This window comes from Kitasatospora sp. NPDC057738 (assembly GCF_042798815.1).
In the GTDB taxonomy this organism is placed as follows: Bacteria; Actinomycetota; Actinomycetes; order Streptomycetales; family Streptomycetaceae; genus Kitasatospora; species Kitasatospora lactacystinica.
In genome coordinates this window covers 1-41,668 of the sequence record NZ_JBHVJT010000087.1, presented here as the reverse complement: position 1 = coordinate 41,668, position 41,668 = coordinate 1, and the positions used below count along the sequence as shown (strand labels likewise).

34 protein-coding genes, 2 tRNA genes and 1 pseudogene are annotated in these 41,668 nt (G+C 73.6%); 29 read left to right on the top strand and 8 right to left on the bottom strand.

Features of this window, described 5'->3' with window-relative positions:
* The 4 genes and pseudogenes from ACFVGO_RS34105 to ACFVGO_RS34090 form a co-directional block, all read left to right on the top strand.
* Positions 1 to 359, top strand: a pseudogene (locus ACFVGO_RS34105) (hypothetical protein); the annotation flags it as partial.
* A gap of 82 nt (positions 360 to 441) precedes the next feature.
* Positions 442 to 515: transfer RNA gene (locus ACFVGO_RS34100), tRNA-Ala, on the top strand.
* Positions 516 to 865: 350 nt separating this feature from the next.
* Positions 866 to 2,068 (top strand): glycosyltransferase 87 family protein, encoded by a 1,203-nt coding sequence (locus tag ACFVGO_RS34095; RefSeq protein ID WP_380354755.1) that lies wholly within the window; start codon positions 866 to 868, stop codon positions 2,066 to 2,068.
* A gap of 42 nt (positions 2,069 to 2,110) precedes the next feature.
* Positions 2,111 to 3,730: a DUF2079 domain-containing protein gene (locus ACFVGO_RS34090; RefSeq protein ID WP_380635991.1), complete on the top strand. Its 1,620-nt coding sequence runs from the start codon at positions 2,111 to 2,113 to the stop codon at positions 3,728 to 3,730.
* 32 nt (positions 3,731 to 3,762) lie between these two features.
* Here the strand turns inward: ACFVGO_RS34090 and ACFVGO_RS34085 are convergent, their stop codons facing one another.
* Both ACFVGO_RS34085 and ACFVGO_RS34080 read right to left on the bottom strand, forming a co-directional pair.
* Positions 3,763 to 4,644, bottom strand: a complete 882-nt coding sequence (locus ACFVGO_RS34085) for a peptidase (RefSeq protein ID WP_359899781.1) — start codon at positions 4,642 to 4,644, stop codon at positions 3,763 to 3,765.
* A gap of 2 nt (positions 4,645 to 4,646) precedes the next feature.
* Positions 4,647 to 5,975 (bottom strand): VWA domain-containing protein, encoded by a 1,329-nt coding sequence (locus tag ACFVGO_RS34080; RefSeq protein WP_380354749.1) that lies wholly within the window; start codon positions 5,973 to 5,975, stop codon positions 4,647 to 4,649.
* A gap of 164 nt (positions 5,976 to 6,139) precedes the next feature.
* On the opposite strand from ACFVGO_RS34080, the gene ACFVGO_RS34075 reads away from it, so the two are divergent.
* From ACFVGO_RS34075 to ACFVGO_RS34045, 7 genes are all read left to right on the top strand, one after another.
* Positions 6,140 to 6,991 (top strand): ATP-binding cassette domain-containing protein, encoded by an 852-nt coding sequence (locus ACFVGO_RS34075; protein ID WP_380635988.1) that lies wholly within the window; start codon positions 6,140 to 6,142, stop codon positions 6,989 to 6,991.
* Positions 6,988 to 7,674, top strand: coding sequence for an ABC transporter (locus tag ACFVGO_RS34070; protein ID WP_359899775.1), 687 nt, complete (start codon positions 6,988 to 6,990; stop codon positions 7,672 to 7,674). The genes ACFVGO_RS34075 and ACFVGO_RS34070 overlap by 4 nt, the downstream gene beginning before the upstream one ends.
* Before the next feature lie 173 nt (positions 7,675 to 7,847).
* Positions 7,848 to 8,351: a DUF1269 domain-containing protein gene (locus tag ACFVGO_RS34065; RefSeq protein WP_359899773.1), complete on the top strand. Its 504-nt coding sequence runs from the start codon at positions 7,848 to 7,850 to the stop codon at positions 8,349 to 8,351.
* Positions 8,352 to 8,482: 131 nt separating this feature from the next.
* On the top strand, positions 8,483 to 9,817 hold the full coding sequence (locus tag ACFVGO_RS34060) for an FtsW/RodA/SpoVE family cell cycle protein (RefSeq protein ID WP_380635986.1): 1,335 nt from the start codon (positions 8,483 to 8,485) through the stop codon (positions 9,815 to 9,817).
* Between the two features lie 50 nt (positions 9,818 to 9,867).
* Positions 9,868 to 11,322 (top strand): penicillin-binding transpeptidase domain-containing protein, encoded by a 1,455-nt coding sequence (locus ACFVGO_RS34055; RefSeq protein WP_380635995.1) that lies wholly within the window; start codon positions 9,868 to 9,870, stop codon positions 11,320 to 11,322.
* Between the two features lie 177 nt (positions 11,323 to 11,499).
* Positions 11,500 to 13,059, top strand: a complete 1,560-nt coding sequence (locus ACFVGO_RS34050; RefSeq protein WP_380354743.1) for an amino acid permease — start codon at positions 11,500 to 11,502, stop codon at positions 13,057 to 13,059.
* A gap of 128 nt (positions 13,060 to 13,187) precedes the next feature.
* A complete protein-coding gene (locus tag ACFVGO_RS34045; protein ID WP_359899767.1) occupies positions 13,188 to 14,621 on the top strand; it encodes a glycosyltransferase 87 family protein in 1,434 nt (477 codons plus the stop codon).
* Between the two features lie 68 nt (positions 14,622 to 14,689).
* Here ACFVGO_RS34045 and ACFVGO_RS34040 read toward each other — a convergent pair whose 3' ends face one another.
* Together ACFVGO_RS34040 and ACFVGO_RS34035 are read right to left on the bottom strand one after the other, a co-directional pair.
* Complete coding sequence (locus ACFVGO_RS34040) at positions 14,690 to 16,438, bottom strand: penicillin-binding transpeptidase domain-containing protein (protein WP_380635984.1); 1,749 nt, start codon at positions 16,436 to 16,438, stop codon at positions 14,690 to 14,692.
* A 184-nt stretch (positions 16,439 to 16,622) separates the two neighbouring features.
* Positions 16,623 to 18,431, bottom strand: a complete 1,809-nt coding sequence (locus ACFVGO_RS34035; protein ID WP_380354737.1) for a dolichyl-phosphate-mannose--protein mannosyltransferase — start codon at positions 18,429 to 18,431, stop codon at positions 16,623 to 16,625.
* Between the two features lie 97 nt (positions 18,432 to 18,528).
* Between ACFVGO_RS34035 and rsmI the strand changes: the two genes are divergently transcribed.
* The 7 genes from rsmI (at position 18,529) to ACFVGO_RS34000 (ending at position 26,506) form a co-directional block, all read left to right on the top strand.
* A complete protein-coding gene (gene rsmI / locus ACFVGO_RS34030; RefSeq protein WP_359899763.1) occupies positions 18,529 to 19,398 on the top strand; it encodes a 16S rRNA (cytidine(1402)-2'-O)-methyltransferase in 870 nt (289 codons plus the stop codon).
* Between the two features lie 235 nt (positions 19,399 to 19,633).
* The gene (locus ACFVGO_RS34025) at positions 19,634 to 20,059 is read left to right on the top strand and encodes a hypothetical protein (protein ID WP_359899761.1); all 426 of its coding nucleotides are present in this window, start codon (positions 19,634 to 19,636) and stop codon (positions 20,057 to 20,059) included.
* 84 nt (positions 20,060 to 20,143) lie between these two features.
* On the top strand, positions 20,144 to 21,766 hold the full coding sequence (metG, locus tag ACFVGO_RS34020; RefSeq protein ID WP_359899760.1) for a methionine--tRNA ligase: 1,623 nt from the start codon (positions 20,144 to 20,146) through the stop codon (positions 21,764 to 21,766).
* Between the two features lies 1 nt (position 21,767).
* Complete coding sequence (locus ACFVGO_RS34015) at positions 21,768 to 22,646, top strand: TatD family hydrolase (protein ID WP_359899758.1); 879 nt, start codon at positions 21,768 to 21,770, stop codon at positions 22,644 to 22,646.
* 69 nt (positions 22,647 to 22,715) lie between these two features.
* Positions 22,716 to 23,597: a 16S rRNA (adenine(1518)-N(6)/adenine(1519)-N(6))-dimethyltransferase RsmA gene (gene rsmA / locus ACFVGO_RS34010; RefSeq protein ID WP_359899756.1), complete on the top strand. Its 882-nt coding sequence runs from the start codon at positions 22,716 to 22,718 to the stop codon at positions 23,595 to 23,597.
* Positions 23,594 to 24,511 carry a 4-(cytidine 5'-diphospho)-2-C-methyl-D-erythritol kinase gene (locus ACFVGO_RS34005; RefSeq protein WP_359899754.1) on the top strand — a complete coding sequence of 306 codons (918 nt, stop codon included), beginning with the start codon at positions 23,594 to 23,596 and terminating at the stop codon, positions 24,509 to 24,511. The genes rsmA and ACFVGO_RS34005 overlap by 4 nt, the downstream gene beginning before the upstream one ends.
* A 120-nt stretch (positions 24,512 to 24,631) precedes the next feature.
* Positions 24,632 to 26,506, top strand: coding sequence for an ABC-F family ATP-binding cassette domain-containing protein (locus ACFVGO_RS34000; RefSeq protein WP_380635980.1), 1,875 nt, complete (start codon positions 24,632 to 24,634; stop codon positions 26,504 to 26,506).
* Between the two features lie 57 nt (positions 26,507 to 26,563).
* Here ACFVGO_RS34000 and ACFVGO_RS33995 read toward each other — a convergent pair whose 3' ends face one another.
* Positions 26,564 to 28,582, bottom strand: coding sequence for an FUSC family protein (locus tag ACFVGO_RS33995; protein WP_380635978.1), 2,019 nt, complete (start codon positions 28,580 to 28,582; stop codon positions 26,564 to 26,566).
* 307 nt (positions 28,583 to 28,889) lie between these two features.
* Between ACFVGO_RS33995 and ACFVGO_RS33990 the strand changes: the two genes are divergently transcribed.
* The 5 genes from ACFVGO_RS33990 (at position 28,890) to ACFVGO_RS33970 (ending at position 34,334) form a co-directional block, all read left to right on the top strand.
* Positions 28,890 to 29,135 (top strand): hypothetical protein, encoded by a 246-nt coding sequence (locus ACFVGO_RS33990; RefSeq protein ID WP_380635976.1) that lies wholly within the window; start codon positions 28,890 to 28,892, stop codon positions 29,133 to 29,135.
* Between the two features lie 13 nt (positions 29,136 to 29,148).
* Positions 29,149 to 29,631 (top strand): hypothetical protein, encoded by a 483-nt coding sequence (locus tag ACFVGO_RS33985; RefSeq protein WP_380354720.1) that lies wholly within the window; start codon positions 29,149 to 29,151, stop codon positions 29,629 to 29,631.
* A gap of 70 nt (positions 29,632 to 29,701) precedes the next feature.
* On the top strand, positions 29,702 to 31,324 hold the full coding sequence (locus ACFVGO_RS33980; RefSeq protein ID WP_380635974.1) for a WXG100 family type VII secretion target: 1,623 nt from the start codon (positions 29,702 to 29,704) through the stop codon (positions 31,322 to 31,324).
* 97 nt (positions 31,325 to 31,421) lie between these two features.
* On the top strand, positions 31,422 to 32,816 hold the full coding sequence (locus ACFVGO_RS33975) for a S8 family serine peptidase (protein ID WP_380635972.1): 1,395 nt from the start codon (positions 31,422 to 31,424) through the stop codon (positions 32,814 to 32,816).
* A gap of 147 nt (positions 32,817 to 32,963) precedes the next feature.
* Positions 32,964 to 34,334: an MFS transporter gene (locus ACFVGO_RS33970; RefSeq protein ID WP_380635970.1), complete on the top strand. Its 1,371-nt coding sequence runs from the start codon at positions 32,964 to 32,966 to the stop codon at positions 34,332 to 34,334.
* A gap of 31 nt (positions 34,335 to 34,365) precedes the next feature.
* Here ACFVGO_RS33970 and ACFVGO_RS33965 read toward each other — a convergent pair whose 3' ends face one another.
* A complete protein-coding gene (locus tag ACFVGO_RS33965) occupies positions 34,366 to 34,962 on the bottom strand; it encodes a flavodoxin family protein (protein WP_359899739.1) in 597 nt (198 codons plus the stop codon).
* A gap of 182 nt (positions 34,963 to 35,144) precedes the next feature.
* On the opposite strand from ACFVGO_RS33965, the gene ACFVGO_RS33960 reads away from it, so the two are divergent.
* The 5 genes from ACFVGO_RS33960 to ACFVGO_RS33940 all read left to right on the top strand — a co-directional run bounded on the left by ACFVGO_RS33960 (position 35,145) and on the right by ACFVGO_RS33940 (position 39,331).
* Entirely contained in the window at positions 35,145 to 35,633 is a 489-nt protein-coding gene (locus ACFVGO_RS33960; protein ID WP_380635968.1) for a winged helix-turn-helix transcriptional regulator, read from the top strand.
* A gap of 172 nt (positions 35,634 to 35,805) precedes the next feature.
* Positions 35,806 to 35,881, top strand: a tRNA-Thr gene (locus ACFVGO_RS33955).
* 170 nt (positions 35,882 to 36,051) lie between these two features.
* Positions 36,052 to 36,720 carry a response regulator transcription factor gene (locus ACFVGO_RS33950; RefSeq protein ID WP_359899735.1) on the top strand — a complete coding sequence of 223 codons (669 nt, stop codon included), beginning with the start codon at positions 36,052 to 36,054 and terminating at the stop codon, positions 36,718 to 36,720.
* Between the two features lie 141 nt (positions 36,721 to 36,861).
* On the top strand, positions 36,862 to 37,839 hold the full coding sequence (galE, locus tag ACFVGO_RS33945) for a UDP-glucose 4-epimerase GalE (RefSeq protein WP_380635965.1): 978 nt from the start codon (positions 36,862 to 36,864) through the stop codon (positions 37,837 to 37,839).
* A 496-nt stretch (positions 37,840 to 38,335) separates the two neighbouring features.
* Complete coding sequence (locus ACFVGO_RS33940) at positions 38,336 to 39,331, top strand: LuxR C-terminal-related transcriptional regulator (RefSeq protein ID WP_380635993.1); 996 nt, start codon at positions 38,336 to 38,338, stop codon at positions 39,329 to 39,331.
* Between the two features lie 75 nt (positions 39,332 to 39,406).
* Here ACFVGO_RS33940 and ACFVGO_RS33935 read toward each other — a convergent pair whose 3' ends face one another.
* Entirely contained in the window at positions 39,407 to 39,904 is a 498-nt protein-coding gene (locus tag ACFVGO_RS33935) for a MarR family winged helix-turn-helix transcriptional regulator (RefSeq protein ID WP_049660288.1), read from the bottom strand.
* A gap of 111 nt (positions 39,905 to 40,015) precedes the next feature.
* Here ACFVGO_RS33935 and ACFVGO_RS33930 point away from each other — a divergent pair, with 111 nt between their 5' ends.
* Entirely contained in the window at positions 40,016 to 40,813 is a 798-nt protein-coding gene (locus ACFVGO_RS33930; protein ID WP_380635963.1) for a methyltransferase domain-containing protein, read from the top strand.
* Between the two features lie 45 nt (positions 40,814 to 40,858).
* On the opposite strand, the gene ACFVGO_RS33925 is transcribed toward ACFVGO_RS33930, so the two are convergent.
* Positions 40,859 to 41,461 carry a TetR/AcrR family transcriptional regulator gene (locus tag ACFVGO_RS33925; protein ID WP_359899730.1) on the bottom strand — a complete coding sequence of 201 codons (603 nt, stop codon included), beginning with the start codon at positions 41,459 to 41,461 and terminating at the stop codon, positions 40,859 to 40,861.
* Positions 41,462 to 41,668 lie beyond the last annotated feature (207 nt).

Genomic DNA, 41,668 nt, shown 5'->3' with positions numbered 1-41,668 from the left:
CGCCCGCCGGAGGGCGGGCCGCGCGCCGGCCGCACCTGCGGCTGGCGGCCGACCCGGAGCAGGCCACCGTCTCGGTGTCCTCCGCCTCCGCGGTGGCCGAGGCGACCGAGCACGAGGAGTGGGTCGACGGCATGCGCGAGCGCGGAGCGGCCGGCCCGGACTCCTGGGAACCGGTGCCCGTCCCGCTGCCCACCTACGTGACAGCCCCGGTCGCCCCCCGGGTCTCCCGCGGCCTCGACCTGTCGGCCCCCGGCACCTGGACCGCCGGGCGCCCCGCCGAGTCCCGCAAGACCCCGCTGTTCGACCAGTACGCCGAGCCGCACGCCCCCGAGTCGCGCCCGCGCGCGGCCAACGAATAGCCCCGGCCGCCCCCCGAGCGGCACCGCGACCCGGGGGGTGGTCACGGACCCCCTCCGAAAGGTGCTAGAGTTTCTTCTCGTTGGGGCTGTGGCGCAGTCCGGTAGCGCACCTCGTTCGCATCGAGGGGGTCAGGGGTTCGAATCCCCTCAGCTCCACCCAACGGACCGGCTCAGGCCGGTCGACGAAATCCCGCCGGGAGGCAACTCCCGGCGGGATTTCGCGTTTTGGGCTCCAGGTCCGGGGCCGCCGCCACCCGGGGTTCGCTGTGGGGGAGATCACATCACCCTTCCGGGCCCGTTTCTGACGCGGTTTGGGGCTCGGAGGGGTCGGTTATGGTGGGTGGGCCCAGACGCTGACGAGGGAACGATCTGGTCTATCTCAACGGGGTGCCATCGCGGTGCGCGAGTTCGGTCTGAAACGGTGGGTGCGGCGGTCGGGTCCGGAGAATCCCGGAGGCGCAGCGGAAACCGGAAGACCGAATTCCTGGACCCTCCCGGCAGTCTGCGTGGCGGCGGTGTCACTGGCGGTGTTCGCCTGGTTCCGGCACAGCCACGGGGCCACCATGGTCGACATGCTGGTCTACCGGGCCGAGGGCCAGGCCGTCGTCCGCGGCGAGGACCTCTACGCGATGCGGCTGCCCGGCTGGGACCTGCCGGCCACCTACCCGCCGTTCGCGGCGATGCTCTTCGTGCCGAGCACCTGGTTCGACGTGAGCACCCTGCGCGTCCTGGTGATGCTCCTCAACTACGCGCTGCTCGCCGCGGCCGTGCACCTGTCGCTCAAGCTGGCCGGCTGGCCGAAGCAGCACCGGGCGGCCGTGGTGATCCTGGCGACCGGCCTGGGCATCTGGCTGGAGCCGGTCTTCACCACCTTCCAGTACGGGCAGGTCAACCTCGGCATCCTCTGCCTGGTCCTGTGGGACCTGACCCGCCCGGACCGCCACCGCCTCAAGGGCGTGGGCATCGGCCTGGCCACCGCCATCAAGATCACCCCGGGCCTGTTCGCCGTCTACCTGTTCCTGACCGGCCGGGTCCGGGCCGCCCTGGTCTCGGCCGGCACCTTCCTGGCGGCGGGCCTGATCGGCTGGGCCGTGCTGCCCGACGCCTCGTACGGGTTCTGGACCACCTACCTCTGGGACCCGAGCCGGGTCGGCGTGACCGTCCTGGTGGACAACCAGTCGCTGCGCGGCGCCGTCTGCCGGCTGCTGGACGTCAACGACCCGGGCCTGGTCGGGCTGATCGCCTCGGCGCTGGTCGCGACCTTCGGGCTCGGCGTGGCGGTGCTGGCCGGGCGCTCCGCGCGGGTGCTGCGCCGGGCCGACGCCTGGGGCGCGGTCTGCGCCGCGCTCACCGCGCTGCTGGTCTCGCCGATCAGCTGGACCCACCACTGGGTCTGGTGCATCCCGCTCCTCGCCCTGCTGGCGGTGGAGGCCAGGACCACGGCCCGGAGGGTCCTGTTCGGCCTGACCCTGCTGGTCTTCCTCTCGCACGTCATGTGGACGGTGCCGCACCGCTGGGGCCGCGGGGTCGCCTGGTACTGGCAGCTGCCCGGCGCGATCTACCCGCCGATCGCCATCGCCGTCCTGGTCGTCCTGGGCGTGCGGCTGTACCGCGCCCGGCGGCAGGCCGTGGAGGCCGCCGGCGGAGGGGTCCGGGCCCTGCTGGGCGCCAGGCTGGACCGCGATCCCGCACTGACGAACCGGACCTGACGGCCGGACCCACGGACCCAGACCGGACGGATCGGACCCGACGTGACCACCCAGACCGCACCCCCGCCGCCGGCCGCCGCCGTGCCCGCCGCCCGCCGGCTGGCCGAGGCCGTCCTGCTCGGCCCGGCCCGGCGCACCCTGCTGCTCACCGCGCTCTGCTTCGCGGTGACCTGCGCCATCGGCCTGCAGGGCTGGACGTCCGTGTCGCTCGGCGGCTTCGACCTCGGCATCTTCGACCAGGGCGTGCGCGGCTACGCCCACTTCGGGCTGCCCGTCTCGACGCTGAAGAGCTTCCACCACGAGTTCCCGCCCGGCTTCTCGCTGCTCGGCGACCACTTCTCGCCGGTGCTGGCACTGCTCGCCCCGCTGTACTGGATCTGGGACGACCCGCGCTCGCTGATCATCGGGCAGTCGCTGCTGTTCGCGGCCGGGGTGCCACTGGTCCGGCGGATCGCCGGGTACGCCTTCGCCGCCGCCGAGCCGCGCACCGGCCGCCGGGCCGCCGACCTGGCCGGCCTGGTGTACGGCCTCGGCTGGCCGCTGCTGGTCGCCGCCCGGGTGGGCTTCCACGAGGTCGCCTTCGCGGTGCCGCTGACCCTGCTGATGCTGGAGCGCGGGCTGGCCCGCCGGTACGGCACGGTGGTGCTCGCCGCCGTACTGCTGTGCTGCACCAAGGAGGACCTCGGCCTGATGGTCGGGGCGTACGGGCTGGTGCTGCTGCTGCGCACCCGCCGTACGGAGGACCGGGCGGGCCGCTTCACCGGCCTGGGGCTGCTGCTCGGCGGGCCGGTCGCCTCGGCCGTCGCCATCACCTGGCTGATCCCGGCGATGGGCGGGCAGCCGGGCTACTACTGGAACTACGGCTCGCTCGGCACGGACGGCGGGGACGCGCTGCGCAACCTGCTGCACGACCCGTTCCTGCTGGTGCAGGCCGCCTTCGACCAGCCGCTCAAGCCGCTGCTGCTGCTGTGGCTGTTCGGCACCACGCTGCTGCTGCCGCTGCGCTCGGCCACCGTGCTGTGCGCGCTGCCGCTGCTGGCCGAGCGGATCCTGTCCAGCAACCCCAACCACTGGTCGATCGCCCGGCACTACGACTCGCTGCTGTGGCCGATCCTGCTCACCGCCGCGATCGAGGTGCTGGGCCGGCTGAGCGCCGCGGGGCGGCCGGAGCGGAGCGTGCGGCGGGCCCGCCGGCTCGGCCTCGGCGCGGCCGGGATCGCGCTGGTCGCCGCGGTGCCGATCGGGCTGCTGCCGCTGGCCGTACCGTCGTCCTGGGCGCCGAAGACGAGCGAGGCGGCGCTGGTGCGGGCGGCCGCGCTGATCCCGGACGGGGCGTCCGTCGAGGCGGACAACCAGATCGCGCCGCGGCTGACCGCCCGGGCGGACGTGGTGCTGGTCGACGGCACGCCGCGCGGGCGCGAGTACGTGCTCACCCGGGGCGACAAGCGGTCCTTCCCGTTCAAGACGGACAAGGAGCAGGCCGAGCGGATCCGGTTGCTGCTGGCGCACGGCTACCGGCAGCTGTGGGCCGAGGACGGGGTGGTGCTGCTGCACCGGGAGGGCGACGAGCCGATCCCCGGCGAGCACGTGCCGGGGCCGGGCAGCGAGCCGGTCCAGGACGAGGTCCCGTCCGACGTGGGGCACAACCTCTTCCGCGGCTGACGGCCGCCGCCCGAACACGCCGCGGGGGTGCCTCAGGGGCGGTCGGAGCCGTTGTAGCTGCCGCTGTGGTGGGAGCCCTGGGCCGGGACGGCGCCGTAGTGGCCGGGCCGGTGGCCGCGCGGGTGCCGGGTCAGCTTGTAGCCGAGGACGCCGGCCAGCGCGGCCAGGAAGCCGCCGGCGATCGTCCAGTACCAGCGGCTGTTCCAGCCGGAGAACCAGCCGGTGTACCAGTGCTCCTCCTGGGCGACCGGGGCGGCCGCCTTGGCCGTGCTCGCGCCGCCGCCGACCGGCGGGACCAGCGGGGCCTTCAGCTCGCCGCCCTCCGGCTGGGCGTTGTCGGCGTCGCCCTTGGCGGCGACGTGCAGCTGGACCGAGGAGGCCAGGCCGAGGTCCGGCTGCGGGACGTCGCTGACCGACAGCCGCACGTAGTAGGTGCCGGGCAGCGGGTCGCCGGACCACGGCTCGGCCCACGTGCGGACCTCGCGCAGGGTGCAGTTCAGCGCCAGGGCGGCCGTGCTCTGCTCGGCGGTGGCGTTCTGGGTGCCGGCGGTGCACGACTGCCGCCGGCGCAGCCCGTCGAAGACCTCGACGGACCAGGTCTGCGGGCCGTGCCGGTCGGCCGTGGGGGCCAGGTTGACGGTCAGGTCGACCGTCGGGGTCTGGCCCTCGGAGGCGCCGAACGCCCAGTACAGGTAGTCACCGGTGGAGACGGAGACGTTGGCGTCCTGGCCGGGGGAGAGGTTGACCGCGGTCAGGAACGAGGTGCCGGCCTTGGTCGCCGGGGCGGGGGTGCCGTTGGCACTCGCCGAGGGGGACGGCGAGGCGGCCGAGGCCGCCGGGGCGCCCAGGGCGCTCAGGGCCAGGGCGGGCAGCAGGGCGAGGGCGGCGAGGGCGCCGCGAATCGTCGTACGCATGGTCAGTTCTCCCGCCAGACGGCGATCCGCCAGCGCGCGATCCAGCCGAAGACCAGACCGAAGGCCAGGCCGGCCAGGGTGAGGGTGAGCAGCAGGATCCAGCCGCGGCCGAGGCCCATCGCGGCGCCCTCCGGGGCGGGCGAGGCGGAGGCCAGGTCGACGGTCAGCTCCAGCGGCATGCCGGGGTCGGCCAGGACGCCGTTCTGCGGGGCCAGCGAGTTGCTGACGACCAGGCAGACGGTGGTCTCCGGCTTCTCCTTGGAGCCCTTCGAGGCGGTGGGGCTCGCGGTGACGTAGCCCTTGGAGTCGTCGGTGGACCAGCGCAGGCCGGTGGAGACCACGTCGGTGCGGCCGCTGCCGGCGTCGGTGCCGCGGACCAGCTCCTGGCCGGCCGCGCTGGTGGCCTGGAGCAGCACCCCGTAGTCCCGGGCGACCGGGCGGTCGAGGGCGACGCTGACCGAGGCGCGCAGTTCCTGGCCGGACTTGACCGGGACCTTGTAGACGCGGTGCTCGGAGAACTTCTCGCGGTCGGTGTAGACGCCCGGGGCGAGCACGGGGGCGCTCTCGCACTTGTCGGTGCCGGCGGTCTTGACCGGGGCCACGGTGTAGGTGTCGTTGGAGCGGTCGACCAGCTGCTTCACCTTGTCGGTGAGCTGCTCCTGGGTGCGGACGTCGGTGTAGGTGCCGCCGGTCGCGTTGGCGATGCAGAGCAGCTGCTGGCGGGTCTTGTCGTCGTGGGCCAGGCCCAGGGTGTCGACCACCAGGTGGATGCCCTGGGAGGCGAGCTCGCGGGCGACGTCGCACGGGTCGGGCGGGGTGCAGGTGTCCTCGCCGTCGGTGATCAGCACCACGCGGCGGGTGGTCTCGCCCTTGCCGAGGTCCTGGGCGGCGCCGCGCAGGGCCAGACCGATCGGGGTCCAGCCGGTGGGCCGCAGGGTGGCGACGGCGGTCTTGGCCTCGACCTTGTTGGTCCTGCCGACCGGGAAGAGCTGCTTGGTGTCCTGGCAGCCCTGGGCCTTGTCGTTGCCGGGGTAGTTCGCGCCCAGGGTGCGGATGCCGAACTCGGTCTCCGAAGGCAGTGCGTCGATCACCTCGTTCAGCGACTGCTGGGCCACCGAGATGCGGCTCTTGCCCTGGATGTCCGTGGCGGTCATGGAGCCGCTGACGTCCAGGACGAGGTCGACCCGTGGGGCCTCCTTGGATGCGGGGGCGGCCCCGGCTGATGGTTCGTCGGCGTGGGCGGGCAGGCCGAGGAGCAGCGAGGCGCCCGTTATCGCCAGGGCCGCCAGCAGGCTGCCGAGCCTGGTCTGTGGTCGTCGTCCGGTAGTCACCCGGCCGATCCTAGGGATCATCAGTTCATCGTGGCGAAACGAGTCCGGATCGTGCCTCAACCAGCTCCGGCGCGAACTCCGGCGCATCGGTGCGCAATTCGCTGACGCCGGGCTTACGCGTCGTGGATAGCCTTCCGTACGCATCGGACGGCGGAGGGGGCGCGATGGAGCTGGCGGCGGTCGGCAAGCGGTACGGGCGGCGCGGGCGGTGGATCCTGCGCGGGGTGGACCTGGCGCTCGGGCCGGGGGAGTTGGTGCGGATCGCCGGGCGCAACGGGAGCGGCAAGTCGACGCTGCTGAGGCTGATCGCCGGGATCGAGCGGCCGAGCACGGGGCGGGTGGTGCGGCCCGGCCCGGCGGCGTACGTGCCCGAGCGCTTCCCGCCGGCGCTGCCCTTCGACGCCTCCTCCTACCTGCTGAGGGTGGGCCGGGTGCACGGGCTGTCGGCGGAGCGGGCGCGGCGGCGGGCGGGGGAGTGGCTGGACCGGTTCGGCGTCGCGGACCGGGCGGGCACGCCGCTGAGCCGGCTGTCGAAGGGCACCTGCCAGAAGGTCGCGGTCGCCCAGGCGCTGCTCCCCGAGGCGCGGGTGCTGCTGCTGGACGAGGCCTGGACCGGGCTGGACCCGCAGGCGCGGGCGGTGCTGGACGAGGCGGCCGCCGAGCGGGCGGCGGCGGGCGGCACGGTGCTGTTCGTCGACCACGACCCGGCCCGGCTGGCCGGGCTGACCAGCGCCGCCTACGGGGTCGGCACGGACGGCGTGCTGCGGCCCGTCGAGGACGGTCCCCAGGAGCCGCCGCGGGACGGGCCGGTGATGGAGGTCGAGGTGGACGTCCCGGACGGTGCCCCGCTTCCTCCGCTGCTGCCGGGGGCGCCGGAGGTCACCGCGCTGGCCGGGACGGCGGTGCGGCTGGCGGTGCCGGCCGCGCACTCGGACGCGCTGCTGCGCCGGCTGCTGCTGGGCCGCCCGGCCGTCCGGGTGCTGGCGGTGCGGCGGCGCGAGGAGGGGCAGCGGTGACGGCGCGGATCGGGGCGCTGACCCGCTACCACCTGGAGCTGCTGCTGCGCTCGCACGCCTGGCTGCCGCCGTTCCTGGCGTACGCGCTGCTGCTGGTGGTCGGGGTGGCGGCGGGCGATCCGCTGCTGGGCGGCCTCGGCTTCGGCGCGGGGGTGCTGCTGCCGGTGAGCGCCTGGTACGTGCGCAGCGTGCTGAGCGCGGAGCCGCCGGCCTCGCGGGCCTGCCTGGTGGCGGCGGCGGGCCCGGTCCGGGTCCACCTGGGGGCGCTGCTGGCGGCGCTGACGGTGTCGCTGGTGCTGGCGGCCGGCCAGGTGGCGGCGGTCTGGTGGACCAGTGGGCCGGTGGCCGACCCGGGGGCGCGGCAGGAGCCGGGGGCCGGGGCGGCGGTGGCGGCCGGTCTTGCGGCCTCGGTGGTCAGCGCGCTGCTGGGGGTGCTGGCCGGGGCGCTGGCGAACCGTCCGGTGCTGCTCCGCCCGCAGTACGGCATCCCGACGGCGCTGGGGCTGGCCACGCTGCTGCTGGTGGTGCCGGTCTCGCCGGCCAACACGGCGGTGCGCGGTCTGGTGTCGGCGGCCCGGACCGGACGGATCGAGGTGCCGTGGGCGAGCCTGTCGGCCGCCGTCGTCCTGCTGGCCGCGGTGGGGGCGGGGGTGGCGGCGCTGGCCGGGCGGCGGCCGGAGTGACGGCCCCGGGGACGGACCGGCGGGCCCGGACGATTCCGCCAATGGCGGACACACCGCAGCGAATAGTCCATAAATATGGATAACCCTCGCTAGGGTGCGGAATCGGGACACGGTGCCACCGCGGTGGCACCGGGACCCGGCCGGCCTGTCCGACACCCTGGAAGGACCCCGCAGTGAGCAACCTCTTCGCGATCGCCTACCCGGACCTCGCCACCGCCCAGGCGGTGCGCGACGAGGCGATCGGGCTCCAGAAGCAGAAGCTGATCGAGCTGGAGGACGCGGTCGTCGTCGAGCGTCGCGCGGACGGCAGGATCAAGCTGCACCAGCAGGTCAGCACGACCGGGGCGGGCGCCGCGAGCGGCGCGCTCTGGGGCGGGGTCATCGGCCTGCTGTTCTTCATGCCCCTGGTGGGCGCGGCGGTCGGCGGAGCGACGGGGGCGGCCGTCGGCGCCTCCACCGACATCGGGGTGGACGACGACTTCATGCGCCAGGTCGGCGAGCACCTCCAGCCCGGCACCGCCGCGGTCTTCCTGCTGGTGCGCAAGGCGACCGCCGACAAGGTCGTCCCGGCGCTGGCCCGGTTCGGCGGCCGGATCATCCAGACCTCGCTCTCGGCCGAGGCCGAGGCCGAGCTGAAGGCGACCGTCGAGGCCTCCCGGGCCCAGGCCGCCGTCTGACCCTCCGCCCGACCGCCGCTCCCGTCGGGGCGGACCGGCCCCGGCGCCGGTCCGCCCCGATCGGCATCCCCCGGCCGGCGGCACCGGGCCCTTCCCGATCCCCAGGACGGTCCGTGGCGACACCCTCCGCCGTGTCGAGATCCGCCGCCGGGCCGAGCCGGCCGGTGCCGACCAGACGCACCACCGAGCTCGTCCTGGTGGTCGGCGCCGTCCTGATCGCCGTGTTCGGCTACGTCGAGGTCGGCGTCGACCTCGACGGCCGCGTCCCGGCCGACGCGGCCGAGTACGGTGCCGCGCTCGGCGTGCTCGCCCTGGCGGCGCACGCCGTGGTCCGGTGGCGGGCCCGGTACGCGGACCCGCTGCTGCTGCCGATCGCGGTGCTGCTGAACGGGATCGGGCTGGTGGTGATCCACCGGCTCGACCGGGCCACCCCGGGACGCGCCGCCGCCCCCACCCAGCTGCTCTGGTCGGCCCTGGGGGTGGCGCTGTTCATCGCCGTGGTGCTGCTGGTGCGCGATCACCGGCGGCTGCAGCGCTACGCCCACATCGGGGCGCTGGTGGCCCTGGTCCTGCTGGTGCTGCCGATCTTCTTCCCGCCGGTGTACGGCTCCCGGATCTGGATCGTGATCGGGCCGCTCTCCTTCCAGCCCGGGGAGTTCGCCAAGATCCTGCTGGCGGTCTTCTTCGCCGCCTACCTGGCGGTGCACCGGGACGCGCTGGCGCTCACCGGCCGCCGGATCCGGCGCCTGCGGCTGCCGCCGGGGCGGGTGCTCGGGCCGGTGCTGCTGATCTGGGCGGCGTTCGTCGGCGTCCTGGTGCTGGAGACCGACCTCGGCACCTCGCTGCTGTTCTTCGGCCTGTTCGTGGTGATGCTCTACGTGGCCACCGCGCGCACCGGCTGGATCGTCATCGGCCTGGGCCTGGCCGCGGTCGGGGCGGTGACGGTGGGACGGCTGTCGCCGCACGTGCACAGCCGGGTCGCGGACTGGCTGGACCCGCTGGGCTCGATCGAGGCGGGCCGGGGCGCCAACCAGATCGCCCAGTCGCTGTTCGCCTTCGCCTGGGGCGGTGAGCTGGGCACCGGGCTCGGCAACGGGCACTCGGTGCTGATCGGCTTCGCCGCCAAGTCGGACTTCATCCTCGCCACCATCGGCGAGGAGCTCGGGCTGACCGGGCTGATCGCGGTGTTCCTGCTGTACGCGGTGCTGGTCTCGCGGGGCTTCCGGACCGGCATCGCGCTGCGCGACCCGTTCGGGCGGCTGCTGGCGATCGGGCTGGCCGCGATCGTCGGCCTCCAGGTGTTCGTGGTGGCGGGCGGGGTGCTCGCGCTGATCCCGCTGACCGGGATGACCATGCCGTTCATCGCCCAGGGGGGTTCCTCCGTGGTCACCAACTGGATCATCGTCGCGCTGCTCGTGCGGATGAGTGACACCGCGCGCGGGCCCGGGCCCCGGGAGGTCCGGTGACGCGCGCCCGCCCCCGGGGCAACGGCCCGCAGGGGCTGCCGGGCATCTCGGTGACCGGGCGGCGGGCGGGCACCTTCTGCCTGCTGCTGGTCGCGGCGCTGTGCGCCCAGGCCACCCGGGTGCAGGTGTTCCAGGCGAAGGACCTCGACCGCAACAGCGCCAACCAGCGGCTCACCATCGAGCGGTACGCCCGGCCGCGCGGCGACATCCTGGTCGGCGCGGACCCGGTGACCGGCTCCGTACCGACCGGCGGCCGGTACGCGTACCGGCGCAGCTACACCGACGGCCCGACCTACGCGGCCGTCACCGGCTTCGCCTCGCAGGCGTACGGCACCACCCAGCTGGAGGGGACCGAGGACGAGCTGCTGACCGGCACCGACGGCCGGCTGGCGGGCTGGTCGCTCCTGGACGCCGTGGCCCGTCGGCAGAACCCCGGCGGGGACGTCCGCACCACGCTGAACCGGGCCGCCCAGCAGGCCGCGATGCGCGGGCTCGGCGACCGGAAGGGCGCGGTCGCCGCGATCGAGCCGGCCACCGGGCGGATCCTGGCGCTGGCCAGCACGCCCTCCTACGACCCGGGCGCCTTCGCCGGGCACGGCGCCGACGACCAGGAGGCCTGGAACCGCCTGCAGGCCGACGCCGACGAGCCGATGCTCAACCGGGCACTGCGCCAGACGTACCCGCCGGGCTCGACCTTCAAGGTGGTCACGGCCGCGGCCGCGCTGGCCGACGGGGTGGTCACCGACCCGGACGCGCCGACCGGGGCGCCCTTCCCGTACGTGCTGCCCGGCACGACCACGCCGCTGGTCAACGACACCCCGGTCTGCGACCGGCCGGGCCTGTCGCTGGCCGCCGCGATGACCGCCAGCTGCAACAGCGTGCTCGGCTACCTGGGGGTGCGGACCGGGCTGGACCGGATGGCCGGGATGGCCGCGAACTTCGGCTTCAACGACCCGGGGCTGGACGTCCCGGTGCGCGCGGCCCGGTCGAACTTCGACACCCGGATGGACGAGTCGCAGCTGGCGCTCTCCTCGATCGGGCAGTTCGACACGGCGGCCACCCCGCTGACGATGGCGATGGTCGCGGCGGGGGTCGCCAACGACGGGACGGTGATGCGTCCACAGCTTGTGGACAGGCTGACCAGGAGCGACGGCACCACGGTGCAGCTGATGCGGCCGTCCGTGTACAAGCGGGCGATGACCCCGGCGGTGGCCGAGCAGGTGCGCGGGCTGATGACGGACGTGGTGGAGAACGGCACCGGCGGCAACGCCCGGATCGCCGGGGCGGTGGTCGGCGGCAAGACCGGGACGGCCCAGCACGGGGTGGACAACAGTGGGACGCCGTACGCCTGGTTCATCGCCTGGGCCGGGCCGGCCGGCTCGGACGCGGTGCCGCCGGTGGCGGTGGCCGTGGTGGTCGCGGACAGCGGGGCCACCGATGTGACGGGTGGTGCCCTGGCCGCGCCGATCGCCCGGTCGGTGATGCGGGCGGTGCTCGGCGGGTGATCGCCGCAGGGCGCCGGCCTGCTGCTTTAATCGCCGGGAGGTAGAAGCGCCGTTTACGAAGTGTCCGGTTTGTACATCACTGTGCGCCAATTCGGACAATGCGCCGGTTGGGACTGTTCGTTTGCGACACTGGTGCTTTCGCCGGGTACTGTCCCATGTTTGTTCGGTTGATCCCCGATGACACCCCAGGGTGTTTCGGGTGACCAGCCACCAGGACACCCTCCCCCGCCCAGAAGGACCGCAGTTTTGGCCAGCAACACCCTTGGTGCGCGTCTGCTGCGACGCAAGCCCGTCTCGACACTGATCGCCGAGACCGAAGGCAAGAACTCCCTCCCGGCCGGTGCGCCCGAGGAGGGCGGGCGCTCCGGCATCCACCTGCGCCGCTCGATCGGGCTGTGGCAGCTGTCCTCGATCGGCATCGGCGCCACCATCGGCACCGGCATCTTCTTCGTGCTGAACACCGCGGTGCCCTCGGCCGGCCCGGCCGTCATCCTGTCCTTCGTGATCGCCGCGGTCACCGCCGGACTCACCGCGCTCTGCTACGCCGAGATGGCCTCCGCGATCCCGGTCTCCGGCTCCTCGTACTCCTACGCCTACGCCACCCTCGGCGAGGGCGTCGCCTTCGGCGTCGGCATCTGCCTGCTGATGGAGTACGGCGTCTCCGCCTCCGCGATCGCGGTGACCTGGGCCGAGTACCTGAACAAGTTCTTCGACCTGGCCTTCGGGTTCACGATCCCCGAGGAGCTCTCCGGCGCGCCGGACAGCACCCACTGGTTCAACCTGCCGGCGCTGCTGCTGGTCGCCATGGTCTGCGTCCTGCTGATCCGCGGCGTCAGCGAGTCGGTCAAGGTCAACGCGGTGATGGTCGCGATCAAGATCCTGATCCTGCTGATGTTCATCGGCGTGGCGCTCACCGGCTTCCACTCCGGCAACCTGAGCCCGTTCATGCCGCTCGGCTTCAGCGGCGTCCAGATCGCCGCGTCCAGCATCTTCTTCTCCTTCATCGGCCTGGACGCCGTGTCCACCGCCGGTGAGGAGGTCAAGAACCCGCGCCGCACCCTGCCGATGGCGATCATCATCTCGCTGGTCGTGGTGACCCTGCTCTACATCCTGGTCGCCCTGGCCGGCATCGGCGCCCAGCCCTGGCAGAAGTTCGACGGCCAGGAGGCCGGCCTCGCCCAGATCCTCCAGGACATCACCGGCCAGAGCTGGCCCGCGATGGTCTTCGCCTTCGGCGCGATCGTCTCGATCTTCAGCATCACCCTCGTGGTGATCTACGGCCAGACCCGCATCCTGTACTCGATGGGCCGCGACGGCATGCTGCCCAAGCGCTTCGCCCAGCTCTCCCCGCGCACCGGCACCCCGATCTGGAACACCATCGTGGTGGGCCTCGGCGTCGGCGCGCTGGCCGCGTTCATCCCGCTGCGGGTCCTGGCCGACATCACCAGCCTGGGCACGCTCATCGCCTTCTCGGTGGTCTCGATCGGCGTGATCGTGCTGCGCCGCACCCAGCCCGACCTGCCGCGCGGCTTCAAGGTGCCCGGCTACCCGGTCGTCCCGCTGATCAGCGTCGGCTTCTGCATCTACCTGATCACCGGTCTGCACGCCGACACCTTCCGGGCCGGGGCGATCGCCCTCGCCGTCGCCCTGGTCGTCTACTTCGGCTACAGCATCAGGCACTCCCGGCTGGAGCAGGCCGGGCAGCCGTCCGTGTCCTCGGACAGCTCCGCCGACTGACCCGGAAGCAAAACCCGGGTGAAGGGCCGCCGGCCGCCGAGGCGGCCGACGGCCCTTTTCCCGCCAACGCCCGTCCGGTGTCCAACGCCATGGCGACAGGGCCCGGCTCCCACCCATAACCTTCCACCATGGTGAGCACCCGCACGCCCGGCTACTTCCGCCCGCGCGGCCGCTTCACCGGCCGCAGCAGAACGCCGGCCCAGACCTCCGCGACCGAGGCGTCGTCCGGACCCGGACGACCGCCGCGCGGCTTCTCCGTCCGCCCCTTCCCCCGACAGCGTGGCGAGAGCACCTTTCCGCCCACGCCCGATCGGCTGAACGGCGCCCGGCTCGCCGGGCTCGCCTCGATGCGGACCGTCCAACTGCTCGGCTGCCTGGTCGCGGCCGGCTGGGCCGCCGCCTTCCCGCTCGTGTCCGACCTGGCCAACCAGCGGCTGTGGGGCCTGATCGCGGCCCCCGCCTACGTCCTGGCCGGACTGCTCTGCCTGACCCTGCCGCGTCGCTTCGCGGCCCGCGCCGCCGCCTCGGTCGCCCTCGTCGGGGCCGTCCTGGTCCCGCTGGCCCTGCTCGCCCTGAACGGTCGCCACCAGTCCGAGGTCATGGTGGTCGAACGCTCGGCCCACCTGCTGCTCACCACCGGCACCGCGTACCTGCCGCACCCGGTGGTGGTCACCGACTACAACCCGTACCTGCCGGCGATGTCCCTGTTCGGGATGCCGCGCCAGCTGCTCGGCGACTCCACCGCCTTCGCGAGGGTCGCCGGGGACGCCCGGATCTGGTTCGCGCTGACCTTCTTCGTCTGCCTGCTGGCCGCCTGGCGGCTGCTGCGGCCCGCCCGCCCCGGCGGCGGCGACCCGCGCGCGCCGCTGCTGCCGCTGGCCGTCCTCACCGCCTCGCCGCTGATCGCGCTCGCCCTGGCGGTCGGCGGGGTGGACCTGCCGCTGATCGGGGTCTGCTGCCTGGCCATGGCGCTCGCCGAGCGGGACCGCACCGTCGGCGCCGGACTGGTGCTCGCCCTCGCCTGCACCCTGAAGTGGACGGCCTGGCCCGCGCTGCCGGTCGCCGTCCTGCTGCTCTGGCGGCTGTACGGCCGCCGCCCCGCGGCCCGGACCGCGCTGATCGGGGTCGGGGTGAGCACGCTGGTGATCCTGCCCTCCGCGCTGGCCCAGCCGGACGCGCTGCGCGAACAGGTGGTGCGCTTCCCGCTCGGGATGACGGCGATCCGCACCCCGGCGGGCAGCCCGCTGCCCGGCAAGGTGCTGGCCGGCTTCGGACCGACCGGGCACGCGATCTCGCTGGCGCTGATGACCGTGGCCCTGGTCGCGGTGGCGATCTGGCTGCTGGCCCGGCCGCCGGTCTCCGCGATCGCCGCGGCGGACCTGCTGGCCGCCGGGCTCGCCATCGCCTTCATGCTGGCCCCGGCCGGGCGGTTCGGGTACCTGGCGCTGCCGGTGGTGCTGATGATCTGGCCCCGGCTGGCGGCCCGCCGCTGGAGCAGCCGGCGTCCGGTCCCGCCCGGCCGGGTGCGGGGGAGGCCGCAGCCCGCGCTGCCGCGCGGCTGAGAAAGCACCGGCCCGCCCTGCCGTGAGGCCGGGCGGGCCGTTCGCTCGGGGGCCGTTCGCCCGGGGGCCTACCGGCCGGCGGCCTTCAGGATGGAGGCGACGGCCGGGCCGGCCGCGTCCACGCCGTGGCCGCCGCCCTGGACCTCGGCGGCCACCGCGAGGTTGCCCCGGTAGGCGGTGAACCAGCTGTTGGTGACGTCGACCCCGGCGACCTCGGCCGAGCCGGTCTTGGCGCCCGCGTTGTCGGTGATGCCGGCCATCACCTCCTTGGCGGTGCCGCCGGTGGCGGTGGCCGCCATCATCGCCTTCAGCTTGGCGTCCACGTCGGGGGAGAGCGGGCGGGCGGCCTTCTGCTGCGGCAGCTCCGCCACCAGGATCGGCTGCTTGAACTCGCCGCTCTGCACGGTGGCGGCGACCGAGGCGATGGCCAGCGGGTTCATCTGGACCTTGCCCTGGCCGATGTAGTTCATGGCCTGCTCGTCCTTGCTGCCCGGCGTCGCCGGCACCTTGCCGTCGGTGTTGGGCAGGCCGGTCTTCCACTCCAGGCCGATGCCGAACACGTCCTTGGCCGTGCCGGACAGCGTCTCGGGCTTGAGGCTGGCCAGGCCCTGATTGATGAAGGCGGTGTTGCAGGACATCATGAAGTCCTGCTGGAGCGTGTTGTTCGGGAAGGCACCCGGGAACGAGTTCGGGATCGGGTGCGCGTTGCCGCTCTTCTCCGGGCAGGCCACCACGGTGTCCGGGTTGACCCCGTTCTCCAGCAGCGCCGCCGAAGTGATGATCTTCATCGTCGAGCCCGGCGCGAGCAGCCCGGTGAAGGCCCGGTTCTGTCCGTTGGCCGGCGAGTTGGCGAAGGCCAGCACCTGACCGGTGCTCGGCTCGATCGCCACGACGGAGGCCGGCTTGCCGCCCAGGTCGGTCATCGCCTTCTCGGCGGCGGCCTGCAGGGTGTTGTCGATGGTCAGCTTGAACGGCTTGCCGGGCTTCGGCTCGACGATGGTGAACAGCTTGTCCTGGGCGCCCTTGCCGGCCGGGTCGGAGATCACCACGGCGCTGCCCGCGTCCTGGTCCTTGGCCGGGTCCGGCGGCAGCAGCTTGTTGGCGTTCTCCTGGAGGGTGGTCATCAGCGCCTGGGTGAGCGAGGCGCCCTGGACCGGCTTGCCGTTGCGGTCCACCACCGTGGACGGCGGGGCGAAGACCGGCTGGACGGCGATGGTCTCGTTGCCGGACAGGTGCGGGTGGATCACCGACGGCGCCCAGTGCACGGCCGGGGTGTTGTCGCTCATCTTCACGACGCCGAGGAAGCCCTGGTAGTCCCAGGCCCGGCTGGTGCCCGCGAACTCGGCGCGCGCCTTGTACGACATCAGGGTGCCGGTGGGGCCGGGCGTGGCGGTGGCGGACGGCGTGTCGGTCGCGCCCGGCGTCGTGGAGGCCCCGGCGGACGGCTTGGCGGCGGGGGCGGGGGTGCCGGTGGCGGCGGAGAAGACCTGCTGGGTGGTCGGGCCGAACGGCGTGAGGGTCAGCGCGCTCGGCTTGACCTGGTCGCGGAAGGCGGTCAGACCGGCCGTGGCCGCGGCCGGGTCGTCGGTCAGCGAGGCCGCCTTGGCGATGTCGCCGGCCGCCCAGGCCGTCAGGAAGTCCTTCAGACCGGCTGTCGCCTGCTCGGCCGACGGCGGCTCGGCGACCACGGTGCGCGGCTTCTTGCCGCCGGGGCCGCCGTCCGAGTCGTTCATCAGGCTGTACGCGCCGTAGCCGCCGCCCGCGAGGACGGCGATGGACACGCCGGTGATGATGCCGATCTTCGCGCCACTGCGCATGGTGCAGGTCCCCCAGGGGTCTCGCGGCCGGGCGCAACCGGCCGGGGCCGGAAACGCGGTACCCCCCCACCCTAGGCAGCACGGATCGGTGCGCTGGCGAATCGCCCGGCACTTGTGACGGATCTGGTACGTGTTGTGCACCGCATACGGACGAATCGCGGGAACCCGGTGTGCCCGGGGCGGATCAGATCCAGGTGTTGAACCACATCCGGCGGCGCCAGTCCTCCAGCGGGATGGTCTGCCCGGTGAACAGCGGGAAGAAGAAGAGGAAGTTCCAGAGGATCAGCAGGATCAGCAGGCCGGCCGCCGCGGAACCGATGATCCGGCGGTCCCGGGAGGCGCCGGGCGGCCCGATCAGCGCGCCGATCAGCATGGTCACCGCGAGCACCAGGAACGGGACGAAGACCACCGCGTAGAAGAGGAAGATCGTCCGCTGCTGGTAGGCGAACCAGGGCAGGTAGCCGGCGGCCAGGCCGCAGAGCAGCGCGCCGGCCCGCCAGTCCCGCCGGGCCGCCCAGCGCCACAGGCAGTAGGCCAGCGCCACGAGGCCCGTCCACCACAGCAGCGGGGTGCCGATGCCCAGCACCTCGCGGGCGCAGTCGGCGGCGGTGCAGCCGGCCTGGCCGTACTTGGGGGACTCGTAGAAGAAGGACACCGGCCGGCCCAGCACCAGCCAGGACCACGGGTTGGACTGGTAGGTGTGCGGGTCGCTCAGGCCGACGTGGAAGTCGTAGACCGTCGAGTGGTAGTGCCACAGCGAGCGCAGGGCCCCGGGTATCCACGGGAAGTCGGTGGAACGGCCGACCGCCCAGTCCCGGCCCCAGCCGCCCTGGCCGGGGGCGGTGCTGCTGGCGAACCAGCCCCACCAGGACGCGATGTAGACCGCGACCGACACCACGACGACCGAGACGAAGGCCGGCACCACGTCCCGGGCGAGCACCGCCAGGAACGGGCGCGGGGCGCCGGCCAGACGGCGGGCGCCGACGTCCCAGAGCACCGTCATCAGGCCGAAGGCCGCCGCCACGTACAGGCCGCTCCACTTGGTGGCGCAGGTCAGGCCGACGCAGACGCCGGCCGCGATCCGGTACGGGCGCCAGCCCAGGTTCAGCCGCTGGGCGAGCCGCGGGTCCTCGACGCCGCCCAGCCTCCGGGCCAGCAGGGCCCGGGTGCGGTCGCGGTCCAGCAGCAGGAAGCCGAAGGCGGCGAGGGTCCAGAACATCACCACCAGGTCGAGCAGGGCGGCCCGGCTGAGCACCAGGTGCAGGCCGTCCACCGAGAGCAGCAGGCCCGCCACGCAGCCCAGCAGGGTGGAGCGGAACATCCGGCGGGCGATCCGGGCCACCATCAGCACCGACAGGGTGCCGAGCAGGGCCACCGCGAACCGCCACCCGAAGGGGTTCATGCCGAACAGCTGCTCGCCCGCACCGATGATCCACTTGCCCACCGGCGGGTGCACCACGTACGAGGGCGTCGCCCGGTACGGGACGGCCGCGCCCGGCGTCATGATCGTGGCGTTGGCGTCCTCCGGCCAGCTGATCTCGTAGCCGCCGTGCCAGAGCGCGTACGCGTCCTTGGCGTAGTACGTCTCGTCGAAGATGATCGCGTGCGGCTGCCCGAGGTTCGTGAACCGCAGCAGGCCGGCGAACACCGCCACCGCGACCGGGCCGAGCCAGCCGGCCCAGCGGCAGAGGAAGAACCACAGGCCCTGCGGCAGCGAGACGCCCATCCGCAGCAGCAGCGGCGACTGCGGCACGTCCCGGGGCGTCACCCGGGGGCCGTCCGGCATCGGCGGCGCCAGGCGCTCGGTGAGCGTCGCCGCGGCGCGGGCGGTCCAGCCGTGCCCGGCCAGGCGCTCGCGCCAGCCGGCCGGTCCGGACCGCGGCGCGGGCCCGGCCTGGGGCGAGCGGGGGGACGGCAGGCCGACACCGCCGTACGCGGAGTGGTCCGTACCAGTGGGCGTCTGGGCCGCCGTGTCGCCGTTCATCCGCCACATCGTAGGGGCGCTCTTCGTACGCGTGTCCGCTCCCTCGGAAGCTGACCGAATCGTCACCAAAAGCCCCGGGCGCGCGACAGCTGCAAGGATGGGGACCGTGACAGGAGTACTCGTTCTCGCAGGCACCCCCATCGGCGACGTCTCGGACGCCCCGCCCCGGCTCGTCAACGAACTGGCCACGGCGGACGTGATCGCGGCCGAGGACACCCGGCGGCTGCGCCGGCTCACCCAGGCCCTGGGGGTGACCCCGGCCGGGCGGGTGGTCTCCTACTTCGAGGGCAACGAGGTCGGCCGCACCCCCGAACTGGTCGAGGCGCTGCTCGGCGGCGCCCGGGTGCTGCTGGTCACCGACGCCGGCATGCCCTCGGTCTCCGACCCCGGCTACCGGCTGGTCGCCGCCGCCGTCGCCGCCGACGTCAAGGTCACCGCGGTGCCCGGGCCCTCGGCGGTGCTCACCGCGCTCGCGCTGTCCGGCCTGCCGGTGGACCGCTTCACCTTCGAGGGATTCCTGCCGCGCAAGAACGGCGACCGCGCCCGGCAGCTCGCCACGATCGCCGCCGAGCCGCGCACCATGGTCTTCTTCGAGGCGCCGCACCGGATCGCCGAAGCGCTCACGGCGATGGCCGAGGCGTTCGGGCCCGAGCGTCCGGCCGCCGTCTGCCGCGAGCTCACCAAGACCTACGAGGAGGTCAAGCGCGGGCCGATCGGCGAACTGGCGGCCTGGGCGGCCGAGGGCGTCAAGGGCGAGATCACCGTCGTGGTCGCCGGCGCCCCGCCGGCCGCGCCCCAGGAGCTGACCCCGGCCGAGCTGGCCCGGCTGGTCGCCGTCCGCGAGGAGGCCGGGGAGCGCCGCAAGGAGGCCATCGCGGCCGTCGCGGTGGAGCTCTCGCTGCCCAAGCGGGAGGTCTTCGACGCGGTCGTGGCGGCGAAGCGGGAAGGCCTGGGAGGAGCCCCGGGACAGGGGTGAATACCGGGGGTTGCGTTGCTCACGGGGAGTCGTACCGTGGAGGGAAGGCCCCGGTAAACACCCGCTGAGCTGAAGCTTCGGTCGCGGTTTTCGGTCCCGGGGAGGCCCTTCGTATAGGGCTCCCCAACCGGCATCCAAGTCTTCACAAGTGGGGCGTCACCCGGGGATGTCCGGGCATTTCCTGGAAGGGAAAGACCCAGCCGGGCGAGCGTCCGGCGGGCGCTGGGAGACGGCCATGAGCGATGTTGTCGGTAGCCCGCGCAGTGGCAACGCACTGAGCACCGCCGGTCTGGCCGGCCGGCCGCACACTCCCGTCGAAACCGTACGGGAGGCCTACTCCTTCGCGTGCCTGCGCTGCGGGTACGGATGGGAGCAGGCGTACGACATCGAGCACCACGTGGGCAAGGACGGCCACGTCGTGTTCGAGTACCACGCCAACGGCGTCCGGGTGCCGTCCCCGCTGCTCAAGCCGACCTGCCCGGGGTGCGGCGGCCACACCGTGCGGATCATGCGCGAGGGCCGGGTGGCCACCGCCGACCAGCAGTGGCAGCACGCCCCCGGCTACCCGGCGCACGCCGAGCCGGCCGGGCCGCCCCCGGTGGCCGAGCCCGTCCGGCCGCGCGGACGCTGGGCCCGGTTCTGGTCGCGGCTGCTGGGCTGACACCGGGGCGACGAGGAGGGACCGCCCCCGGCCGGGAACAACTCGGTCGAGGGCGGTCCGCGCGCCCGACTAAGCTTTCCGACCATGGCGGCCACTGCAGACCACAGCACCACCGGGGCGACCGCCCCGGCGTACTACGTTTCCACCCCGATCTACTACGTCAACGATCGCCCGCACCTGGGCCACGCGTACACCACCGTGGCGGGCGACGTCCTCACCCGCTGGCACCGCCAGCGCGGCGAGAAGGTGTGGTACCTGACCGGCACCGACGAGCACGGTCAGAAGATCATGCGGACCGCCGAGGCGAACGGCGTCAGCCCGCAGCAGTGGTGCGACAAGCTGGTCGAGGAGGCCTGGAAGCCGCTCTGGGAGCACCTGGAGATCGCCAACGACGACTTCATCCGCACCACCGAGGAGCGGCACACCGCCCGGGTGCAGGAGTTCGTCCAGGACCTGTTCGACAAGGGCGAGATCTACAAGGGCGGCTACTCCGGCCCGTACTGCGTCGGCTGCGAGGAGTTCAAGCTCCCGGCCGAGCTGCTCGACGGCGCGACCGCGGACGAGAAGCTCTGCGCCGTGCACAAGCGGCCGGTCGAGTGGCTGGAGGAGGAGAACTACTTCTTCCGCCTCTCCGCCTACGGCCCGCGGCTGCTGGAGTTCTACGCGGCGAACCCGGACTTCATCCAGCCCGCCTCGGCCCGCAACGAGGTGCTGCGCTTCGTCGAGCAGGACCTCAAGGACCTCTCGATCTCCCGCTCCACCTTCGACTGGGGCGTCCCGCTGCCCTGGGACGAGAAGCACGTCCTGTACGTGTGGGTCGACGCGCTGCAGAACTACATCACCGCGGCCGGCTACGGCAGCGACCCGGAGCGCTTCGCCGAGCTGTGGCCCGCCTCGGTCCACCTGGTCGGCAAGGACATCCTCCGCTTCCACGCCGTCATCTGGCCCGCCATGCTGATGGCCGCCGGGCTGCCGCTGCCCAAGCGGGTCGTCGCCAACGGCTGGCTGATGGTCGGCGGCGAGAAGATGTCCAAGTCCAACCTGACCGGCATCGCGCCCACCGACCTGACCTCGCACTTCGGCGTGGACGCGTACCGCTACTACTTCCTGCGGGCGATCCCGTTCGGCACCGACGGCTCGTTCTCCTGGGAGGACTTCACCGCCCGGTACACCTCCGAGCTGGCCAACGACTTCGGCAACCTGGCCTCCCGGGTCGCCGCGATGGTCGGCAAGTACTTCGACGGGGTGCTGCCCGCCGCCACCGCCGCCGGTGACGCCGAGCAGGCCGTCGCGGACGGGCTGACCGCGGCGGTCGCCGCCGCCGACCTGAAGATCGGCGAGGAGCTGGACTTCGCCGGCGGCCTCGCGGCGATCTTCGAGTTCGTCAAGCAGGTCAACGGCTACCTCACCACCCAGGAGCCGTGGAAGGTCGCCAAGGACGAGTCCGAGGAGGGGCAGGCCCGCCTGGCCACCATCCTCTACACCGCCGCCGAGGCGCTGCGCGCCACCGCCGTGCTGCTCAACCCGGTGATGCCGTCCACCGCCGAGAAGCTGTGGGCCTCGCTGGGCGCCGAGGCCGCCGGGCTGGGCGCGCTCGGCGCGCAGACCGTCGCCACCGCGGCCGACTGGGGCCGGCTGCCCGTCGGCGCCACCGTCACCAAGGGCGAGATCCTCTTCCCGCGCCTCGAAGAGAAGCCGACCGCCTGACATGGCCGCCAAGGACGACGCCCGGTCGACCCCGCCGCCGCTGCCGGAACCCCTGGCCGTGGCGGTGGCCGACTCGCACACCCACCTCGACATGCAGTCCGGCACCCCGGCCGAGGGCCTGGCCAAGGCCGCCTCGGTCGGCGTCACCACGGTGGTCCAGGTGGGCTGCGACGTGCCCGGCTCGCGCTGGGCCGCCGAACTGGCGGCCCAGTACGAGCAGGTGCACGCGGCCGTCGCCCTGCACCCGAACGAGGCGCCGCGGATCTTCCTCGGCGACGCCGACGGCTGGTCCGGGCAGCAGCGGAAGGCCGGTGGCGCCGCCGCGCTGGACGAGGCGCTCGCCGAGATCGACCGGCTCGCCGCCCTCCCGCAGGTGGTGGCGGTCGGCGAGACCGGCCTGGACTACTTCCGCACCGGGCCGGAGGGCGTGGAGATCCAGAAGGAGTCGTTCCGCCGCCACATCGAGATGGCCAAGCGGCACGGCAAGGCCCTGGTCATCCACGACCGCGACGCCCACGAGGACGTCATCGCCGTCCTGCTGGCCGAAGGCGCCCCGGAGCGGACGGTCTTCCACTGCTACTCCGGCGACGCCGGGATGGCCAAGACCTGCGCCGAGCACGGCTGGTACCTCTCCTTCGCCGGCCCGGTCACCTTCAAGGCCAACCAGCCGCTGCGCGACGCCCTGCTCGCCACCCCGCTGGACCGGATCCTGGTCGAGACCGACGCCCCCTTCCTCACCCCGCACCCCTACCGCGGCCGCCCGAACGCCCCGTACCTGATCCCGGTCACGGTCCGCTCGATGGCCGCCACCCTGGGCCTGGCCGAGGACGAGCTGTGCACGGCCGTCGCGGCGAACACCGCCAGGGCCTTCGGGTACTGAGCCCGAGGCCGGGGCCCCGTCCGGATCGGCGCGTCCGGACGGCGGCCCCCGCGCCCGTATCCTTGGCGCGTGAGCACCACCGACCCCACCCCTGACAGCCACCTTCTGGGCGCCGCCGACATCCGGGAGCTGGCCGCCGCCTTCGGCGTGAAGCCGACCAAGCAGCGCGGGCAGAACTTCGTCATCGACGGCAACACCGTGCGGCGGATCGTCCGGGCCGCCGACGTGACGGAGCAGGACACGGTGGTGGAGGTCGGGCCCGGGCTCGGCTCGCTCACCCTGGCACTGCTGGAAGTGGCGCGGCACGTCACCGCGGTCGAGATCGACCCGGTGCTGGCGCGGCACCTGCCGGACACCGTCGCCGCCCGGATGCCGGGCAAGGCGGACTCCTTCGACCTGGTGTTCAGCGACGCCATGGAGGTCACCGAGCTGCCCGGGCCCGCGCCCACCGCGCTGGTCGCCAACCTCCCGTACAACGTCGCCGTGCCCGTCCTGCTGCACATGCTGGCGACCTTCCCCAGCATCGAGCGGACCCTGGTGATGGTGCAGAGCGAGGTCGCCGACCGGCTCGCCGCCAAGCCGGGCAACAAGGTGTACGGCGTCCCGTCGGTCAAGGCCAACTGGTACGCCGACGTGAAGCGGGCCGGCGCCATCGGGCGGAACGTCTTCTGGCCCGCCCCCAACGTCGACTCCGGGCTGGTCTCGCTGATCCGCCGCGAGCCGCCGAGGACCACCGCCAGCCGCGAGGAGGTGTTCGCGGTCGTCGACGCCGCGTTCGCCCAGCGGCGCAAGACCCTGCGCGCCGCGCTGGCCGGCTGGGCGGGCTCCGCCGCCGGGGCCGAGCAGGCGCTCGCGGCGGCCGGCATCGACCACAAGCTGCGCGGCGAGATGCTGACGGTCGAGCAGTTCGCCGCGATCGCCGAGCACAAGCCCGCCAAGGACGCCGTGTGATCACCGTACGGGTACCGGCCAAGGTCAACGTCCAGCTGGGGGTCGGCGGCCTGCGCGCCGACGGCTTCCACGACCTGGCCAACGTCTTCTTCGCGGTCGCCCTCGGGGACGAGGTCACCGCCACCGCCGGGGAAGGCGTGACACTGAGCTGCACCGGCCCGGACGCCGCCGTCGTCCCCCTCGACGACAGCAACCTCGCCGCCCGCGCCGCCCGGCTGCTCGCCGCCCACCACGGCATCGCCGACCCGGGCGTGCACCTGCACATCGCCAAGGCCATCCCGGTGGCCGGCGGCATGGCCGGCGGCAGCGCCGACGGCGCTGCGGCGCTCGTCGCCTGCGACGCGCTCTGGCAGCTGGACACCCCGCTGCCGGTGCTGCTGGAACTGGCCGCCGAACTCGGCTCCGACGTGCCGTTCGCCCTGCTCGGCGGCGTCGCGCTCGGCCGCGGCCGGGGCGAGATCCTGGAGCCGCTGACCACCGGGGGCACCTTCCACTGGGTCTTCGCGGTCGCCGAGGGCGGCCTGTCCACCCCCGCCGTGTTCCGCGAGTGCGACCGGCTGCGCGAGGAAGCCGGCACCGGCTCCAGCGACACCGACGTCCCCACCCCGGACGCCGACCCGGCGCTGCTCGCCGCCCTCGCCCACGGCGACGCCGTCGCCCTGGCCGACGCGCTCGCCAACGACCTCCAGCCCGCCGCGCTCTCGCTGCGCCCCGCACTCGCCGCCACCCTGCGCGCCGGCACCGAGGCGGGCGCGCTCGGGGCCCTGGTCTCCGGCTCCGGGCCGACCTGCGCCTTCCTGGTCAAGGACGCCGAGGCCGCCGCCGCGGTGGCCGGGGCGCTGCGGGCCTCCGGCACCTGCCGGACCGCCCACGCCACCCACGGACCGGTGCCGGGGGCCTCCCTGGCGGACTAACGCGGTGAGGGCGCTCCGGCGGGCCCATTAGGCTGGAGAGATCGGGGTGTCCCGACAGGGGCACCCGGCCGTTGAGCGGCGGACCGCCCCGCGACCGCCGAACCCAGGAGCGCAGCACACGTGGCCGTCAACCTCGCCACCATCGAGTCCGTCACGAAGGTCTACGGCACCCGCGCCCTGCTGGACGCGGTCAGCCTGGGCGTCAGCGAGGGCGACCGGATCGGCGTCGTCGGCCGCAACGGCGACGGCAAGACCACCCTGATCCGGATGCTCGCCAAGCTGGAGGAACCCGACGGCGGCCGGATCACCCACTCCGGCGGCCTCCAGATGGCCGTCCTCACCCAGCACGACTCGCTCGACCCGACGGCGACCATCCGGCACGAGGTGATCGCCGACCGGGCCGACCACGAATGGCTCGGCGACTCCCGCATCCGCGACATCATCGAGGGCCTCTTCGGCGGCCTCGACCTGCCCGGCTTCGCCGACGGCCTGGACACCGTCATCGGCCCGCTCTCCGGCGGCGAGCGCCGCCGGATCGCGCTCGCCAAGCTGCTGCTCGGCTCGCCCGACCTGATCGTCCTCGACGAGCCCACCAACCACCTCGACGTCGAGGGCATCAACTGGCTCGCCGAGCACCTCCAGAAGCGCCGCTCCGCGCTCGTCTGCGTCACCCACGACCGGTGGTTCCTCGACCAGGTCTGCACCCGCATGTGGGACGTCCAGAGCGGTGAGGTGCACGAGTACGAGGGCGGCTACTCCGACTACGTCTTCGCCCGCGCCGAGCGCTCCCGGATCGAGGCCGTCGAGGAGCAGAAGCGCCAGAACATGGCGCGCAAGGAGCTGGCCTGGCTGCGCCGCGGCGCCCCCGCCCGCACCTCCAAGCCGCGCTACCGGATCGAGGCCGCCAACGCCCTGATCGCGGACGTGCCGGACCCGCGCGACACGTCCGAGCTGATGAAGTTCGCCAACGCGCGGCTCGGCAAGACGGTCTTCGACCTGGAGGGCGTGACCGTCACCGCCGGCCCGAAGCTGCTCCTGGAGAACATCACCTGGCAGCTCGGCCCCGGCGAGCGGATCGGCCTGCTCGGCGTCAACGGCGCCGGCAAGACCTCGCTGCTGCGCGCGCTGCGCGACGCGTACACCTCCGAGGGCGACGTCCAGCCGGCGTCGGGCGTCATCAAGGTCGGCAAGACCGTGCGGCTGGCCTACCTGTCGCAGGAGGTCGCCGAGCTGGACCCGGCGACCCGGGTGCTCCAGGCCGTCGAGCAGGTCCGCTCGCGGGTCGACCTCGGCAAGGGCCGGGAGATGAGCGCCGGCCAGCTGTGCGAGCAGTTCGGCTTCGGCAAGGACAAGCAGTGGACGCCGGTCGGCGACCTGTCCGGCGGCGAGCGGCGCCGGCTCCAGCTGCTGCGGCTGCTGATGGACGAGCCCAACGTGCTGTTCCTGGACGAGCCCACCAACGACCTGGACATCGAGACGCTCAACCAGCTGGAGGACCTGCTCGACGGCTGGCCCGGCTCGATGATCGTCATCAGCCACGACCGCTTCTTCATCGAGCGCACCACGGACACCGTCCACGCGCTGCTCGGCGACCGGAAGATGCGGATGCTGCCGAACGGCGTGGACGAGTACCTGGAGCGCCGGGCCAGGATGGCCGCCGCGGCTCCCGCTGCCGCTCCGGCGGGCTCGGGTGCGGGCTCGGGTGGCGCGGCCGGTGCGGCTTCGGCCGGCGCGGGTGCCGCAGGTGGCCCGGGTGCCGAGGGCGGTGCCCCCGCGCTGTCCGGCGGGGACCTGCGGGCGGCGAAGAAGGAGATGCAGAAGCTGGAGCGGCAGATCGCCAAGCTGGACCAGAAGGAGTCCAAGCTGCACTCCCAACTCGCCGAGCACGCCGCCGACTTCTCCAAGGTCGCGGAGCTGGACGCGCAGCTGCGCGCCGTCCGGGAGGAGAAGGAGGAGCTGGAGATGGGCTGGCTGGAGCTGGCCGAGCAGGTCTGAGGCGGGTCGCCGGTCGGGCTGCTGGTCGGGCTGCCGGTCGGGGCGGCCCGCGCCGGATCACCTGCCGGGGTGGCCGCCGAGGAGCGTTTCGAGCTCCTCCGCCGCACGGCCCAGCGCACTGCGCGCCGGGTCGTGCGGGGCGGTCGGACGGGCCGCCGGGGTCGTCGGCGGGCGGTGCGCCCGGGCGGCGGCGGTCAGTTCGTCCAGCGCGCGCCGCACCCGGCCCACCTCGCCCGGGTCCGGCAGCCGGCCGCCGTACCGGATCTGCGCGGCGAAGGCCGCCACCGCGCCGCCCAGCCGCTCCAGCGCCGCCGTGGCCGGCAGCCACCGCTCGGCCAGCCGGCCGGTGGGCGGCGGCTCCGCCAGGCCCTGCTGGACCTCCCGGCGGGCGTCCGCCAGCGACCGGTAGGCCGAGCGGCGCAGCCACACCTGGGCGTTGCCGTTCCGGGCGGTGGAGTCGCCGCCGTGGTCGGCGCCGGTGGTGGCGGTGGTGGTGGCGTCCTGGACCACGGCGTCGAGGTAGGCCCGCAGCGCCGTCGTCGCGTCGACCAGCCTGGGCTCGATCCGATGGCGCGGGCGCTCCGGCCACAGCAGGTAGCCGAAGAGCAGGACGATCGCGCTGGCCAGCACGGTGTCCAGGACCCGCGGCCAGAACTCCGCGGCGCCGCTCTGCCCGCCGAGCTGGAGCAGGACCAGCGCCATCGGCGTCATCACCACGGTGTTCAGCCCGTAGTGCGCCGCCGTCGCGTACGGGAGCAGGGCCACGCAGCCCGCGGCCATCGCGGTCAGCGCCCACTCGTCGGTGGCGGCCGTGAGCAGCGCCGCGGTCACGGCCACCCCGAGCACCGTGCCGACCGAACGGCTCACCGCGCGCAGGAACACCGACCCGAGATCCGGCTTGAGCACGAAGGCGATCGTCATCGGCACCCAGTAGCTCTTGCTGAGCGGGTAGTTGGCCGTGACCGCCGAACCGACCGCGATGCACAGCGCGACGCGCAGCCCGTACCGCACCGAACCCCGCGACAGCAGCCGCGCCCGCAGCCGCCACGGGTCCGGCGGCGGCGCGGGCGCCGTACCGAGCCGGGTATCGCGGCCGGCCACCGTGTCGGCGGCGGCGCGCAGGGCCACGTCCAGGGCCTGCCGCGACGGGGTGTCCGGCCGCCAGTCGGGTACGGCGACCTCGCCGCCGCCCTGCCGCACGGCGGCCGCCAGCCGGTTCGGCACCTCGGCCACCTCCGGCGGGACCGGACGGCGGGCCCACACCAGACCGGTCGCCGCCTCGGTGGCGGCGAGGGCGGCCTCGTACATCCGGCCGCGGCGGTCCTGCGCGGTCCGGTGGTCGTCCTGTGCGGTCCGGCCGTCCCTTCTGGCCCGCTGGCTCCGCCGGTTCTGTCGGCTCCGCCGGTTCGTGCCGAGGAGGTCCTGGAGCTGGTTCAGACGGGCCGTCAGCACCTGGCGCGAGACCCCCGCCCGCGGCCCGCCCAGATCGGCGAGCGTACGGCCGAGCGCTTCGTACGCGGCGGCCAGCGCCCGGTTGCGCGGATCCGCGGCAGGCCGGTTCGGCGCACCCGCCGGCAGCCCCAGCAGCACCACGAACGCCGCCCCGACCAGCAGCATCGGCGCCGCCGCCCACCACGGCCCCGGCAGCGGCATCCCGCTGCCCAGCGCGGCCGACACCAGCAACAGCATCCCGGCCGCCGAACCGCGCGGACCCGTCGCGCTCAGCGCGCCGGAGACGAAGGCGGTCAGCGTCAGCGCGACACCCAGGACGAGACCGTCCACGTCCGCGTGCTGAAGCGCGGTGCCGATCAGCATGCCGAGCGCCGAGGCGAGGACCGCCGTCCCGATCCGGGCGGCCCGCAGCCTGCCCGGCTCGACCCGGTCGTTCATCGTCGCGTGCATCGCCCCGAGCCCGGCGAACACCCCCAGATCCAGCCGGTGCGTCAGCAGCCCCACCGTCAACGGCACCGCCATGCCCACCGCCGCCCGCACCATCAGCGCCACCGGCACCGGCGGCCGCGCGGGCCGCGCGGCACGGGCCCACCAGGGGGAAGGAGAGACGTCGGAAGAGCTCACGCGGTCACGTCCGTTCTGCGGCCTTGGGTCGCTGCTGTGCGACATTGCGCGGCAGATGGGGCGTACCGGGTCAGTCTACCCAGGGCCGCCGCGGCAGCCTCGTACGTGTCAAGTTCGTACCGATCGCGTACGGGCGGGCCAAGGTCCCTGCCGGGCCGACAGAGGTGGTGGCTACCATGACGGAGGCGAAAACCGTCCACAGGGCGGTCGGTGCTCCGACCAGGACGGTACGAACCAGAAGTTGACGGTGTGTTGCGGCACGCGGAAGCCCGGGAGGCCCGGGCGCGGCGGGCCGTACGGGGGAGAGGTGAACTGCTGTGGCAGGCAATGGTGCAACAAGTCCGGGGACGCCGACTCCTTCGGTGAGTCCGTCACCCAGTCCCACGCTGACGCCGTCGGCGAACCCTTCGCCGAGCGCTACGCCCAGTCCGTCGGCGAATCCTTCGCCGAGCGCTACGCCCAACCCATCGGCGAGTCCCGCGCCCAGTGCGTCGTCCAACCCCGCGCCCAGCGCGTCGGGCACCGACCCGAACGCTCCGGCGCCTTCCGGTGACGCGACGCCGTACATGCTGGAGCACAAGCTCCCGTGGCCTCTGGGTGGGGTCGACCTCGCTCCGTTCGTCAGCACCCTGCAGACGAACGGCAGCGCCAATGACCTGGTGGCGGCCTTCGGCAAGCAGAACGTCCAGGTCGAGCTCGACACGCTCACGACGTTCGCCGGCAAGGTCGAGGCCCTGCTCGCCGCCATGGAAGGCTCGGCGGCGGCGCCGTACAAGCTCCAGGAGCAGAAGCTGACGGGCAAGAGCTTCGCGAGCGCGGAGTTCGCCGAGGCGACGGCCCTGACCGCCGCCTACGAGAAGGTGCACGCCCAGCTCGTACAGCTGCACAAGGACCTCGCGTCGCAGATCCAGGCGATGCAGACAGCGGTTTCGCGGACGGCGAGCATCTACGGAACCAACGAGGACCACACGACGGCCGCTCAGAACGCCGTCGCGCAGAACGTGGGTGCCACCACACCGGCACCGGGGTCGGGCGACGGCAAGTACTGATGGCGGTCCGGGGAGAGTCCCACGGGGAGACGGGGAGCAAGTAGTGGCAGGCAGCACGAACTTCGAAGGAATGGAACACACCCACCTGCGCAAGATGGTGGACAGCACGGATCCGACGACGATCCTCAGCCGCGGCACCCAACTGCAGTCGGCCGGGCGGGTGCTGAAGGAACTGAGTACGGCGCTCAAGTCGCACGTCGGAAATGTCACCTGGGAAGGGCCGGCTGCCGAGAACTTCAAGACCTGGGTGAACAACCTGCAGCAGTCGGCGCAGATCATCGGCGACCACGCCACGACTGCCGGCGACGCGATGCACCAGGCCGGCGAGGCGCTCAGTACCGCCAAGGTCGCCGTGCCGGAGCCTCCGAAGACGGAGATCCAGGCGGTCAACAAGTACAACAGCCAGTCGAACCTGGTGAAGGTGCCCCAACTCGCCGTCGGTCAGTCCGTCGATGCCTACATGAAGACGGTCGACCCCAAGTGGGTGACGGGGACGGAGTTCAGCCTGGCCAAGGCGAAGGTCGAGAAGGAGCACCAGGAAGCCGTTCTCCAGATGGAGAAGCTGGCACAGGCCTACAGCGCGGCGACGACGACGCTGAACGGGATTCCCACGGACGTGGTGCTGCCGGGAACGCCTGGCGCTGGCACCGCCAAGGACGATTCGTCAACTGTCTCGGGTGGTAGTGGTGGCTCGGCCGGTTCTGGCGGCCGTGTGCGCAGCCCGCGTTCGGGTGGCGGAAGTGTCAGTGGCGGTTCCAGCCCGTCCGATGGCGGCTACGGGGGTGGCACGGTCCAGCCCCGTGACCCGGGTTCGGGCGGCCCCGGCCCGGGCAACCCGGGCAACACCCCGCCCCCGCCGCACGGCGGCGGTCAGGTGCCGCCCGCGCCGCAGGACCCGGGGACCTCGATCCCGCCGTCCTACCCGTCCGACCCGGTCAACCGTCCGGGCACCGATCTCAACAGCGTGCCCACCCTGCCGACCCTCCCGACCCAGACCGGCCCGTACGGTCCGGGCGGCGGCCAGCTGCCCACGGACGGGCCGACCACCCTCCCCGGCTACCCGAACGGGACGGGCGGCCCGAACAACGGGCCCGGCGTTCCCGGCGGCGGCGGCCCGATCACGGGCTTCCCGGGCGGACCGGGCGGCGGCACCGTCCCGACCAAGGGCGGCGGCAGCGGGTACGTCCCCGGCAAGGGCGGCGGCCAGATCCAGCCGCGGACGACCCCGTTCGGCGGCGGCCCGGGGCAGGGGAGGAGCGGTACTCCGGGACTGCCCAGCGGGACGGTCTTCGGCGCCCGCGAGGCGGGTCCGGGCGGCGGCCGGGTCGGTGGGCCCGGCGGTGCGGGCGGCATGCACCCCGGCATGGGCGGTGCCCACGGCGGCGCGGTCGGGGCCGGCGGCGGTTCGCGTGGCCGGGGCCTGTCCTCGACCACCGGCGGGACGGTCGGCGGTCGCAAGGGGCCGAGCGCGGGCGGGGAGTTCACGCCCGGCGGTACCGGCCTGCGCAACCGCGCGGCGGGCGCTGCCGAGGGCGGTGCGCAGTCCAGGCAGAACGGCATGATGGCCCCCGGGTCCTCGGGCCACGGCAGCCGGAACGAGCGCGACCGCCGCAAGCGGGCCGACTACCTGCACGAGGACGAGGAGACCTGGACGAGCGGTACGCCGCACAGCAACCCGGACGTGATTGAGTAGGACGGCAAACTGCCCGGCCACTGGGCATCCCCAGTGGCCGGGCAGGCTTGTTCGGGGCACGCTTCCCGGTCGACGGAGAGATTGACGAGGAGTTGTGATGGGGCGGACGAACGCGCGAGGGCGTTGGCGGGCTGGTGCTGCGGCACTTCTGGCGGCGGGAATCGTGGTCGGCCCGGTCGCAGCGCCCGCGGTTGCCGAGGACACGATCCGGCAGCAGCAGTGGCATCTGGAGGCCATGCACGCCCCGGAGATGTGGAAGGTCTCGAAGGGCCAGGGAATCACAGTCGCGGTGATCGACAGTGGGTTCAAGTTCGATCATCCGGACCTGGAGGGACAGTTCCTGCCGGGCCAGGATTTCAGCGGAAGTCCTGGCGGTGTGGGTTCGTTCGCGGACGGCCACGGCACGGCTATCTCCAGCTTCATCGCCGGGACGGGCAGGGGAAACGGAGGGACCGGCGCACAGGGGCTTGCGCCAGGTGTCAAGGTGCTTCCGTTGAAGATCAACACCGGTAAGGTCGGATCGGTCGTTTCGACCGACTTCCTCGGCCAGATCGGTCAGGCCGTCAATTATGCTGTCGAGCAGGGCGCCAAGGTTGTCAACATTTCGCAAGGGATTGACGCGGTAACGGCTTTCCCGGCGGATGTGGCGAAATTCAACGGGATCATCGCGGCGGCCAGGGAAAAGGGAGTCCTGGTATTCGCTGCCGTCGGGAACGAGGCCGAGAAGGGGAATCCGGTCGAGTATCCCGGCGCGCTCCCCGGGGTGATCGGCGTCGGAGCATCGGACCGGAACGGCACTGTCACGGCGGAGTCCGAGCGGGGCCCGCAGGTCGCACTCGTAGCGCCTGGAGTGGACATGATTGCGGCCTGCACATCGTCCACGGGCTACTGCAAGAGCCACGGCACGTCGGACTCGACTGCCGTGGTGTCGGCATCGGCGGCATTGGTGTGGGCGGCGCATCCGGACTGGACGGGAAACCAGGTCCTGCGGGTGCTCATCAACACCGCGGGAAAGGCGAATGACGGGGCTGGTCGCAATGACCTCATCGGCTACGGTGCGGTGCGCCCGCGTGTTGCATTGACGGATCCGGGGGACCCCGGTCCTGCCAACGTGTCGCCGCTTCCGGTCGGCTCGGTTGCGCCGACGCCAGCCCCTGCACCCTCGGTCAGTGCGTCTGCTCCTGCGTCGGCGGTGCCGGTTCCGCTGGAGAGTCCGACCGATGTCGCCGCTGGTGCACCGTCGACGCAGCCGGAGGCGGGGAAGTCGTCGGGTTCGAGCAGCACGCTGCCGATCGTGGGGGGTGCGGCGGTCGGGTTGATGCTGGTGGCGGGCGTGGTGTTCGTGGTGATGCGGCGTCGGAAGCCGGCCACGCAGCCCGAGCCGGCCCAGGTGCCGCCGGTGCCGTCGCAGCAGCCGTTGGGGGCGATGCCTCCGGTTCCATCGTCGTACCAGCCGCCGGTGCCGCCGGAGGACAATCCGTACGCGAGGTAGTCGCCTGCGTGAGCAGGGCCGTGCGCGAAGGGCGCCAGGGAAGCCTGGCGCCCTTCGCGCGTGGTGGGGGCGCGGGGGCGGTGGGGTGCGCCGGGGTCACTCGGGTGGCGGATGGTGGGGTGTGGCGGGGGTGGTGAGGGTGGTGGTATGGATGCGGAGGATGCTGGGCGGGTCGGGCAGGTGCGGCGGGCGGCGGCTGCGGCGCTGATCGGGACGGCGATCGAGTTCTACGACTTCTTCCTTTACGGGACGGCGGCCGCGTTGGTGTTCGGGCCGGTGTTCTTTCCCGGGCTGGGCACGGTGGGGGCGTTGCTGGCGGCGTTCTCGGTGTACGCGGTGGCGTTCTTGGCCCGGCCGGTGGGGGCGGTGGTGTTCGGGCACTTCGGGGACCGGGTGGGGCGGCGGGCGACGTTGGTGGTGTCGTTGCTGCTGATGGGGCTGGCGACGGCGGGGGTGGGGCTGTTGCCGGGGTTCGGGGTGTGGGGGTGGTGGGCGCCGGCGGTGCTGGTGGTGCTGCGGGTGTGTCAGGGCGTCGGCTTGGGCGGGGAGTGGGGCGGGGCGGCGCTGTTGATCGCGGAGAACGCGCCGGCCGGGCGGCGGGGGCGGTACGGGGGGTTCCTGCAGCTGGGGCCGACGATCGGGTTCGTGCTGGCGAACGGGGTGTTCCTGGCGTTGCAACTCGTCCTGGACGAGGGGGAGTTCCGCGCGTGGGGTTGGCGGGTGCCGTTCCTGGCCTCGTTCGTCATGGTCGCGGTGGGGTTGTTCGTCCGGCTGCGGGTCGAGGAGTCGCCGCTGTTCCGGACGGGGGTGCGGCGGGAGCGGCTGCCGGTGCTGGAGGTGCTGCGCGAGCACTGGCGCCCGGTGTTGGCGGGCGGTGGGGCGATCACGGTGGGGTACGCGCTGTTCTACCTGACCACGACGTACGCCCTGGCGTACGCGACCACCGGGCTCGGGGTGGCGAGCACGCTGGTGCTGTCGATGCTGCTGGTGGGCGCGGCGGGCATGGCCGCGACGGTGTGGCTGAGTGCCTCGTGCAGTGACCGGTGGGGGCGGCGGCGGACGCTGCGGTGGGCGACGGGCCTGGCCGCGGTCTGGTCGCTGGTGCTGTTCCCGCTGCTGGAGACGGTGAGCCGGCCGCTGATGTTCGTGGCGCTGGCGGGGGCGATGGTGGTGCTGGGCGCCATGTTCGGGCCGTTGGCGGCGTTCCTGCCGGAGCTGTTCCCGACCCGGGTGCGCTACACGGGCGCGGCGTTGACGTACAACCTGGGCGGGGTGGTCGGCGGGGCGACGACGCCGCTGGTGGCCACCCGGCTGACCGGGGCGTACGGGACGGCGCAGCCGGTGGGCTGGTACCTGGCGGTGCTGGGTGTGCTGGCCCTGGGGTGTCTGCGGATGCTGCCGGAGAACACCGGTGCGGAGCTCGGGTCGGTGGGCGGTTCGGTGGATGGCCTGGTGGACGGGTCCGCGGACGGCGAACGCCGCCGGGCGCCCCGGTTGGGGGCGGACCCGGCGGCGTAGTCGCCCGTGGGCGGACGCGGTAGCCCGGTGCTCAGCCGGCCAGGGCGGCGCGGCCGGCCAGCACGACGGCGGTGTGCCGGGCGACGCGCTCACCGAGGTGCTCGGCGGTGGCGATGTCGGCCTTGTGGACGGCCTCCGGGCCGGCGTCGGACGGGGAGGAGGCGGCGGCGCCGTTGAAGAAGCCGAGCCGGTTGAGGTCGTTCTCGGAGGCGGTGGTGGCGTTCCAGCCGGGCTTGAGGCCGAGGTTGACCCAGCTCATGCCGTGTTGGGCGGCGAGGGTCTGGAAGAAGGCGAGGGTGCCCGCCTTGTCGCCGCTCTTGGAGGCGGAGTTGGTGAAGCCGGCCGCGACCTTGTCCTTCCAGGCGTCGGTGAACCAGCGCTTGCTGGTGGCCTCGGCGAAGACGTGGAAGGCGCCGGAGGCGGTGCCCATGTAGGTGGGGGAGCCGAAGACGATCGCGTCGGCGGCGTCCAGCTGCGCCCACTGCTCCTCGGTGATGGTGTCGACGGCGATCGGGACGACCTCGGCACCTGCGGCGGCGGCGCCGCGGGCGACGGCCTCGGCGATCACGGCGGTGTGGCCGTAGCCGGAGTGGTAGGCGAGGGCGACGGTCGGACGGACGGCGGTCATGCGGCACTCCAGGGGGACGGGCGCGGGCCGGCGGCCAGCGTGGGAACGGGACGGGACGGGGCAGGGCGGGGCCGGGCGCACCGAGGTGGTCCGCAGCCCCGGCCTCGGCTGGTCTCCAATATAGACCAGGTCTCTATTGGTTACCAAGGGTGGATTGGAGACCTCGGGACTACCCTGGAGGCATGACGACGGAGGAAGCGGCCCGGGTCCGGCCCGGCCACCCCGCGGAGCGGGACGAGCAGGACGAGCGGAACGGGCAGGAAGGTCGGGACGAGCCGGACGAGCAGGACGAGCAGGGCGGGCAGGAGTACGACGTGTTCGCCCGGCTCTGTCCCAGCCGCGACGTGTTCGCGGAGCTGGCCGACAAGTGGTCGATGCTGATCCTGATGAGCCTCCTCGGCTGCGGGCCGCAGCGCTTCTCCGAACTCCAGCGCGGGGTCGGCGGGGTCAGCCGCAAGATGCTCACCCAGTCCCTGCGCAACCTGGAGCGCAGCGGACTGGTGCTCCGTACGGTCTTCCCGGAGACGCCGCCGCGGGTGGTCTACGACCTGCTGCCGCTCGGCCGTGAACTGGCCGAGCTGCTCGCGCCGGTCGGCCGGTGGGCGGAGCACCGCGCCGGGCGGATGGTGGTGGCCCGCGAGGAGTTCGACGCGGCCCACGGCGAGGACTGAGCCGGCCGCGGCGAGGGCAGGACCGCCCCGCGCCGTGGGGTCGGATCGGCCGATGGCGAGGGCCGGACCGGCGGAGCGCTCCGGGCGGAGGCCGATTTCCCTTCCCGGCCCGGAGCCGTGTAATGTCTTCCTTGTTCGAGCGGCCGGGAGAAACACCCGGACAAGCGAGCAAGCCCCTATAGCTCAGTCGGTAGAGCGTCTCCATGGTAAGGAGAAGGTCTGCGGTTCGATTCCGCATGGGGGCTCCACTGAAAGACCCTCGCCTGGCGGCGGGGGTCTTTCGCGTTCTCCGGCCGGTTCCGTACCGCCGATGCGCCCCGGCCTAGCGGGTCGGGTACGGAATGCGCTGTGATGGTGCGTCATCGGCCGCCCGCCCGAGGGGTGCGGGCGCGAGCCGGACCCCGACCTGGAGGGCGTCATGGGTGTTCGACTCGTGGTGGTGGACGACCACCGGCTGCTGGCCGAGGCGCTGGCCACCGCACTTCAACTGCGCGGCCACCGGGTGCTCGCGGTCGGTTCCCCGGCCGGCGTCGCCGCCGATCTGGTGGTCGGACGGCGGCCCGAGGTCTGTCTGCTGGGGGTGGCCGCGCCGGGGGAGTCGGGGGCCTTCGACGGGTTGCGCCGGATCCGCCGGGAGCGGCCCGAGGTGGCCGTGATCGTGCTCGGTCCGGTGGGTGAACTGCGCGGAGTGGCAGGGGCGTTCGCGGCCGGTGCGGCCGGGTACGTGCCCAGTGACGAGCGGATCGAGGTGGTCGAGCGGGCCATCGGGCGGGCGCGCGCGGGCGAGGCCGCGGTCGCGGTGGACATCCTGCGCGGGGCCTTCGACCAACTGCTGCGCCCGGCGGTCGAGCCGGACGACGAGGCCGTCCGGCTGCTGCGGCTGCTGACCCGCCGTGAGGTGCAGGTGCTGGCCCGGATCGCGGACGGCGAGGACACCGCGGCGATCGCCTCCGGGATGCGGATCGCCGCGAGCACCGCCCGGACGCACGTCCAGCGGGTGCTGATGAAGCTCGGTGCGCGGACCCGCCTGGAGGCGGCCGCGGTGGCGGCGCGCACCGGCCTGCTGGAGCGGATGGCCGGCGGCTGAGGACTTGGTGAGAAGGCTGGAAGCAGTCGCCCGTGTGGCGCGGAGCACCCCGGTGGCATTGGGAGAATGACCCCAGTCGTACGCATTCCGTCGATGGCTTCCGCCCGAACGGGCGGACCGTCGTTCGCTGGAGGTCGCAACATGAGTAAGTACCTGGTCACGGGTGGCGCCGGCTACGTCGGCAGTGTGGTCGCCGCCCACCTGCTGGAGGCGGGTCACCAAGTGACCGTCCTGGACGACCTCTCCACCGGTTTCCGCGAGGGTGTCCCGGCCGGTGCCGAGTTCGTCGAGGGCCGGATCCAGGAGGCCGGCAAGGTGCTGGACGGCTCCTTCGACGGCGTGCTGCACTTCGCCGCCTCCTCGCAGGTCGGCGAGTCGGTCGCGGACCCGGAGAAGTACTGGCGCAACAACGTGGCCGGCTCGCTGGAGCTGATCAGCGCGATGCGCGCGTCGGGTGTGCGCAAGCTGGTGTTCTCCTCCACCGCCGCCACCTACGGCGAGCCGGAGGCCGTGCCGATCGCCGAGACCGCCCGCACCGCGCCGACCAACACCTACGGCGCCACCAAGCTCGCCGTGGACCACCTGATCACCGGTGAGGCCGTCGCCCACGGCCTGGCCGCCGTCTCGCTGCGGTACTTCAACGTGGCCGGTGCGTACGGCAGTTCGTCCGGTGTCGCCTTCGGTGAGCGGCACGACCCCGAGTCGCATCTGATCCCGCTGGTCTTCCAGGCCGCCCTGGGGCAGCGTCCGCACATCGCGGTGTACGGCGACGACTACCCGACCCCGGACGGCACCTGCATCCGCGACTACATCCACGTCGCAGACCTGGCCGAGGCGCACCTGCTGGCGCTGGACGCGGCCGAGCCGGGCGAGCACCTGATCTGCAACCTGGGCAACGGCAGCGGCTTCTCGGTGCACGAGGTGATCGAGTCGGTCCAGCGCGTCACCGGCCGGGAGATCCCGGTGCGGGTCGAGGGCCGCCGGGCCGGTGACCCGGCGGTGCTGGTGGCCTCGGCCGCCCGTGCCCACGAGGCGCTGGGCTGGACCCCGCGCCGCCCGAACCTGGACGAGATCGTCGCCGACGCCTGGAAGTTCACCCTGGCGAAGAACGGCGGGTGAGTGACGGCCGGTGAGCGGCGGTCGGTGAGTGACGGCCGGTGAGCAACGGCCGGCGGGCGACGGCCGGACCGGCCGCCGCGGGCCGCTGCTCCCGGGGTCTCCCGGGCCTCCCGGAGCCTCCGGGGGCGGCGCCCGGAACGGCCATCGGGTGGTCCAAGTCCGGTCACTCACGCATCTTCTGACGAAACTTCACCGAATCGCCACGAGCGCGTTTCCCGCCCCGTAGGCTGAGTGCGGTACCGGTGGGGGCCGGCGACCGTTCGGCCTCACCGGCCACCGGTGGGCGGGCGGAACGGCGGGTCCGGAACGCGGATGCCGGGCCGGTCCCCGTCCCCGGGCTCGGGCGGTCTGAGCAGGGGGAGGGACTATGGGGCGGATTCGCGTCCTGGTGGTCGACGACCATCGGATCTTCGCCGAGGCGCTGGCCGCGGCACTGGCCGCCGAGCCGGACGTGGAGGTGGGGGCGGCGGGCAGCGCGGCCGCCGCCGAGCGGGCCTTGGAACGTGCGGCCGGCGAGGGCCGGGCCTACGACGTGGCACTGATCGACGCCGACCTCGGCGTCGAGGCTTCGGGTGCCGGCGCCGCCGCCGGTGCGGCCGGGCCGATCGGAACAGCGGGCCCGGCCGGATTACCCGGCGGGCCCGGAGCGGCCGGTCCGTACGGAGGCTCCGGTCCGTACGGTGCCGCCGGTCCGTACGGAGGCCCCGGTCCGCACGGTGCGTCGGGAGTACTGGGAGCGCCGGGAGCACCGGGGGTATCGGGAGTCGGAGCGCACGCCCGCCGCCGGCCCGCCGCGGAGCACGGCGACGAGGCCCGGCGCGGTCGTGCCGCCCCGCCCGTGCCGCAGCCGCGCCGGGCGGCCGTACCGCCGGGGCCGCCGGTTCCGCTGTCGGGCGGCCTGCCGCCGGTCGCCCGGTCCGCGGTGGACCCGCTGCGGGGCGACCAGCTCAGACCCTCCGCCCAGCCGCCCGACGGCATCACCCTGCTGGCCCGCCTCCGCCGCGCCCATCCCGGACTGCGCGCGATCGTCCTGGCCACCGCCGACGACCCGCACCGCGCCGCCCGCGCCCTGCACGCGGGCGCCACCGGCTGGGTGGCGAAGGAGAGTTCGCTGGCCCGGCTGCTCGCGGTGGTCCGGGGGGTGCTGCGGGACGAGACGCACCTGCCGCCCGCGCTGCTCACCGGGGTGATCCGCGAGCTCACCACCGCCCGGCGGGACCGCACCGAGAGCGAGCGGCTGGTGGACACCCTGACCCCGCGGGAGAAGCAGATCCTGCGCTGCATGGTCGCGGGCCTCGGCCGGCAGGCCGTCGCGGAGCGGCTCTACCTGTCGCCGCACACCGTCCGGACGCACATGCAGAACGTGCTGGGCAAGCTCGGGGTGCACTCCACGCTGGCGGCCGTCGCGGTGGCCCGCCGGGCCGGGGTCAGTCCGGCCGAGCCGGCCGTGCCCGCGCCGCCCTCGGTGGTCGGCACCGTCGAACGGTCCTGAGCCGGGACCCGCGAGGCGGCCCCACGGGCCGGGACCCGCGAGGCGGGCCCACAGGTCGGGAGGCGGGAGCCGTCGTCAGCCCGGGATGTTGTCGAACGGGGCGACCAGCACCCGCAGCAGCGCGGCGAGTTCGGTCTGCTGGCCGGAGGTGAGCTGGGCGAGCAGTTCGCGCTCGTGCGCGAGCAGTCCGGCGAGCGCCTGGTCGGCGCGGTCGCGGCCGTCGTCGGTGAGCCGGACCAGTACGCCGCGCCGGTCGTCCGGGTCGGGCAGGCGCTTGACCAGGCCCTTGCCGGTGAGCCGGTCGATCCGGTTGGTCATGGTGCCGGAGGTGACCAGGGTCTGGGTGAGCAGTTGGCCGGGGGAGAGCTGGTAGGGGGAGCCGGCCCGCCGAAGGGCGGTCAGGACGTCGAACTCCCAGGGCTCCAGGCCGTGCTCGGCGAAGGCGGTGCGGCGGGCGCGGTCCAGGTGCCGGGCGAGCCGGCTGACCCGGCTGAGCACCTCCAGCGGCTCCACGTCGAGGTCGGGGCGCTCCCGGCGCCACGCTGCGACCAGCCTGTCGACCTCGTCCTCCATGACGATCAGTGTATCGGTGGATGTGTCGATGTGAAGTCTCTTGACATCGAGAAATGTGCCAGTGAGGCTAACGCGAGATATCTTGATGTCGAGATACCTGCGAGGTGAACCGTGACCACCCCCGTCTGGGACCCGGCGCAGTACCTGCGCTTCGCCGACGAACGCACCCGCCCGCTGCGCGACCTGCTCGCCCGCGTCCCCGCCCTACCGCACCCCGGTGCCGAGGTGATCCTGGACATCGGATGCGGCCCCGGCAACTCCACCGCCGTGCTGCGCGAGCGCTGGCCGCGGGCCCGCCTCACCGGCGTCGACAACTCCGCCCCGATGCTGGCCGCCGCCCGCAGTGAGGGCGAGCCCGACGCCGAGTACCTGCTCGCCGACGCCCGCGACTACGACCCGGCCCCGGCCGGGCCCGACCTGATCGTCTCCAACGCCACCCTCCAGTGGGTGGACGGACACCTGGCGCTGCTGCCGCGCTGGGCGGACGCCCTCGAACCCGGCGGGGTGCTCGCCTTCCAGGTGCCCGGCAACTTCGACGCCCCCAGCCACACCCTGCTCGCCGACCTGGGCCGCAGCGCCCGCTGGCGGGACGCGCTCGGCGAGGAGGCCGTACGGGCCGGCGTCCATCCGCCCGAGCGCTACCTCGACGCCCTGGCCGCCGCCGGCTGCCGCCCGGACGTCTGGGAGACCACCTACCTGACCCTTCTGCCGGGGCCGGACCCGGTCCTGGAATGGGTCAAGGGCACCGCGCTGCGCCCGGTCCTCACCCGGCTCGCCGACCCGGCGGACCGGGCGGCCTTCCTCGCCGAGTACGGGCGGCTGCTGCGCGAGGCCTATCCGGCCGGGCCGCACGGGACGGTGTTCCCGTTCCGGCGGATCTTCGCCGTGGGGACCGGGCGGTCGGGCTGAGCCGGGCGGGCCGTGGCCGGGCCGGGGCGTTCCGGCCCCGGCCGGTCAGGCCGTGCGCTCGCCGACCAGCCTCGGGTGCCGCTCCAGGCCCTCCAGCCCGTGCCAGGCGAGGTTCACCAGGTGCGCCGCCACCGTCGCCTTGTCCGGCTTGCGGACCTCCAGCCACCACTGCCCGGTCAGCGCGACCATCCCGACCAGCATCTGCGAGTACATCGGGGCCAGCCGGGCGTCGAAGCCGCGGGACTTGAACTCCAGGCCCAGGATGTCCTCGACCTGCGTGGCGATGTCGCTGATCAGCGAGGCGAAGGTGCCGGTCGACTGGGCGACCGGGGAGTCCCGGACCAGGATCCGGAAGCCGTCCGTCGAGGTGTCGATGTAGTCCATCAGCGCGAAGGCCGCCTGCTCCAGCAGCTCGCGCGAGTGCCCGCCGGTCAGGGCCCCGGTCACCATGTCCAGCAGCAGCTGCATCTCGCGGTCGACGACCACCGCGTACAGCCCCTCCTTGCCGCCGAAGTGCTCGTACACCACGGGCTTGGACACCCCGGCGCGCTCGGCGATCTCCTCCACCGAGGTGCCGTCGTAGCCGCGTTCGGCGAAGACCGTCCGGCCGATCTCCAGCAGCTGCTCGCGCCGCTGCTTGCCGGTCATCCTGACCCGGCCGCCGCGGCGGCGCGGGGCCGCGGTCGAGCCGCCGCCGGCGCCCCGGTCCGGACCCCCGTCGCCGGTGCCGGCCGCCGGTGCAGCGGCCCGCGGGAAGAGGGGAGTGCCCCTCGGCGGAATAGCCCCCTCGCGCGCCCTTGTTCCTTCGTCTCTCTTCGCTCCTTTTCCCCTCCCCCCCCCCCCCCCCCCATACCC

What these genes read in the sequence shown, in the direction of transcription:
- ACFVGO_RS33975 (WP_380635972.1), top strand. Translation starts at nt 31,422, where the DNA reads ATGGGGCGGACGAACGCGCGAGGGCGTTGGCGGGCTGGTGCTGCGGCA.
- ACFVGO_RS34045 (WP_359899767.1), top strand. Translation starts at nt 13,188, where the DNA reads ATGGTGAGCACCCGCACGCCCGGCTACTTCCGCCCGCGCGGCCGCTTC.
- ACFVGO_RS33980 (WP_380635974.1), top strand. Translation starts at nt 29,702, where the DNA reads ATGGAACACACCCACCTGCGCAAGATGGTGGACAGCACGGATCCGACG.
- ACFVGO_RS34035 (WP_380354737.1), bottom strand. Translation starts at nt 18,431, where the DNA reads ATGTGGCGGATGAACGGCGACACGGCGGCCCAGACGCCCACTGGTACG.
- ACFVGO_RS33935 (WP_049660288.1), bottom strand. Translation starts at nt 39,904, where the DNA reads ATGGAGGACGAGGTCGACAGGCTGGTCGCAGCGTGGCGCCGGGAGCGC.
- galE (WP_380635965.1), top strand. Translation starts at nt 36,862, where the DNA reads ATGAGTAAGTACCTGGTCACGGGTGGCGCCGGCTACGTCGGCAGTGTG.
- ACFVGO_RS34085 (WP_359899781.1), bottom strand. Translation starts at nt 4,644, where the DNA reads ATGCGTACGACGATTCGCGGCGCCCTCGCCGCCCTCGCCCTGCTGCCC.
- metG (WP_359899760.1), top strand. Translation starts at nt 20,144, where the DNA reads ATGGCGGCCACTGCAGACCACAGCACCACCGGGGCGACCGCCCCGGCG.
- ACFVGO_RS33925 (WP_359899730.1), bottom strand. Translation starts at nt 41,461, where the DNA reads ATGACCGGCAAGCAGCGGCGCGAGCAGCTGCTGGAGATCGGCCGGACG.
- ACFVGO_RS33950 (WP_359899735.1), top strand. Translation starts at nt 36,052, where the DNA reads ATGGGTGTTCGACTCGTGGTGGTGGACGACCACCGGCTGCTGGCCGAG.
- ACFVGO_RS33965 (WP_359899739.1), bottom strand. Translation starts at nt 34,962, where the DNA reads ATGACCGCCGTCCGTCCGACCGTCGCCCTCGCCTACCACTCCGGCTAC.
- ACFVGO_RS33970 (WP_380635970.1), top strand. Translation starts at nt 32,964, where the DNA reads ATGGATGCGGAGGATGCTGGGCGGGTCGGGCAGGTGCGGCGGGCGGCG.
- ACFVGO_RS33985 (WP_380354720.1), top strand. Translation starts at nt 29,149, where the DNA reads ATGCTGGAGCACAAGCTCCCGTGGCCTCTGGGTGGGGTCGACCTCGCT.
- ACFVGO_RS34025 (WP_359899761.1), top strand. Translation starts at nt 19,634, where the DNA reads ATGAGCGATGTTGTCGGTAGCCCGCGCAGTGGCAACGCACTGAGCACC.
- ACFVGO_RS34075 (WP_380635988.1), top strand. Translation starts at nt 6,140, where the DNA reads ATGGAGCTGGCGGCGGTCGGCAAGCGGTACGGGCGGCGCGGGCGGTGG.
- ACFVGO_RS33960 (WP_380635968.1), top strand. Translation starts at nt 35,145, where the DNA reads ATGACGACGGAGGAAGCGGCCCGGGTCCGGCCCGGCCACCCCGCGGAG.
- ACFVGO_RS34050 (WP_380354743.1), top strand. Translation starts at nt 11,500, where the DNA reads ATGACACCCCAGGGTGTTTCGGGTGACCAGCCACCAGGACACCCTCCC.
- ACFVGO_RS34040 (WP_380635984.1), bottom strand. Translation starts at nt 16,438, where the DNA reads ATGCGCAGTGGCGCGAAGATCGGCATCATCACCGGCGTGTCCATCGCC.
- ACFVGO_RS34015 (WP_359899758.1), top strand. Translation starts at nt 21,768, where the DNA reads ATGGCCGCCAAGGACGACGCCCGGTCGACCCCGCCGCCGCTGCCGGAA.